The organism is Thermus tenuipuniceus, assembly GCF_002964845.1.
GTDB classification, from domain to species: Bacteria; Deinococcota; Deinococci; order Deinococcales; family Thermaceae; genus Thermus; species Thermus tenuipuniceus.
On record NZ_PRDA01000033.1, the window covers coordinates 1 to 48,046 of the forward strand.

The window sequence follows — 48,046 nt, forward strand, 5'->3', positions numbered from 1 at the left end:
ATAATGCAGAAGGCCGCTATGATGCGTGTCAACATAGCGGCCACTATTTTTTCAGGCCTGGGGGTGGGTGGCAACTTGGGTTATCCTAAGGAGCCTGGTCCGCGGTTGGGTAGTGTCGCTTATTTTGTGGGTTAAGCACGGAGGGGCGGATAGACCGGGAAGAGATACTTGAAGGTGAATTGGGGCGGGCGGGCGGCGGACCGGGTCCTTTTGGTGGGGTGGGGGTGAATGAGGAGGGCTACCGGGAGGTGCTGGCGGTGGAGCCGGCGGGCAGGGAGAGGAAGGAAGGGTGGCGCAACCTGCTGAAGGGGCTTTTGGAGCGGGGGCTTCAGGGGGTGAGGCGGGTCATCTCGGACGACCACCCTTCCATCCGCCGGGCGGTGATGGCGAAGCTTCCCGGGGCGGGGTGGCGGCGGTGCGTGGCTCAAGCGATGGGGCGGGGCTTGTGGAGCGCCGCTATGCTGGAGGGGCTTTTTCGGGAGGTGAAGCGGCGGAGCGGGGTCGTGGGGGTGTTTCCCAACGAAGAGAGCCTGGCCGACCTGGCCACGGTGGTGATGCTCAGGGTCACGGAAGAGTGGGGGTTCAGGCGCCACATGGACATGACCCCGCTTTGGGCTGCGGAAGAGAAACCCACAAAAATCGCGACTTGATTCGTGGAGTGGCTGCAACGGACTTTTAGGGAGGAGTTTTATACCCGAGCTTTGCCCACGAGGGTGGGGGAGGTGCAGGCGGAGCTTGATACCTACCTGGACTACTACAACCGCAGGAGGCCCCCTTGGAGTTCTTGGCTAAGATACGGAGGGAGTCGGTTCCCCAAGGTGTCTCAAATGTGGTGGCCGAATACACATGGTTGCGCTCCGGCCTGGCAGCGTGTATCCTCTGGGCGTACCTCGGAGGTGGGCCATGCGTTGGCTGGTCGTAGCCTTTTTGTGGGGGATAGCCCTGGCGCAGAAGCCCCAGGTGCTCATCGGTACTGGAGGTGTGGGAGGGGTCTACTTTTACTACGGCACCGCGGTGGCGGAACTCTTCAACAAAGCGGGGGTGGTCCAGGCCCAGGCCATGCAGTCCGGGGGCTCCATCGAAAACCTCATGCTCCTCAGGGACCGCACGGACCCGGCGAAGGGCGTTTATTACTGCGGTACCGTGCTTCCGGATGCCGCTCTTATGGCCTACCAGGGGGAGGAGCGTTTCCAAGGGAAGCCTGCCCCCGTGAGGATTCTCTTCACCATGTACCCCAACTACTTTCACGTGGTAACCACGGAGGACAGCGGCATCCGCGTCCTTCAGGACCTGCGGGGCAAGAGGGTGTCCACGGAGGTGGCGGGAGGCATCATCGAGTACGAGGCCCGGACCCTGATGGGAGCCGCTATCCCCGGGTTCGATCCCAAGGTCCACTTCGCCAAGTGGGAGCGGGTACGGGTGGCCGAAAGCGCCCAGATGCTTTCGGAGGGCAATCTGGACGCCTTTTTCTGGTCTGGAGGGCTACCCACGGGGAGCATCCTGGAGCTTGCGGGTAGCCTGGCCCGTAAGGGGAAGCGGCTTTTCCTCGTGCCCTTGCTGAAGGAAAGCACCCCGGTGCAGGTGCTCATGCGCCGCTTCCCTGGGGTGGTGGACACCGGGGTCATCCCCAAAGGCATCTACAATACGCGCTACGACACGCCCACCTTGACCTTCTGGAACGCCTTTGTATGCCCAGCCAGCCTTCCTGAGGAGACAGCCTACGCTATGGTCAAGGCGGTCTTTGAAAACCTGCAGAGCCTCTACGCCGCCGTGGCCCCGGCCCGGGACACCACCTTGGAGAACGCGGTGCGCTCCCGGGGGGGTAGAGTGCCCTACCACGAGGGGGCGGTCCGCTATTTCCGGGAGCGGGGGGTGTGGCGCTAAGTACCCCGTCGTGGCTTGGGCCACGACGGGGACCCCAGAAAGACTTTGGGCATCGCCTATGCATCGGCACCTAGAAGGCTCGGATCTCCACCCCGGCTTCCTCCAAAGCCCTCCGCACCGCCCGTACCAACTCGGGGCCCCGGGGGTTGTCCCCGTGGATGCAAAGGGTCTCCGCCCGCACCGCCACTTCCCCGCCATCCAGGGCCTCCACCTTGCCTTCCAGGACCATCCTCAGGGCCCTGCGGGCGGCCTCTTCGGGATCGGTGATCCAGCTTCCCGGCAGAGAGCGGGGGGCGAGCTGGCCATTTTGCAGGTAGGCCCTTTCGGGAAAGGCCTCGAGGACCACCCTTAGGCCCGCTTTTCTGGCCTCCTCCTCGTACACGGTGCCGGGAAGCACCACCAAGGGCACCTCCGGGTCAAAGGCCTTCACCGCCTCGGCGATGGCCCGAGCGGTTTCCCGGTCCCGGCAGGCCTTGAGGTAGAGGGCCCCATGGGGCTTCACGTGGTGGAGCCTGAGGCCCTCCGCCCTTAGGAAGGCGTGGAGGGCCCCGATCTGGTAGAGCACGTCCGCATACACCTCCTCGGGGCTTAAGGCCATCTCCCGGCGGCCAAAGCCCACCAGATCAGGAAAGCCCGGATGGGCCCCCACCGCCACCCCATGGGCCTTGGCCAGGGCTACCGCCTCCCGCATCCGGCTTGGGCTTCCCCCGTGGAAGCCGCAGGCCAGGTTGACGGAGGTCACCAGGGGGAAGATCTCCTGGTCGTGACCGTAGGTGAAGGCCCCGTAGGATTCTCCGGCATCGGCGTTGAGGTCTATGAACATGGCCACCCCCTTACAGGGAAAGCTTAACCTCCCTTCCCCCATAGAAGAAGCCCAGCTCGGCCTGGGTTTCCGCCACAAAGGTGTTTCCCTTACGCACCAAAGGGACATCGTGCCCGGGGAGGATGCGCGGGCATTGCAGGATGCGCCCCCGTGTTTCCAGGGCTAGCTGGGGGTTCCAACAGGGGGGCGCAGGAGGGCCTTCCAGATCGAAGCGGCTCTTGAGCGCATCGCTCACCAAGGTTCCCACACCTTCTACCTCGAGGCCCAAAAGACCTGGGGTGTGCCCGGGCAGGTGAAGAAGACGGAGCCCTGGGAGAAGTTCTTCCTCCCCCTCGGTTACCTCGCGAATCCGCATTTGGTCCAGGAGGGGAAGAAGGGTGTAGAGGCAGGCGGGATCCTCGAGGGGATTTCGGGCTATCCTCTTTGCGTGTGTCCACTCCAGCTTGTGCAGAACGATCTCTGCCTGAGGGAAGAGGTCCACGTTGGCCGCGTGATCAAAATGGAGATGGCTTACCACCACGACCTCCACCCTCTCTGGGGGTATGCCTAGGTCTTTGAGGCGGTGATAAAGCCCCTCCCTTTCGCCGAAACCCAGGGTGTCGTAGAGAACCGTCCTGGATGCCAGGATCACGTAGGCGCTGGAGGCACCCAGGTAGCCGCGGTGGGTTCTTCCGGGAAAACCTGTCCACAAAGGGATGACCTGCATGTTATCCCCCGGTCATGGTTCGGGGTAGCCACGTGGCCATTTCCGGGAACAGCATGAGGAGAACCACCATGAGAAGCAGCACCCCCATGAAGGGAAGGGCATAGCGAGCGATGTGGAAGAGGTCCTCCCCGGTTAAGGACTGGATGACGAAAAGGTTGAAGCCCACGGGGGGAGTGATCTGGGCCAGTTCCACCATGATCACCAGATACACGCCGAACCACAAGGGGTCCACCCCGATGGCCTTCACCACGGGAAGGATCACGCTGATGGTGAGGACCACGATGGAGATCCCATCTAGAAACCACCCGAGAACGATGTAAACCAGGCTCAAGAAGAAGACGAGGGCCACGGGGGTGATCCCCGCCTCCACCGCCCAGGCGGCCAAGGCCCTGGGGATGCCGGTGAACCCCATGGCCAGGGTCAGGACCCCGGCCCCGGCCAGGATCAGGCCGATCATGCTGGTGGTGCGTATGGCCCCCATCAAGCTTTCAAAGAACATCCTGGGGGATAGCTCCCGGTTTAGCCCCGCCAGGAGGAGGGACCCCGCTACCCCTATGGCCGCCGCCTCCGTGGGGGTGGCTACCCCCAGGTAGATGGAGCCCAGGACCAGGAGGATGAGGAAAAGCACGGGGAAAACGGATAGAAGGCCGACCAAGCTTTGGCGCAGGGGCTTCCGGGGTTCCCGAGGTAGTTGGTGGCGATAGAGGAGGGCCAGAAGGGCCACCAGGAGCATGAAGAGCAAGGTTAAAACCACTCCTGGCACCACTCCAGCCATGAAAAGCCGGGCTACGGAAACCTCGGCCATGACCCCGTAGACGATCATGATGACGCTGGGGGGGATGAGGAAGCCTAGGGTTCCAGCCCCGGCCAAGGAGCCCAAGGCCAGGGGCTTGGGGTAGCCGCGGCGCAACAGCTCGGGCAGGGTAAACCGGCCCACGGTGGCGGTGGTGGCAGCGGAGGATCCGATGACGGCGGCGAAGAGGGCGCTGGCCACCACGTTCACGTGGAGAAGCCCCCCAGGAAGGCGGGAGAGAAGGGGGCTAAGCCCCTGGAAGAGCCCCTGGGCCAGCCTTGATCGGTAGAGGATTTCTCCCATCCAGACGAAGAGGGGCAGGGCTGCCAGGCTCCAGCCCGAGGTGCTGGTCCAAAGGGCGCTGGCCAGGTTGGGGCCAGTTGGGGCGGAGGTGAAGAAGGCAAGGGCTGCTAGGCCCACCAAGAGGAGGGCCAGGCCCACGTAGACCCCCAGGGCCAAGAGGGTGAAGAGGAGTAGGACCAAGAGGAGGCCCACTTCCAAGAGGCTCACGGGCGCACCCCCTTCAGGGCTTGCAGGAAGGCCTCGAGGAGGGCCAGGGCGAAGATGCTGAGGCCCACTGCCAGGAAGCTTTGGGGTAGCCAGAGGGGAAGGGGGAGAAGCCCTGGGGCCAGGTCTCCGTAGCGGAAGCTCTCCGCCACCCTAAGCCAGGCTTGAACGGAAGCATAAAGGGAGGTTAGGAATCCGAGCCCCAGGGCGAAGGTTTCCAGCGGGCGACGGGTTCTGGGGGGAAGCTTTTGCAAGAGAAGCCGCATCTGGATGTGCCCCCCAGCCCTCAGGGTGGGAGCAAGGCCCATGAAGATGAGCCCGGCGGTGGCGAAGCCGGCCATCTCCAGGGCCGAGGGCACCACGAAGCCCAGGTACCGCCCCACCACCTGGGCCAGGATCACCAGGAGGATAAAGAGGCCCATGAGGGCGGCCAGGAACTCCGCCAGGCGAAAGGCCACCCCCAGGGCCTTTTCCAGGAGGCTCATCGCCCCAGGTACTGGCGGTAGACCTTCACCCCTGTGGCCCCCACCTGTCGCTGCCACTCCAGGATCATGGTCTGGCCTACCTTCTTGAGGTCGGCCATGAGGGCGGGGGAGGGCTTTATTACCTGCATGCCCTTGGCGGCCAGGGTCTGGATGGCCTTTTCCTCCTGCTCCTGGCTCAGCCGCCAGCCCCGCTCCTCCGCCCGCCGGGCGGCCTGAAGGAGGGCCTCCCGGTCTTGGGCCGAGAGGCTTTCAAAGGCCCGCCGCCCGATCACCACCATGTTCTTAGGGATCCAGGCCTTGAGGTCGTAGAAGTAGCGGGCGAAGTCCCAGGCCTGGCTGTCCACCCCGGTCACGGGGGAGGTGATCATGGCCTCCACGATCCCGGTGGCGAAGGCCTGGGGAATGTCCGCGGCCTCCACCTGCACGGGTTGCATGCCGAGGAGCTCCGCCAACCGGGCGGTGGCGGGGTTGTAGGCCCTAAAGCGCACGCCCTTAAGGTCCTGGCCGGTGTTCACCGGGCGCTTGGTGTAAAGGCCTTGGGGCGGCCAGGGAACGGCGTAGAGGAAGACCACGCCCCTTTGGGCCAGCCACCGCTCCACCTCAGGGCGCTGGGCCTGGTAAAGCCTACGGGCTTCCTCGTAACTGGTGGCCACGAAGGGGATGGAGTCCAGGTTGAAGAGGGGATTCTCGTTGGCCAGGAGGGACATGAGCACCTCCCCCATCTGCACCTGCCCGTTCCTCACCGCGGGCAGGATCTGGGGGTGGGGGAAGAGGGAGCCCCCAGGGTGGACGGTGATCTTGAGCCGGCCTCCCGTGGCCTCCTCCACTTCCTTGGCGAACTGCTGAATGTTTTGCGTGTGGAAGTTGGCCGGGGGATACGGGGTGGCCATGTTCCAGGTCTGGGCCTGGGCTACAAGGGCCAAGAGGAAAAGCCAGGAAAGGAGCTTACGCATAACCATACACCTCCAAGGATTATGTTACCGCTTAGGCACCCGGTCCACGAACTCATTGGTGTACGTGCGCTTGAGATCGATCCGGGCCCGGGCCACATTGGGGTCAAAGGCGGAGAGCACGGTGAGGGGCCTTAGGGGAGCGGTGTCGCTGAAGCGGCCTGTGGGGGAGAAGGACTCCAGGGAGTTCCGGAGCACCTTCAGGTAGAGGGCCCGGTCCCCCAGGAAGTACTCCTCGGGGAGGACGGCGGCGATCTCCTCGGGGGTTTTGCCCTGCATCCACCGCAGGCCCCGCACCATGGCGTTCACCAGGCGCTGGGCGGTCTCGGGGTTCTTTTCCAGCCAGGCCCGGGTGGTGTAGAGGACGGCGGCAGGGTACTCCCCACCCAGTACCTCCCGGGTACCCCGAGTGGAGCGGCTGTCCGCCAGGACCTTGAGGAGGCCCCGCTCCTCCAGGAGGGTGATGGCGGGTTCCACGTTGGAGATGGCGTCCACCTGGCGGTTTTGCACCGCGGCCACCGCTTGGGCCCCCACGGAAACCCCGATCACGGACACATCCGTGGGCTTAAGCCCGTTTTTCACCAGGAGGTAGTTGAGGAAGAAATGGGTGGAGCTCCCTGGGGCGGTAACCCCCACCTTCCGCCCCTTAAGGTCGGCCACGCCCTTAACCTGGTCCGCTAGGTCCGCGCGCACCCCTAGGACGATGGCGGGGTACCGCCCCACCTGTACGAAGGCCACGATGTCCCGGCCCTGGGCCTGCATCTGGATGGTGTGGTCGTAGAAGCCCATCACCACCTCCACGCTGCCCCCGATGAGGGCCTGGAGGGCCCTCGAGCCCGCCTGCAGGTCCTGGATCACCACGTCCAGGCCTTCTTCCTTGAAGTATCCCAGGCGCTCCACCACGGTGAGGGGCAGGTAGACCACCGCGGTCTTCCCCCCCACCCCCAGGACCACCCGCTTGGGGCTGGCCTGGGCCTCCGCCAGGGGCGCCACCACCGCCAACAGGCCTATCAACGCCGCTACCGCTTTTCTTCCCATGCTCCCTCCTTTCCCTAGCCTTGAGCTCCCTCCGCCTTGGGGCGCCAGTGGACCAGCCGCCTTTCCACCTGGCCCACCAAGGCGTCCAGGACCAGCACGAAGACCATGAGGACCACCATCCCGGCGAAGACCCCGGTGGTGTCAAAGACCCCTTCCGCCTGGGCGATGAGGTAGCCCAGACCCGCGGCGCTCCCCAGGTACTCCCCCACCACCGCCCCGATGACGGCAAAGCCGATGGAGGTGCGCAAGGAGCTGAAGATCCAGCTGGCGGCCGCGGGCAGGTAGACGTGGCGGAGCAGGTGGCCTTGCCCCGCCCCAAGGAGCCTGGCGTTTTGCAGCACCACGGGGCTCACCTCCTTGACCCCCTGGTAGGTGTTGAAGAAGGCCACGAAGAAGACCAGGGTGATGCCCAGGGCCACCTTGGAGAGCACCCCCAGGCCAAACCAGAGGGTGAAGATGGGGGCCAGGACCACCCGGGGGATGGCGTTCAGAGCTTTGATGTAGGGGTCCAGGACCGCGGCCGCGCTGGGGGCCAAGGCCAGCCAAAGCCCCAGGGCCACCCCGAGAAGGGTGCCGAAGAGGAAAGCCAGGAGCATCTCCAGGGTGGTCACGTAGAGGTGGGGGTAAACCTCCCCGGTGCTGAACCACCGCCAGATCCGCTGGCCGATGTCCGAGGGCTTAGAGAAGAAGAAGGGGTCTATGCGGCCGGTCCTCGAGGCCCACTCCCACCAGGCGAGGAAGAGGAGGAGCAACCCCACCTGCCAAAGCCGTAGCCTAAGCCCCCGCATGGGCCCGCATCACCTCCCCCCTTAGGAGCTCCCAGATCTCCCGGTGCAGCCGCAAGAACTCCGGGGTGAGCCGGATCTCCGCCACATCCCGGGGTCGGGGGAGGGGGATGGGAAACTCCCCGATGACCCGGGAGCGGGGCCCCGCCGACATGACCACCACCCGGTCGGAAAGGGCGATGGCCTCCTCCAGGTCGTGGGTCACGAAGAGGACGGTTTTCCGGTCCTCCTGCCAGAGCCTGAGGAGCTCGTTTTCCATGAGCTGCCGGGTCTGCACGTCCAGGGCGGAAAAGGGCTCGTCCATGAGGAGGAGCCTGGGGTTGGCGATGAGCACCTGGGCCAGCCCCACCCGCTTGCGCATCCCCCCGGAAAGCTGGTGGGGGTAGTGGTGGGGAAAGCGCCCGAGCCCCACCTTCTCCAGCCAACTCCGCGCCCTTTCCCGGGCCTCCCTCCAGGGGGTGCCCCGGAAGACCAAGGGCAGGGCCACGTTGTCCAAGGCGGTCTTCCAGGGGAGGATGGCGTCCTGCTGGAAGAGGTAGCCTGCGGCCGGGTTCAGGCCCCTAAGGGGTTTCCCTTCCAGGAGGACCTCCCCATGGGAGGGGGCCAGGAGCCCTGCCGCCACGTTGAGGAGGGTGCTCTTGCCGCAGCCCGTGGGGCCCACCAGGCTCACGAACTCCCCTGGGGCCAGACGGAGGCTTACCCCTTCCACGGCCACGTAGGGGCCAAAGGCCACAGAGACCTGCCTAAATTCCAGAAAGCTCATGCGTAGTACTCGGGGTTGGGCTTTATACCCAAGGCGTTGAGCAGGCGGTTGGTGAAATTGAACATGGCCGCCACCTCCGCCGCCTCGAGGATGGCCTCATCGCTGAGACCCGCTTCCCTCAAGGGGGCGAGATCCTCCTCGGTCAAGGCGTGGTGCTGGTGCGTGACCTTGAGGGCAAACTCCACCAGGGCCCGCATCCTTTTAGGCATCTCCGCCCGGCGGGGGTTGGCGGCCAGGACCTCGGGGAGGACGGGGTCCCCGATGAGGTCCTCGAGGTAGCGCTTGTGGCTGGCCACGCAGTACTCGCACCGGTTTTCCCCGCTGATGGCGATGGCCATGGCCTCCCGCTCCTCACGGCTGAGGAGGCCCTCCCCCCGCATGAGGGCGTCGTAATAGTGGAACCAGAGGGGGAAGCGGGGGCTTAAGGCGAAGGCCCGGGCCACGTTGGGAACAAAGCCCGTCTTCTCCCGGAAGCGGGCGAAAAGCGCCCGCACCTCCTCGGGAAGCTCCTCCTCCTTGGGCACCCTGAGCCAGGAGATCACCATACCGCCACCGCCCGCACGGGCCCCCCGGAGGCCCCCCGGTGCTTGGGCCCGCCCACGAAGAGGAGCGCCCCAGCGGGGGGCACCTGGGCCAGGTTGGCCAGGTTTTCCAGGCCGTATTTTCCCGCCCCCAGGAGGGTGAGGTGGGCCTTGAAGTCCTTGGAGGGGCCAAAGTCCAGGGAGAGGGTGTCTACCCCCACCCCCACGATCTCCCGCTCCCGCACCAAGAACTCCGCCGCTTCGGGGGAGAAACCGGGGAAGTGCAGGGTGCCGGTGCTGTCTTGGTTCAAGAAGGCCTTGGGGTCTTTCCAACGGGTTTCCCAGCCGGAGTGCATGGCCACGAAGGCCCCTTTGGGGATACGGCCGTGCTGGCGCTCGTAGGCCAGGAGGTTGTCCACGGTCACCTGGGCGTCGGGGTTACGGGCGGCCTTCTCGTGGATGTGGATCACCGCCAAGGGAGCGATGAGGGTTTCCACGGGCAGTTTTTCCGCGGTGAGCCCCCCTTCCGCGAAGTGGGCGGGGGCGTCCATGTGGGTTCCGGAGTGCTCCCAGAAATCGATGCGGTTGCCGTAGTACCCGTTTTGCCGCACCGTGACCAGGGTGGTGATGCGCATGGGTTCAGCCCCGGGGAAGAGGGGGATCTCCGGGGAGAGCTCGTGGGTGAGGTCCACCGCCCGGCTAAAGGCCTTGCCCTGTACCTGCGCCTGGGCCACGGCCCGGCTAGCAAGAAGCCCCAGGCCCGCGCCCAACAGGGCCCTGCGGGAAATCTGCTTGGCCACTTCCTCCATCACCAGAGGGGCACACATGGTTTCCTCCTTTGTCAGGGGCAAGTTACCACGGGCCTGCAAAGGTATGCAAGCCTCTAACGCCGGGGGTCCAGGCGGTCCCGGAGCCCGTCCCCCAGGAGGTTGAAGCCCAAGACGGCCAGGGAAAGGGCCAGCCCAGGAACCAGGGCGGGGTAAGGGGAAAGGGGGAGAAAGCCCTGCGCCTCTCGGAGCATCCGGCCGAGGCTGGGCGCAGGGGGTTGGATCCCCAGGCCCAGGTAGGAGAGGGCGGCCTCGGCCAAAAGGGCGGCGGCGAAGGCCAGGCTGGCTTGGACCAGGAGGGGCCCCAGGAGGTTGGGAAAGAGGTGGCGGCGGATCACCCATGCTGGGCCGGCCCCCAGGGCCAAGGCGGCTTCCACGAAGGGGGTGGCTTTTAGGGCCATGGCCCCGGCCCGGGCTACCCGGAAGAAGGCGGGCACCATGGAAAGCCCCACCGCCAGCATGCTGCTCAGGACCCCCGGCCCCATGAGGGCGGCGAAGAGGAGGGCCAGGAGGAGGCCGGGGAGGGCGTAGAGGGCTTCCATGAGGAGGCTTAGGGCCCCATCCCAGTACCGCCCCAGGTAGCCGGCCACGAGGCCCAGGGCCACCCCCAGGGAGAAGCCCACGGACACGGCGATGCCCCCCACCAGAAGGGCGTTTTTGGCCCCGTGGAGGAGACGGGCCAGGAGGTCCCGGCCCAAGGGATCGGTGCCCAAGGGATGGGTGGGAGAAGGGGGGGCGAGGCGGTGGAGGAAGTCGGGGGCGTTGGGGTCCACGGGATAGAGGAGGGAGGCCAGGGCCAGGAGGAGGAAAAGGCCCACCAGGAGGCTGCCTACCAGGAGGCTTGGGCTGGGGCTACGCATACGTCACCCGCGGGTCCAAGAGGCCATAGAGGAGGTCCACCAGGAGGTTGAAGAGGACGATGAGGGCGGCCATGACCAGCACCAGGCCCTGGAGGAGAGGGTAGTCGCGGGCCTCGAGGGCCGTCAGAGCCAGGCTTCCCATGCCTGGCAGGGCGAAGACCACCTCCACCACCACCGCCCCGGTAAGGAGGAACCCTCCCTCCAGGCCCAGCACGGTGATCAGGGGAAGGCTTGCGGGCTTCAGGGCGTGCTTGATGAGCACCCAGGTCTCGGGGACCCCCTTGGCCCGAGCGGTGCGGATGTAATCCTGGCCCATCACCTCTAAGAGGCTTCCTCGGGCCATGCGGAAGAGGATGGCTGCCCGGGAAAGGGCCAGGGTGAGGGCGGGGAGGAAAAGGTGGCGGAGGGCTTCCCATGGATGGGAAAACCCTGGGAAGCCGCTGGCGGGGAAAAGGGGCAGGTGCACCGCCAGGGCGTAGAGGAGGACCACCCCCAGAAAGAAGGTGGGCACGGATTGCAAACAGGCCATAAGGCCGCTTAGGGCCAGGTCGCAAAGGGGAAACCTAAGGGCTAGAAGGGCCAGGGGTAAGGCCAGGAAAAGGGCGCCGCCAAGCCCCAGGAAGACGAGGCCCAGGGTGAGGGGGATCCGCTCGCCCAGGAGTTCGCCCACGGGCTTTCCGTAGCGGATAGACTCCCCCAGGTCTAAGCGGAGGGTGCGGGTGAGCCAGTCCGCATAGCGTTCCCAGGGGGGCTTGTCCAGGCCGAGGGCGCGTTCCAGGGCCTGCCGGGCAGCTGGCGAGGCCTCGAGGCCCAGGATGGCCTGCACCGGGTCCCCTGGGAGGAGGAGGAGGAAGGCGAAGACCAGGCTGGAGGCCAGCCACAGGGTAGCCAGGGCCAGGAGGACCCGCCTCAGGAGGAAGCTTCGCATCTAGCGGTTCAAGTACACCCGGGTCACGTTGAGGGTCGGGGTGGGCTGGTTCTGCCACCAGCCCATGACCTCCTTGCGCATGGCGGCGATGTAGGGGGCGTTCATCACCCAGAGGTTCACCGCATCCTGGGCGAGGAGGCGCTGCATCTCCTTCATGATCTCGCAGGCCCGCTTGGGGTCGGGGGTGCGCAGGTACCTGGTGTAGAGGTCGCGGAAGCGGGGGGAGTCGTAGCGGAAGTAATAATTGGGGTTGGCGTAGATGCCGATGTCGTGGGGCTCGGAGTGGCCGATGATGGTCATCTGGTAGTCAGCTCCCCGGAAGACCCTGGAAAGCCAGGTGGCCCACTCCACCACCTCCAGCCGCGCTTGGACCCCGATCTGGGAAAGCTGGGCAGCGATGGCCTCGCCAAGCCGCCTCTCGTAAGGATAGGGAGCGGCCAGGGTGAAGGTGAAGCGCAAGGGGTTGTTGGGTCCGTAGCCGGCCTCCTGCAACAGGGCCCGGGCCCGGGCTGGATCGTAGGGGTAGAAGCCGGAGAGATCCTCGTAGCAGCTCTCCCCCGGGGAACGGTGGCTGCCGATGGGGGTGCCAAAGCCCAGCATCACCCCCTCCACCAGGGCCTTTTTGTCCACGGCATGCTGGATGGCCCGCCGCACCCGGATGTCATTGAAGGGGGGGCGGCTGTTGTTCATGCCCACGGTGATCTCCGTGGTGGTAAAGCCCGTGATCACCTTGAAGTTGGGGTCCCGCTGGAGCACCAGGGCGTTTTCCGGGCTCACCCCGAGGCCGATCACCTGGATGTCCCCCGCCCGCAAGGCGGCAAGCTGGGCGTTTGGATCCGGCAGGAAACGGAAGAAGACCCGGTCCAGATAGGGGAGGCCGGGCTCATAGTATCCTTCAAACCGTTCCAGCCTCACCCCAACTCCCCGCTCCCAGGCCACGAACCGGAAAGGTCCGGTTCCAATGGGCTGGGTTTTCTGTTCCTCCACCCTGCCCTTGGGGCCGATCACGGAATCGGGGCGGGCCAGGTTGAAGAGGAAGTCCTGGTTGGGCTGGCGCAGGCGGAAGACCACAGTGTAGGGATCCTTGGCCTCCACGCTCTGGATGTCCTGGTAGTACTCGGGGTGGGTGTGGCCGGACTTGGGATCCCGGGCGCGGTTGAACTTAAAGACCACGTCCTCGGCGGTAAAAGGGGCACCGTTGTGGAAACGAACCCCCCGGCGCAGGTGGAAGGTCCAGGTCAGGCTGGAAGGGCTTCCTTGCCAGCGCTCGGCCAAGGCGGGGACGACCTCCCCCTTCTCGTTGAACTTCACCAGCCCCTGGAGGACGTTGTCGTAGAGCATGCGGGGAATCTCCTGGCTGGTAGAGGCCGTGGGATCCAGGACAGGAGGCTCGGCCAGGATGGCCACCCTAAGCTCCCCTCCTTTGGGCTGGGCCCAGGCCAGGCCCAGGCCCAGCAGAAGGAACCACGCCAACCGCTTCTTCATGTCTTCCCTCCCTTTCCCCATACTATGCCCGGAGGCGGTTACGCCAGGTAGAGCACCGCCAAGGCGGCGTAAACCCGGGCTGCCTGGACCACTTCCCTCAGGTCCACCCACTCGTCCACCTGGTGGGGCAGGGTTTTCCCCCCAGGGCCCATGACCACCACGGGAAGACCCGCCCATGCCTGGAGGAAGGTGCCGTCCGTAGCCCCGGGTACCCCGCCGTGGCGCACGGGAAGGCCGAGAAGCCTTAGGGCTTCCTCCGTTGCCTGCACCAAAGGATCCTCCCTGGGGGTCTCCATGGGGGGGCGGTCCTCCAGGACCTCCACCTGGGTTCCCGCCAGGGTCTGGATCCTGGCCACCGACTCCTCGTGGTCCAACCCCGGCACGGTGCGCACGTCCAAGGCCATCTCTGCTTCGGCGGGGATAACGTTAAGCTGCCCCTCCCCGGCGGTGGCCAGGATGCGGGTGGGGGTGAGGTAGGGAAGGCCCAGGAAGGGGTGGGAATGGACTTCCTGGAGCTCCCGTTGGAGGCCTTCCAGCTCGAGGATGAAGCGGGCTGCCTTGGGTATAGGGTTTTCCCCGGCGTAGGGCATGGCCCCGTGGGCCATGCGTCCGGGGAAGCGAAGGGATAGGCGCATGGCTCCCTTCTGCCAGAGGCAGACCTCCATGGCCTCAGGCTCGGCCACCAAGGCTCCACGGAAGCCTCGCGCCAGCCCTCCTCTCACGAAGGCCTTCACCCCCAGCATCATTCCCTCCTCATCGGCCAAAGCGGCGAGGCGTAGGGGGTACCGGGGCTGGCCTAGGGCGCGCTTCACCGCCAGCAGGGCTCCTATCAAGGCGGCGAGGCCTCCCTTCATGTCACAGGCTCCTCGGCCGTACAGCCTGCCTCCCTCCACCACCCCTTCGTAGGGAGGGTAGCGCCATAGGTTTTCTGGGCCGGGGGTGGCCACATCGGTGTGCCCCTCGAGGATCAACCCCCCCTCCCCTTCCCCCAGGTCCACAACCAGATTGGGCCGGCCCAAAGCCGCCTCCTGCCGGAAGGGGCGGAAACCCCATTCCCTCAGGTACTCCTCCAGGAAGGCCACCACCCCCTCTTCCCCGGGTCCGGGATAGTGGCTTGGAATCCGCACCAGGGCTCTTAGGAGCTTCACCACTTCCTTCTCGTCCACCGCTTCCGCCGCCAGGAGGGCCTTTTCCATATGGGGTTCCCGAGGGGATTATACCGCAGTATGCTGGCCTAAACGAAAGGAGGTGGCGGTGAACTACCGGCAACTTTTCGACCTAGGAGGGCAGGTGGCTTTGGTGGTGGGAGCGGCCTCCGGAATCGGGCGGGCCACCGCGGAGGCCCTGGCGGCCTTTGGGGCTAAGGTGGTGCTGGCGGACCGGGATGAAGCCGGTCTAGAGGAGGTCCTAAGGGCCGTCCGCGCCCAGGGAGGAGCAGCGGAGGCCCATCCTCTGGACCTGGCGGCCAAGGGAGAGGCTGAAGCCTTGGTGGAAAGGGTGCGCCAAACCCATGGCCGGCTGGACACCCTGGTCTCCACCCCGGCCATCAACGTGCGCAAGCCCCTTCTGGACTACACCGACGAGGAGATCGACCGGGTGGTGGACCTGAACCTGAAGGGAACCTTGCGGCTTTTAAGGGCTGGGGGACGGGTGATGCGGGAGCAGAGGGGGGGGAGCCTCATCGCCTTTGCCTCCATAAGGGCCCTGGTGGTGGAACCAGGGCAAGGGGTTTATGCGGCCACCAAGGCGGGGATCCTCCAGATCATGCGCACCCTGGCCGCGGAGCTGGGCCCTTTTGGCGTGCGGGCCAACGCCATTGCCCCTGGGCCCATAGAAACTCCCCTCACCGCTCCCATCAAAGCCCATCCCGATTGGTACCGGGCCTATGCGGAGAAAACCGCCCTCTTGCGCTGGGGAAAGCCCGAGGAGGTGGCCATGGCGGTGGTGTTCCTGGCCTCGCCGGCTTCCAGCTACGTGACCGGCACCCTCTTCCTGGTGGATGGGGGCTGGACGGCGGTGGACGGGCGGTTTACCCCGCCCCTTTAGCCAAGCTGAGCCCTAGCCCTTCAGGGCCACCAGGACCATCCGGCGCTTGATGAGGGTGTGGTCCCCTGGCCCTTCCCGGACCACCAGGGGGCGGGTCCCGGGGGAAGCCTGGGCCAGAACTTCCTCCACCCGCTTCGCTTCCCACCCCTCCGGGCCCAGGGGATAGAGCCACTCAGGCCAGGCGACTTCCTCCTCAAACGCCTCCGGGTGGAGGGGGCTTAAGCCCGCCTCTGCCATTCCTCCACGGTGTACGCCCGCACGTGGGAGTTGTCCCGGGCGGCCTCGAGGGCGTTGAAGAGTTGGGCGGCCTCTGGGTTTTCCGGGGCCACCATGTCGGCGATTCCCAGACAGCCTCCTGGCTTCAGCACCCTGGCCATCTCGGCTAAGGCCCTGGCAATGCGGGGAAAGTGATGGGCGGCCCTACGGGTGGTGACCAGATGGAACTCCCCCTCAGGAAAGGGCAAGGATTCGGCGTCTCCCACCAGGAAGCGGACATTGCCCAAGCCCCGTTCGCGGTCCGCCTGGCTGAAAGGTATGGCCATTTCTGGGGTCAGGTCGATCCCGATGACTTCCCGCACAAAAGGGGCCAGGGCCAAGGCCGTGTGGCCGGGACCCGTGGCCACATCCAGGGCTCTTTCCGAGGACCTTTGTTCTAAAAGCTCCAGTAACCTCTTCAGGTCGCGGCCCCCGGCGTGGCTGATGCTTTGGGCATACCCGTGGGCGTGGCGGGAGAAAAAGCTCCGGGCCAGCTCCTTCTGGTCCTTGCTCGCGGCTTCCTCCGGGTTTCATTTTACGTCCGGATGTTGACGAGGGCCTGGTGGCCCCTTAGGCTGAAGGTTGAGCGGGAAGGAGGAGCGTATGAAGCGATGGGTGGTTTGGTTGTTGGCGTTCCTGGGCTTGGCCGTAGCCCAGGACCGGGCCCAGGTGCTGGTTTACGGCGGGGATTGGACGGACCTGATCACCCTGGATCCCCAGGTGGTCTACGAGTTCAGCGGGGTGATGATCGCCGATAACCTCTACGAAACCCTGGTGCGTTTTGAGGGGAACGACCTCTCCACCCTGCGCCCGGGCCTAGCGGAAAGCTGGAAGGTGGAAAGAGGCACCACGGACTGGATCCTTACCTTCAAGCTTCGCAAGGGGAGCAGGTTCTCCACCGGACGGGAAGTGACGGCCAAGGACGTGGTCTACAGCTTTGAGCGGGCCCTGGCCTTGAAGGGCCCCGGCTCCTTCCTCTTCACCGAGATCGCCCAGCTCAAGCCGGGGGCGACCAAGGCCCTGGACCCCTACACGGTGGAGGTGCGCATCCCCAAGGCCGCTTCGCCACAGTCCTTCCTCTCCATCCTTACCTTTACCCTGGGGGGCATTGTGGACTCGGAGGAGGCCCAGAAAAACGCTAAGGGGAACGATTACGGCAAAGATTTCCTCACCAACAACTCCGCTGGGTCCGGCCCTTACCGCCTGGTGCGCTGGGACCGGGGAAACCAGGTGATCCTCGAGGCCAACCCCTACGCCCGCATCAAGCCCAAGGTCCAGCGGGTGGTTCTGCGCTACATCCAGGAGCCCGCGGTTCTCCGCACGGCCTTGGAGTCCGGGGAGATCGACATCGCCGAGGGGCTCACGCCAGAAGCCCTGAGGGCCATCGCCGCCAACCCTCGCTTCAAAGTGGTGCGGGCGGAAACCCTGCGCCTTCAGTACCTGGCCATGAACATGAAGCCGGGAAGTCCCTTCGCCAACCCTAAGGTGCGGGAGGCGGTCCGCTGGGCGGTGAACCAGGACGAGTTGGTGCAGGGCCTGCTCCAGGGCAATGGCGTCAAGATGCAAACCTTCATCCCCAAGGGCCTTCTGGGGTATAACCCCACTACGCCCTACAAGTACGATCCCGCCCGGGCCAGGAAGCTCCTGGCCGAGGCGGGCTACCCTCAGGGGCTGGACTTTGAGCTTCTGGCCAGCACCGGCATCTGCGGGGGCGGGGTACCCTGCCCGGACGTGGCGGCCAAGGTACAGGCGGACATGGCCAAGGCGGGCCTGAGGGCCAGGATCCGTACCATCGCTAACGCCGAGCTCCTCGCCACCTACCGGGCGCAGAACCACCAGATGGTCCTGGCGGGCTGGAGCCCCGACTTCCCCGACCCCGACGGCAACGCCACCCCCTGGTCCGACTTCAACGCGCGCTCCCTGGCCTGGCGCAACAGCTACAACGACGAGGTGGCGGCCAAGCTGGCCCGGCAGGCGGCCCTCGAGGCTGAACCGGAAAAGCGCAAGGCCCTGTACAGGATCCTCACGGAGAAGGTTTTGCGTGAAGGGCCCTACGTGGTCCTCTACCAACCCGCCCAGCCCATCGGCCTTTCGGCCAAGGTGGAGGGCTTCCTGAAGAACCCCATGATGTCTGTCCCCCTCTGGCAGGTGAGCAAGCAGCCCTAGGGCTTTGGGGTATAGTTAGGCCCGTAGCCGCGCGCTGCGGGCTTGTCTTATGGTGGCGTACCTTTTGCGAAGGTTGTTCATGGTGCTTTTCGTGGGGGTGGGGATCACCTTCGTGACGTTCTTTATCGCCCAGGTCATCCCCATCGATCCCGCGGTGGCGGCCCTGGGGGAAAACGCCCGGGAGGAGCAGATCCAAGAGTTTCGGAAGCGCTACGGCCTAGACCAACCCCTTCTCGTGCAGTACAGTATCTACCTGCAGCGGCTCCTGCAGCTGGACCTGGGGCGTTCCTTGCGCACAGGGAGGCCGGTGGCCGAGGACTTGAAGGAGTTCTTCCCCGCTACCCTGGAGCTGGCCCTTTCTGCCTTTCTGGTGGCGGTCCTCCTAGGCTTGCCCGCCGGGGTGTGGGCGGCCCTAAGGCAGAACCGCCCTCCCGACCTCCTGGTACGGCTTATGGCCCTTCTCCTAGGCTCCACCCCCGTCTTCTTCCTGGCCATCCTCCTTCTGGATCTCCTGCACCGTAGGCTTGGGGTTTTGCCGGGTCCAGGGAGGCTGGACCCCTACCTCATCCCTCCTCCGCCGGTTACGGGCCTGGTGACCGTGGACGCCCTCCTGGCCCGTAACTTCGCAGCCTTTCAGGATGCCCTAGCCCACCTTTTCCTGCCGGCCTTCGTCCTGGGCTCCGCCTCTGCCGCCTTGCTGGCCCGTATGGTGCGGGCGGCCATGCTGGAGGTGCTTTCCCAGGACTATGTACGTACCGCCTGGGCTAAGGGGCTTTCTGAGCGTCAGGTGGTGTTCCGCCACGCCTTGAAGAACGCTGCCCTGCCCGTTCTTACCCTTCTGGGCGGGCTCATGGGTGGGCTTTTGTCGGGAGCGGTGCTCACGGAAACCATCTTTTCCTGGCCTGGCCTAGGCCGGTACGTGACCCAGTCGGCCACCAGCCTGGACTTTCCCGCGGTTATGGGGGTGACCCTCCTGGTAGGGGTCATCTACTCGTTGCTGAATCTGGCGGTGGACCTCCTTTACGCTCTTCTGGACCCGAGGATCCGGTATGCGTAAGTTCCTGCGCCGGTTTTTCCGCAACCCTGGGGCCGTTTTGGGCCTCGCCTTGCTGATTCTTCTCATCCTTGTGGCCCTTTTGGGTCCCCTGGTGGCCGGGGATCCTTTGGAACAGAATCTGTTGGAGCGGTTAAAGCCCCCGGGTCCTGGGCATCCCCTGGGCACCGACCAGCTTGGGCGGGATGTCTGGGCCCGGGTGGTTCATGGGGCCAGGATTAGCCTTGGGGTAGGCTTCGGGGTGGTCCTTCTGGCCAGCTTTTTGGGCGTGAGCGTGGGCCTCTTGGCGGGCGGGCTTGGCGGGGTGTGGGACAACCTCCTCATGCGCCTCACCGACATCTTCTTTGCCTTTCCCTCCCTGATTCTGGCCATGGCCATCGCCGCCGCCTTGGGCCCGAACCTGACCAACACCGTCATCGCGGTGGCCCTGGTCACCTGGCCCATCTACGCCAGGTTGGTGCGAGCCCAGGTGCTGGCCTTGCGGGAGCGGGAGTTCGTGGAAGCGGCCAGGGCCTTGGGGGCAGGCCAAGGCCGGATTCTTTTCCGACACCTCCTTCCCAATGCCCTTACCCCTGTGCTGGTACAGGCCAGCTACGAGGTGGGGGCCGCCATCTTGACCGCTGCGGGCCTGTCCTTTATCGGCTTTGGCGCCCAGCCCCCCACCCCGGAGTGGGGGGCCATGGTGGCGGAGACCCGCAACTACATGGCCGAGGCCCCCTGGGCGGCCACGGCCCCGGCGGTGGGCATCCTGCTCACGGTACTGGCCTTCAACCTCCTAGGGGATGGGCTTCGCGACGTGCTGGACCCTCGATGGCGCTGAGACCATGAGACGGGGTAGGACTTTCGGCAACCGGTTGGCGCGCTTGCGCCAGGGGTGGCGGGCCTTAGAGGTGCGGGACTACCGACGCTACTTCTTCGGGCAACTCGTGTCCCTCACTGGGACCTGGATGCAGAACACCGCCCAGGCCCTCCTGGTCCTGCGCCTCTCCGATTCCCCAGGAGCGGTGGGCCTTCTCTCCGCCGCCCAGTTCTTCCCGGTGTTCGCCCTAGCCCTGGTGAGCGGGGTGGTGGCCGACCGCACCGACCGTTACCGCCTGGTCTTCCGCACCCAGGCGGGGGCCATGGTCCTCTCGGCCCTCTTCGCCCTCCTCCTGGCTCTGGGGCGGGTCCAGCTACCCCTGCTCTACCTTTACGCCCTGGTGCAGGGCACGGTGAACGCCCTGGGCCAGCCCGTCCGCCGGGCCTTCGTGGCGGACCTGGTGGGACCGGAGCACATGGCCAACGCCTTCGCCCTGAACTCGGCCTCCTTGAACGTGGCCCGGGTGCTGGGGCCGGCCCTGGCGGGGCTGCTCATTGGCCCCCTGGGGCTGGTGGCGGTGTTCTGGCTGAACGCCCTCAGCTACCTGGCGGTCCTCTGGGCCCTCTGGGGCATGGAGGCCCGTCGCCGTCCCCGGCCCGTGCTACCTCCAGGGGAGCCCTTCTGGCCTGAACTCCGGGAAGGCCTCCGCTTCCTCTTTCAGGAACGGGAGCTCCGGCGCCTGACCCTCCTGGTGGCCTTCGTGGGCACCTTTGGCTACAACTTCACCGTGATCCTGCCCTTGGTGGGGGGGTACGTCCTCCACCTGGTGGACCGGAGCGGGGCCTACGGGGGCCTGGGGGCCCTCCTGGGCCTGGGCTCCCTGGCAGGTGCCTTGGGCACCCTGTATGGGGGTGCCCCCGGCCTTCGGCGCATCGCCCTCCTGGCCGCGGCCTTCAGCCTGGTCCTGGGGGCCATGGCCCTCTCCCACACCTACGCCCTGAGCGCGGTTCTGTTCCTGCTCCTCGGGCTCAGCGGGGTAGCCTTTTCCACCCAGGCCAACATCCTGGCCCAGCTCCTGGCCCCAGACCGCCTGCGGGGGCGGGTGAGCAGTGTCTTTCAGCTTCTTTTCCTAGGCAGCACCCCGGTGGGCAGCCTGCTGATCGCTGGCGGAGCCCATCTTCTGGGGGTGGAGGCCGCCCTCCTCCTGGCGGCCCTGCTCTGTCTGGTGGGGGTGGGCATCGCCCTGCGGGCTTAGGGGGCCGGGGCGTATACTTGGCCCATGGCTCGCATGAACCCGGTCACCTTGGGGCTGGTCCTGGGCCTCTTTCTGGCGGCCTTGGACACCAGCGTGGTGGCCCCCGCCATACCCACGGTGGTCAGGGAGCTGGGGGGCAAGGAGCTGTACGCCCTCCCCTTCATGGTCTACTTGCTCTTCTTCACCATCACCGGGCCCCTCTGGGGCCGGGCCTCCGACCTCTACGGGCGGCGCCGCCTGTACCTGGCCTCGGTGGCCCTGTTCCTCCTGGGCTCCTCCCTTTCGGGGATGGCCACCAGCATGGGTTGGCTCATCTTGGGCCGGGTCATCCAGGGCATTGGCGGGGGTGGGGTCCAGACCCTCACCTTCACCTTGGCGGGGGAGATGTACCCCATGGGGGAGCGGGCCAAGGTCCAGGGGTTTTTCAGCGGGGTATGGGGAATCTCCGGGCTCCTGGGCCCCACCCTGGGGGGACTTTTGGTGCACTACGTTTCCTGGAGGTGGGTTTTCTACCTGAACCTTCCCTTCGGCTTCCTGGCCGCCTACCTGGTGGGGCGGAGCTACCGGGACGCTCCTGCCCATCCGGTGCGGCTTCCCCTCCTCCCCAGCCTGTTCTTTGCCCTGGCCAGCGGTCTTTTGGTGTGGGGGCTCCAGGCCCGCTCGGAGCTTGCCCTGCTGGGGCTCCTCCTCCTGCCCCTGGCCTTCGCCTACCAGTCCCGGGCGGAGGCCCCCTTGCTGCCCCTTTCCCTCTTCCGGGAGCGGCTCTCCCGCGTTGCCTTTTGGGGCAACCTGCTGGCGGGGGCGGCCTACTATGGGGCCGTGGCCTACGTGCCCCTCTTCGCCGACGCCCGGGGGGCGGGCCCCCTGGCTCAGGGCCTTCTCCTGACCCCCATGACCGTGGGCTGGACCACGGCCTCCATCGTGGCCTCGAGGCTCCTGGTCCCCCTGGGGGTGGCCCGCCTAGCCCAAGGGGGGTTCCTCCTCCTTACCCTGGGGTTTTTGGGCTACGCCTTCGCCGGAAACCTACCCCTGGAGGTGGCAGGGGTCTTCGGCCTGGTGGCCGGGGTGGGCATGGGGTTCAGCATGCTGACCCTCTTGGTCTCCGCCCAGGGGGGAGTTCGGCGGGAGGAGCTGGGGGCCCTCACCGCGGCCATCATGTTCGCCCGCTTCCTAGGGGGGGCGGTGGGGGTGGCCCTCATGGGCGGGGTGGTCAACCCCGGGGGGCACGCCACGGGTCCGGCCCTGGTGCAGGCCCTCGAGGCCGCCTTCCTCCTGGCCGCCGGCCTGGCCCTGCTGGCCGTCCTAGTGGCCTGGCCCCTGCGGGGCCTTCCGCCCCTCAAGCCCGGGGAGACCAAGGGTTCCGGGGAAGCTGGGCCGGGCTGAGCGCCCTTTCGCGGTCTGCCCCAGGGCGGGGCCCTCAGCCCTCAGGTGGTGGGCCCGCCCGAAACCGCCCGTCCACCCACGAACACCCCCTGCACCCGGAGCTCCTGGTCCAAGACCACCAGGTCCGCCCGCTTGCCCGGGGCGATCTCCCCCCGGTCGCTTAGGCCCAGGTAGCGGGCGGGGAGCGCGGCGAGCCGCCTGGCCGCCTCCTCCAGGGGCACCCCCCAGGCCACCAGGTTCCGCAGGGCCTGGTCCATGGTGAGGGTGCTCCCCGCCAGGGAGCCGCCAAGCCACACCCCCTCCCCCCGCTTCTCCACCCTGTGGGCCCCCAGGGGATACTCCCCGTCCGGCATCCCTGCGGCCGCCACCGCGTCGGTGACGAAGTAGAGGCCGGGGATGCTCTTCAGGGCCAGCTTGAGGGCGGCGGGGTGGACATGGAGCCCATCGGGAATGATCTCCGCCCAAGCCCCCCGCTCCAGGGCCAGGCCCACCACCCCCGGCTCCCGGTGGTGGAGGCCGGCCATGGCGTTGTAGAGGTGGGTGAAGCCGGAGGCCCCGGCTTCCAGGGCGGCCAGGGCCTCCCGGTAGGTGGCGGCGGTGTGTCCCAGCTGCACCCGCACCCCCTTTGCCACCAGGAAGCGCACCAGGTCCAAAGCCCCCGGAAGCTCGGGGGCCAGGGTGAGGACCCGGACCGGGGCTAAGGAGAGGAGCCAGCCGGCCACCTCTGGGTCCGGGAGGAGGGGGAAGGGGGGCTGGGCCCCGAGGCGCTGGGGGGAGAGGAAGGGGCCTTCCAGGTGGACGCCGAGGAGGACTTCTCCCAGGGGGCTTGCCAGGGTCTTTTGCACCCCCTTGAGGGCCTGTTCCAGCTGGGGGAGGGGTGCGGTGACGGTGGTGGCGAGGAGGCCGGTGGTGCCGTGGGCGAGGTGGAAGCGGAGGGTGGCTTCTACTCCCTCGTTGCCGGCCATGACCTCATGGCCACCTCCGCCGTGGACGTGGAGGTCCAGGAAGCCAGGGAGGAGGTAGGGGCCTTCCACGGGGCTTCCTCTACGGCCTCGATGCGCTCGGAGAAGTGGAGCCTGCCCCGGACGAAACCGGTGGGGGTGAGGATGTGGCCTTCAAGCGTGGGCATAGAGGAACCTGGGCAAAGGGGAAGGGCTATGTCGGATCAGGTCGCGGAAGAGGGCCTCCACCTGCCGAAGGTCAAGAAGGGCCCCAGTTAGGGGGTCTAGGGCCAAGGCCTGGAGCAGAAGGCTAGGGTCTTGGTCCACGTACCCATGGACGAAAAGGGCGTGGACCTCCTGGGCTCTCCGGGAGAGGGTCGCGGGGCCCGGGGGAAGGTCTGTGGGCACCGGGCGGAGCTTGCCCCCTTGCCCCACCACGGGAAGCTCCACCGGACCGGGGAGGAGTTGGGGCAGCTCCCCTTGGTTCCGCAAGGTGGCGTAAAGGGCGACCTCTTGGCTCAGAAAAAGCCCTTCCAGGAGGGGTACTGCGTACTCCCCGCTTCTCTCCAAGGGTTCCCTCAGGGCCTCGCTTTCCAGGTAGGCCGCGTTTTGGCGCACAAACCCTGGGTGCGTCTTGGCGTAGTAGCCGCTATCCCCTGGCCCTCCTGGGGCGAAGTAGCGGTGGACCGCTTCCTGCCCCTTGCGGAAGTAGGGCACGTACTCCGAGGCGTGGGCGCTGGACTCCGAGGGAAAGAGCCCGAAGTAACGCAGGAGTTCAAAGCGCACCGGGTCTTCCCGCCAGAGGGGGCCCTCGGCCAGGGCCCGGAGGCGGGGGTAGAGGTCCTCCCCTCCCCGGCGAAGCTCCAGGAACCAGGAGAGGTGGTTGACCCCCGCGGCTTGGTAGGAAAGCTCTTCCGCGGGAATCTCCAGGTAGCGGGCCAGGGTCTTGGCCGTCTCGGGGATGGAGTGGCAAAGGCCAAGGGCTTCCACCCCCCTTGCCCAGAGGAGGGCGGTGAGAGGGGAGAGGGGGTTCATGTAGTTGAGGACCATCCTCCCCTCAAACCTCTCCGCCACCTCGTCCACCAAAGGGGCGTTGCGGAGGAACTTCATGAGCCCCCCGGGGCCCAGGGTGTCCCCGATGGTCTGATCCACCCCGTGGCGGAGGGCGACCTGGTAGTCCCTCTGGAGGGCCTCGTCGCCCCCCACGTCGGCGGTGAGGATGGCCACCTGGCTTCCCCTTAGGGCCTCTGCCAGGGGCAGGGAGCGGACGCGGAGGGTTTTTTGAGGGAGGCGCCGGGCCAAGGCTTCCGCCATGGCCTGCACCCGGCTTAGCCGCTTTTGGTCCGGGTCCACCAGGCGGAGGTCAAGGTCCTCGAGGTCAGAGAGGAGGAGATCCACCAGGAGGGTGCGGGTGAAGACGGCGCTCCCCGCCCCTATCAGGGCGATGCCTAAGCTCATACCTCCACCACCCTTCCCTCCTTGCGCGCCTCCTCCGCCAAGAAGGTGAGACGGTGGGCCAACACCGCCTCAGCAAAGGGCTCCAGAAGCCCCTCATCCCCCCGGGCCACCGCCTCCAAGAAGGCCCGGGTGAGCCCAAAGTCCCCACCCCCGTGCCCCGTGCGGATGGAACCCTCCCGCTCCGTTTCCAGGTCAATGAACCATTCTCCTTTCACAAAGTGGTAGACCCGCAGGTACCGCCCGTCCCCAAAAAACTCCCCCTCCGTGCCAAAAACCCGCGTCTCCCGAAACCGCATCCGGGATAGCCCCTCCACGTGCAGGCTCGCCGTCCGCCCGTCCCCGTACTCCAACGCCACCACCTGGTGGTCCGCCACGTCGTTTCGCCCCAGGTACACGCACTCCCCGTAGGGGCCCCCCGCCAAAGCCCCCTCCAGGTTCTCCCCCGTCACCGGGTGGGCCACCACGTCCAGGGGCCAGCCCCTTTCCCCCCCCTCGTAGGCCTCCAGATAGATGCGCCTCGCCGAGAAGGGGCAAGCCCGCTCCACCTCCTCCGGGCATTCCAGGCATCGGGAAGCCGCCTTAGGAGGCCGGTTCTCGGGGCGGAAGTGGAAAAGCCCCCCGAAAGAAGCCACCCGCCGCACCTCCCCCGGCATCACGAAAAGCAGCCAGTCCAGGTCGTGCACGCTCTTGGCCAGGAGGAAGGGGCTGGACTCCCCCTCCTTGCGCCAGTTCCCCCGCACGAAGCTGTGGGCGTAGTGCCAGTGGCCTACGGGCTCCAGGTGCTGCACGGAAAGGGGCTCCCCGATGGCCCCCTCCTGCAGGAGGCGCTTCAGGGCCTGGGCGTAGGGGGTGTAGCGCAAGACGTGGGCCACGGCCACCATCCTTCCGGTGCGCTCCTTGGCCTGGGCTACCTCCCATACCTCCTCCCAGGTGGGGGCGATGGGCTTTTCCAGGAGGAGGTGGTAGCCCCGTTCCATGAGGGCCACCGCGGCTTCCTTGTGCAGGCGGTCGGGGAGGGCCACGATGGCGGCCTGGGCCAGCTGGGGCCTCTCCAACGCCTCCCGCCAGTCCCGGAAAGTGTGCGCCACGTGGAAGGCCTGCCGGAAGGCCTCAAGCCGCTCGGGCCGGGGGTCCGCCACCCCCAGGATGCGGGCGCCCAGGGCGTGGGCGTGTTCTGCGAACACGAAGCCCCGGCTGCCCGCACCCAGGACGAGGAGGTCTACCATAGGGGTTTGCTGTTCCGCAGAAGGGCGTTCATATCCGTCCGGGCCTTTTCTATGGCCTTATCCAAGGGAAGGTTGCCCGTCCAGGCCAGGTTCATGGCGCTGTAGAGGGCGTCCAGGACCTCTGGGAGGTTGCTCAGGTTGCGCACATCGGCGTGGCGCACCACCATGCGGGGAAGCTGGCGGAAGACCGCCTCCCCGTTCCGCCCGGGGAGGGCCTGCAGGTAGGTGCTCCGGTAGCGGTCCGCCAGGGTGGACATGAGGCCTGCGCCGGCCACCATGCGGTTGGCCTGGGCGCTGGTGGTGTACCACTCCGCAAGCCTATACGCACCCTCCTTGTTGCGGCTGGCCGCGGGGACCACCAAGGCGTGGACGCTGTAGACCCCCACGGGCTCGAGGCCCCTCTTCATCACGGGCAGGGGCGCAAAGGCCCAGTCCAGCTCAGGGGAGGTCTTCCACACCTCGGTCATCCAGCTCCCCAGCACGTAGATTCCCATCTGGCCCGCCTGGAAGAGCTGGTAGCCTTGCAGGGTGCTCTCCTGCGGCCCTGGGGACACCTTGTCCACGTAGATGAGGTCCAGAAGCCTCTTGGCCGCATCCCTGAAGGCCTCGTCCAGGTTGGCCTCGTAGCGGTCGCCCACCCTCTTGAGGATCCCCGTGCCTCCGTTAGAGTAGTAGAAGGCCATGCCGTACTCGGAGTCGATCTGCAGGTCCATGGCGTTGATGCCCCAGACCTTCTTCCCGTCGGGACGGGTGAAGGTGAGCTTCTTGGCCGCCTCCCGCATCTCCTCAAAGGTCCAGGTGTCCTTGGGGATGGGCACCCCCCGCTCCTGGAAGAGCTTGCGGTTGATATACACCGTCACCACCTGGGGCCCCAAGGGGAGCCCTAGCACCTGTCCCCGCACCGTGTAGAGGTCTAAGGCCCCCTTCGGGAGGAGGCCCCGGGCTTCTTGGGAGAGGGGAATGGGGGAGAGGGCCTTTTGCGAGGCGTAGAAGGGGAAGTTGTCCAGGTTCATCCACATCACGTCAAAGGTGGTTCCCCCAGCCACCATGGCGGAGGCCTTCTGCCAATAGGTGCCCCAGGGCACCAGGTTGTAAACCGCCTGGATCCCCGTGGCCTCGCTGAAGGCCTTGAGGAGCCGCTCGTCTACCTTCTGCCGCGTCCCGTCCCAGGTAGCGTACTGCACCTGGGCCAGGGCCGAACCCAGCGCCAAAACCATAAGCCAAACTGCCTTACTCATGGCTCACCTCCTAAGGGTTGTGCAGGAAAACCCTGTCCAGCAAGACCACGGACACATAGGGCACAAAGCCCAACTCCCGCGCCCGCACGTAGGCGTGGCGGATGAGCTCGGCCTCCTCGGGGAGGGCGTAGTCCAGGGCCAGGACCACGAGGCCCCGCTTGGCGTAGGGAAGGACGGGGGTGGGGTCGCCGCTCACGGCCACGTACCTCTTCTCCTGGAAGTTGTACATGGCCGAAAGGTTCTCGTACATGACCGCATCTACCAGCTCCGCGGTCTTGGGCAGGAGGCGGAAGCCCCGGTTCTGGACCAGGATCGCCTTGGGGAAGCGCTCCCTCAGGGCCTGCACGATGGCCACCAGCCCCGGGGCCACCTGGGGGTAGAGGTCCGCGGTGTCCAGGGTATCCAGGAAGAGCCCGTCAAACCCCGCCTTGAGGTAGCCCTCCGCCAGCCGGAGCATGAGCTCCCGCCACCCCTTCTGGTTGGCGTCCACAAAGTAGCTCCCCCAATTGGGGTTTTGGCCCAGGAGCCACTCCTTGGGCAGGGGTCGCCCGTAGTCCCGCCCGGGCTCCGCCTCACCGACGGAGAGGTAGGCCACCACCTTGACCCCATTCCGCTTCAGGAGGGCCAGGCTCTCCTTGGGCAGGGAGGGTTGCACGATGGCCAGGTCAAAGCTCACCAGCTTGGCCGCCTCGGCGGGGTCGTTGCCGTAGTAGACCGCGTAGCTGGCGATGTCCTGCAGGCGGCTCTTGATGGGGGGTTCCACCCCCAAGGCTGCCTGCGCCCGCTGGGCGAGGGCGGCTGCGTCCTGGGGCTTTTCCACAAAGACCAGGTAGCCGAAGTTGGTGGGGGCGTGGTAGTCCCCGCCCATGGGCCAGAGGGGGTATTCCTGGGCCGCCTGGTGCTCCCGGCCCACCTTCATGGCCCACACCTCCCCTGGCTTGGGGGGAGGGGTTTTCAGGGAGGCGAAGGGGATGGCCCATTCCAGCACCCAGCGGCTCGCCTCCACCCGCCCGGAGGTGGCGTAGTCCGTGGTGAAGGTGTAGGCCTTGAAGCGGGTGCCCTTGGGGTTGGCGGCCAGGTGGATGACCTCCACCCCCTTGGGGTTGGGCTTGAGGAACACCTCCATGGTGTCGTCCGTCCACCACTCCGGGTGGTCCGCAGGCAAAACCGCCTTGACTGTGGCCGCTTTTTGCTCGAAGACCCCCAGGATGTAGAGGTTCCTCTCGTCCCAAGCCACGCTGAAATACCCCTTGTGGGCCACGGGCTTGGCGGGGAAGGTGTTGGAGAGGACCACGGGGTACTGGGGGAGGCCCCGCCACTGCTCCAGTCCTCCGCCAATCTTGATGGTGCGCCGCACCGCCTGAGCTACATGGTTGGGGTCCACCTGGGCCCAGGCCGCCGCTGAGGCCATGAGGGCCAAAAGCCAAAGCACCCTTCGCATAGCACCTCCTATCCCTTAAACCCGGAGAAGAGCTCCGGGTTTCGCAGGGCCCGTTGGAAGAAGAGGTAAACCAGCACCGGGGGCACAGCCATCAGGGTGGTGCCGGCCATGAGCAGGGGGATGTTCACCGCATGGTAGTTCTGGATGGCTAGGAGGGCCACGGGAAGCACCATCTTGTCGGGGGAGGAGAGGACCACGCTGGGCCAGATGAAGCTCTGCCAGTAGCCCAGGAAGAGGAGGACCCAAAGCACCGCCAGCGCCCCCCGGGAGAGGGGCAGGACCACCCGCAGGAGGACGGTGAGGGGGGTGCCCCCGTCCACCAAGACGCTTTCCTCGAGGCTCTTCGGGAAGCTCTTCAGGTACTGGCCCAGCACGTACACCGCGTAGCCGCTGGTGAGGCTGGGGAGGAGGAGGCCCAAAAAGGTGTCCACCAGGCCCAGGCTCCGCACCAGGAGGAAGGTGGGGATGAGGGTGATCTGCCAGGGGAGGAGCATGGAGAGGATGTGGAGGCCGAAGAGGGCTTCCCGGCCGGGAAACCGAAGCCGGGTGAAGGCGTAGGCCGCCAGGGAGGCCAGGACCAGGTTGCTGGTGGCCAAGAAGGCGGAGGTCCAGAGGCTATTCCAAAGGGCCCGCCCCACGGGGAGGGCTTCCCAGAGGGCCCGGTAGTGTTCCAGGGTCCAGCGCTCGGGGAGGATCTTGGGCGGCCAGGCGTAGGCCTCGGCGGGGGGCTTGAACCCTGTGAAGACCATCCACAGGAAGGGGTAGAGGACGAGGAGGCCAAGGCCGCCCAAAAGGGCTACCAAAAGGGCCTGGAAGAAGGCCTCACGCCTCCGCATCCGCAAGCCTCCTTTCCAATCGGCGCTGGACTAGGACCAAAAGGAAAAGCCCCGCCGCCACCACCCAGGCCATGGCCGTGGCCTGGCCCATGCGGAAGTAGCGGAAGGCGGTGGTGTAGATGTAAAGGGCCAGGGTGGTGGAGGCATCCCCCGGCCCCCCGCGGGTGAGGAAGAGCACCGCCTCAAACACCTGCAGGGAGGCGATGGTGGACAGGACCAGCACCAGGCTGGCCACGGGGAGGATCCCCGGCAGGGTCACGTGCCAGAAGGAAGCCCAAGGCCCTGCGCCGTCCACCGCCGCGGCCTCGTAAAGCTCCCTGGGCAAGCGGGAAAGCCCTGCCAAATAGAGGAGGATGGCCGAGCCCATCCCCTGCCACACGCTGAAAGCCGCCAGGGCGGGGAGGACGCTTTCGGGCCGGGCGAAGGGGTTTTGGGGGAAAAGCCCTACCAGGGCTTGGGCTAAAAGGGCGGTGGCCACCACCCCTGTCACCAGGGGTAGGTAGAAGAGGACGCGAAAAACCCCAGCCCAAAACCCCTTCAGGTTGTGGATGGCCAAGGCCACCAGCAGAGGAAAGACCACCCCGAGGGGCACGGCAAAGAGGGCGTAGGTGAGGGTCTGCCAAAGGTAACGGGCGAAGCGGGGGTCTTGGAGGAGCTGGCGGTAGTTTTCCAGCCCCACCCATTCCGCCCCTCCCAGGCCGCTCCAGGAGGTGAGGGAGAGGTAAGCGGAAAAGCCCATGGGCAGGAGGGCGAAGGCCAGGACCACGGAGGTGGAGGGCCCGGCCAGGAGGAATCCCACCAAGCCTTTGCCCATGAGCCCTATTTTCCCACGGGGGCGGGGGCTTAGGGGGATGGCCATGCCCGAAAAAGGGGAAAACGGGCAGGCCGCGCGGCGCTTCCGCGCGGCCTCTGAGGTGAAATGAGGGAACTATTGAGCCGTAATGGTGACGGTTAGAGTCACGTTGTAAATTCCAGGAGATGGCTTTTCGTTGGTTGTGTCAAAAATGATCTCAATGACGGGGCCTATGGCGTGAGAGCCGCTACCGATGTTCGTGACAATGGGGGTGTCGGTGGAACCCAGGTCTACGTATTCTCCTGTGAAAGCCCACACACCCCCTTGCCCTGGCCCAGAGGGTACGTACGTGGCCTGCTTTTTAAAGCGCACTATCACAGGGGTAGCACTCGCACCAGAAACGGTTGCTTTGGCCAACAGCTGCCTGTTGCTGGAGTAGTTGGTGGAGTAGTTAATGGTAGGGTAGACGCCGCAGAAGGGTTTAATCCATACTCCTTGTTGGTTTCTCGCGCCGTTTGCGCAAACCCTATAGCCATCAGCCGTCGTAGTGTTATCAAAGTCAATCTCGGTTAGGGATGCTACGATTTGCACGCTCTCTACTGCTGTAACCGTCACGGTGAAGGTCTTGCTGTCGCTGGCGTCCGCCAAGGCCGCGCCGGCCAGGGCTAGGGCCAAAGCCCAGAGAACCGCTGTGATCTTCCGCATAGGTCTCACCTCTCCTTTGGGGTTTACCCCACTATCTTTGTACCCAAAAAGGCCCTTTCCAAGCAAGGGCCCTTTTGCCCGAAGGGGTGCTATTCGGGCATCATGACCACGTTCACCTGCAGGAAGAGGTACCCCGGGGGCAGGGGGCCTTGGGCCTGGGCCTCCAGCTCCAGGGTGAGGGGAAGGTGCCCTTGCACGTTCCCCACCCCTTGGAGGAGGGTTTGGTAGGTGGAAGGCATCAGGGTGCGGCCCGTGAAAGCCAAGCTTCCGAGGGCGCCGCTTCCCGAAACCCGGGTGGGGGTGCCGGGGGTGAGGTAGCCCCGCAGGGTGAGGCCGTGGGCCCCCGCGGGCACCACCTGCACCAGCACCTTGTAGGTGCCGGAAGCGGGAGCCGCATAGCGGAGCTCCGCCTGGTAAGTCCAAAGGCCTTGCCCTTGCAGGGTCTGGCTCCAGGTGGCGGCCCGGGTTTCGGAGGAGAGGGACACCAGCTCCACCGACTGGGCCAGGGCGTCCCCCAGGACAAGGGCGAGGGCAACCAAAGCTTTCCTCATGGCCTTTCCTCCTGCAACGGGACCTCCTGCACATCCAAGGGCCTGGGCGAAGGGACCAGGCAGGCCCTAAGCACCATGTCCCTTTCCAGCTTCAGGGCGGTGAGGGGTTCCCCCGTGGGGGTGGCCAGGGCGTAGGCCCGCGCCAGGGGCCCCTCGAGGGCCACCTCCAGACGGCCTTCGGGTAGGAGGGCCGCCTCCCCAGGGCGCAGGGCATGGGCCTTGGGGCCCGTGCGGAAGGCCCCCCGCGCCTGGCGCAAGAGGGCCTCGGGGTTGAGCCCGGGAAGGCCGTAGACGAAGCCGAGGCGTTCCTCCTTGGGGGGGCAGGGGAATAGGTCCAGACGAAGGGTATGGGCCTTGGCCAAGGCGAGGTGCACCTCCTGGGGCTTGGCCTCCAGGGCCACCTCCTGCGCCAGGCCCGCCCCGTTGGCGAAGGCCAGGCCCCCCAGGGCCCTTAGGGTGTGCCGCCCCGGGGGAAGGCGGAGGACCAGGAGGCCCTCCGGCCCCGCCTGGTAGCGGTAACTCCCCACGGCTACAGAGGCGGCCAGGGGGCGGCCTTCCAGGTCGGCGAACCTCAGGCGCACCTCGGGCCAGGGCATGGGGTAGAGGGGCAGGTCAAAGGCCAGGGCCCCGGCGAGGGAAAAGCCCGTGGGCCTCAGGTCCGGGCCCAGGTTGGCGCTGGCCTGGAAGGTAAGGGGAAAGGCCTCGAGGCCCAAGCGCACCCCCCCGCCCCCCCGGGTCCCCAGGCTGGCCCCGGCCCGGAGGGTGAGGTCCTCTGCCCGTAGGCGGTAGTCCACCCCGTAGCGCAGGGCCTCCCCGTCCCAGAAGAGCTGTTGCACCAGGCCTTCCCTGGGGTCTTGTTCCACGTGGAAGAGGGTGAGGCGGTAGCGGCCCGAGCCGGGGGCGTACTCCCCCCGCACCTCCACCGTGCCCCACACGGGAATGCCCAAGACCCCCTGGAGCCAAAGCTCCTGTCCGCCCATCACCCCCGCCCCCAGGTTCCAGCCCCCGCCCACGGAAGCCACCCCCTGCAGGCCGAAGCCTCCCCGGGTGTCCAGGTGGGCGTTGGTCCGCCAGGGGCCCTGGCCCAGGCTGGCCTGTAGGCGGCCCACCCCCCCTTCCCAACCCGCCTGCGTTCCGTAGCTGAGCCCCTCTGCCTGCCCCTGGTACCCGAGGCCCAGGGAGAGGACCTCAAAAGAGGGCAAAAGGCCCAGCCGCCCCTGCAGGCGAAGCCCCCCCTCCGCATAGGCGCCTCCCAGGCGTACCTGGCCGCCGGTGGAGAGGAAAGCCTCCAGGCTGTAGGGCCTTGGCGCATAGCGCAGGGAAAGGCTGGAGGTGGCCCCGAGGCCCACCCCGAAGCCCCAGTCGCTTCCGGAAAAGTCCAGGCTGGCCGCCTCGGGGGAGAGGCGGTAGGCCAGCCGGCCCAAAGCCTGGCCTTCGGGCCCGGGGAGGGTGCCTTGGCCCTCCAGGCGCACCCGCCCGGGGGTTTCCGCCACCAGGCGGCTTGGCAGCCGGGCCCAGTCGTGGAAGGGGGGCGGGGGCGCGGGCCTGGCCATCACGGGAAGCTCGGCCCACGCCCCTTCCGCCTCCAGGAGCACCCGGCCCGGCTTTCCCGTGCCCCGGAGGAGGAGGCGCACCCTCCCTTCCCCCCCAGGGGGGAGGGCGGAAGGGGCCTCCACCCGCCGCACCTCCACCCCGAGCCCTGAGGCCCTGGGGGTGGGCAGGGGGACGTTCCCCAGGTTCCGCACCCCCACCTCCGCCCAGGCCTCCTCCCCTGGGGCCAGTTCCAGGGGAGGAGGGGGGAGGAGGAGGGCCTTGGCCCGGGGGAGGATGCGGAAGGGGTAGGCCTCCCCGCCCACCCGGAAGGGGTACTGCCCCGGGGGAAGGGAGGGCACCCGCACCGCCAGGCTCACCACCCCGTCCACCGCCTCCGGGGGCAGGAGGAGGAGGAAGCCCTCCGGCACCTCCACGGGCCCCGCGCCTTGGAAGACCAGAAGCCTGGCCTCCCCCGGGTACCCCTCCAAAGACACCAGGGGCTTGGCCCAGGCCAGGGCCAGGAGGCTAGCGAACGCTAAGGCGCGTGCGAACGGCATAGGCCTTCGCTCCGTCATCCAGGAAGACCACCACCTGGTACTCCCCAGGGGCCAGTGAGGGCAAGGGGACGGGGAAGCGCTTGGGCCCCCCGGGGAGGAAGAGGAAAGTGCCCAAAGCCCCTTCCGCCACCACGCCCCCGCTTCCCACCACCTGGTAGCGGGCCTGGGGGTAGTAGTAGCGGTTTCCTCGGTTTTCCGCCTCTAGGAAGAGCCGTCCCTCCTGGAACCTGGCCCCGGTGAAGGCGATCTGTGCCTCCCCCCCGTGGCTTGCCAGGATGAGCACCGCGTAGCGCTGCACCAGCTGGAGCCCCACCCGCGCGGCCTCCCCGCCCCCCTGGCCCCCCCCTTGGCCCTCTGGGGTCAGGAGGAGGGCCACATACCGGGTGCCCTCGAGGCCCTGCGGGGCCCGCACGGTGAAGCCCACTTCCCGCGCCTCCCCCGGGGCCAGGAGAAGACGGGTGGCCTCCAGGCGCACCCCCTCGGGCCCCAGGCTCCGGGGGGCTTGCCCCAGGGGCAAAAACCCCTGGCCTTCCCGGTAGTCCTCCAGGGAGAGGGAGACCGCCAGGGGGGTCTGGCCACCGTTCCGCAGGCGCACCACCCCCCGGGCCTCGCCCCCAGGGGGTACCTCGAGGACCTGGACCAGGTCGCTTTCCAACAAAAGCCCTTGGGCTAAAGAAAGGCCGAGGGCTAGGCCTAGTGCAAAAAGGGTCCTCCGCATCCTCACCTCACGTGCACGTAAAGGGCCAGGTGGTTCCTGCCGTTTCGGTACTCTAGGCGGCTGGCCAGACGGATGTTGTACCGGGGGTCATTGGGCAGGTCCGGGTCGTAGATCTTGAGCCAGAGGGCGTAGGTGCCGGGCTGGTTGGGGGCGCTTGCCGTGTAGGTGTAGACCGCTTCTTCCCCTGGTGGAGGGCCGTAAAAGTTCGCCTGCAGGGTGCGGGCCACCTCCAGCCCGTTCTCCTCCCGCACAAAGACCAGATCCAGATTCTTTGGGTTGTACATGCCGCCAAGGCCCTGGTTTTCCAGGTAGAGCTTTAGGGCCAGATCCTGGCCGGGGGAGAGATGGACCCGGTTCACCTCCGCCCGCCGCAGGTACAGGCGGTAGCCCAGGTCCCGCTTGAGAGCCTCCAGAAGGGTGTCCGGGCCGAACCTCTGTCCGGCCAACCAGGTCATGAAGTTGGGGTGGTAGTTAAGGTTCAGGTTGTTGAAGCGGAAGCGCTGGAACTGGCGGTACACGTAGCCCGCAGGGTCCGTCACCCCGGGCGGAATGTAGGGCTGCGGGGTGCAGGTTTCTCCTCCCATCACTGTGAAGCGGGTGTCCTGGCTCCAGTAGTCCCTCTCCCGCTCCTGCTGGGGCCCGGGGGTGTAGTAGTAGGTGCCGTAGTCGTTTTCTGAACCCAGGAAACAGTCGTTGTGAGCCCCCAGGCGGGCCTTGAGAGTGTTTCCGTGGGCCTCGGAGGTGGTCAAGGGCGCGAAGGAGGAGGGAGAAGGGTAGGTGCCCGCTGTCCCCCCGGCGGAAAGCTCCAGGAGCTTGGCCTTAGCCATGGGGTAGCGCACCGCCACCAGGCGGCCCGGCACCTCCTGCAGGAGAGCCTGGACGATCTCCAAGGTCTTGGCGTTGGGGAGCTTGCGGTCATAGTTTTGCCGGCCACAGGGGGGCTGGGCCCCCTCGTTGTACCCCGGCAAGGGGTCCATGAGGGCCTGTTCGGGGCTTGCGGAATGCCACTCCCCCCAGGGGCCGATGAGGCCGGCCTCGAGGTAGGCGATCGCCCCCTTATGGGCCCGGAGGACGGGGCCCAGCTGGGCCAGGTGGGCCAGGATGCGCTCCTTGGGGGGGTCGCAGTAGGTGGGGCTCCCTTGGCGGTTCTCGTCCGGGCGGTAGGCAAAGCGGAGGATGAGTTTCACTCCTGCAGTCTGGGCGGACTGGAGGTCTTGGGCCAGGGTGTTTAGAAACCCCTGAGGCAGAGTGTCCAAGCTGGCGAAGGCGTGGAGGTAGTAAGTGCGGCGGATGAGGCGCACCTCGAAGCCCCGGCCCCGGGCCTCGGCCACCTTGGCGGCGGCGTCCAAAGTGGGCTCGTTGGGGTAGTAGGAGTCGGCGGCAAAGCCCCGCTCGGGGTTCACCACCTCCCCCTCCGCGGGGAGAAAGTCAAAGGCTTGGCCCGAGGGGGCCGTCATCAAGCTTTGCAGGAGTCGGATCTTGGACCAGACCGGGGTTTTCCAATCGTCTTCCAGGATGCCCCCCGTGTCCCCGGAGTTGGGGTTCAGGGCCCAGTAGAACCAGACCTTCACCCCCTTTTCCCGCAGGTACCGCACGAAGCGGTCCTGCCAAACCTTGTCCTGGCCCGTGTACTGTCCCCCGAACTCCCCGATGCCCCAGGGGAGCCCCCGGGTGGAGAGGTGGCCGAAGTGGGTATCCCAGATGGTGGGCAGGTTCTCGGGGAAGCTGGGGTCGGAGAAGTAGGGCATCTGGTGCACCGAGGGACCGTAGACGTGGGGCAGGTAGAGGAGCCGGTCCCCCAGGCCCAGACCGTCCTGGGCCTCGGTGAGGTTCCCCCCCCAGAAGGCGGGGTAGCCCCCATTGGCGGAGGCGTTCCCCACCCCCTCCACCGCCACCAGCACCCTGGGGTTTACTGAGAGCACCGCCTGGGCTCCCTCCTGGGCCAGGGCCTTCCACTCCGCCCAGGTGAGCTGGTAAGGCTCGTTGAAGAGGTCGATGCCGAAGACGTTGGGGAACTCCAGGGAAAGTCGCGCCAGGCGCCTTAGGTCCTCCAGCCAGTCCTGTTTGCTGTAGTCCCGGGCGGGGTCAAAGGGCCTTCCGGGAAGCTGGTCCCCAATGAGGTTGCAGCGGAAGGTGTGCAGGTCTAAGAGGACGTAAAACCCTAGGCCCTGGGCCTTCTCCAACACGTAGCGCAGGCCCGACAATGGGCTACCCGGGTAGGCGGGGTCCCCAGTTCTGGCCCAGGAGGCCACCTGCCCCTGGTCCCTCAGCACCTCGGGGGCCACGGGGAGGCGCAGGGCGTTGAAGCCGTAGCCTTTCACCTGGGCTAGGATTTCCGCCACGCTCCGCCCCGACCAGAGCCCATGGGGGGCGCGGTCGCAGGTTTCCAGGCCAAACCAGTTAAGGCCGTAGAGGGGCAGGAGCTTCCCGCCTTTGTACACCCCCTCGGGCTGGGCGCGGTAAAGGGGGGTGAGGTCCCCAGGGGGCGGGGCTTGGGAGATCAACCCCCCACAGGCGGCCAGGAGGCCCAGGGGGAGGAAAACCGCTAGAAGGCGCATCTCACTCCTCTACCGCCAGCCCCAGGGTGTAGCGGGTGGGCAGGACCAGCACCCGCTCCACCTTGCCCGAATCCAGGTTCAGCCGCCAAAGCCCCCCGGGCCCGCTGCCCCCCACCCGGTCGGTGCTGGTCACCAGGTATAGGGCCCGGCCCACCCGGGCCACCCCCCAGGGGTCAGGAAGCCCATCGGCCAGAATGCGGCCCTGGGCGCTCAGGTCCACGGCGCTTTCCCCCCGGGCGGCCAGAGCCTCCTTAGGCAGGTGTACCACCCGCCCCACGCCCTCCTTGCTCCCCGTGAGGTAAAGCCCCCCTTGCCCGTCCTTGGCCAGGCCGCGGATGGGGTTGAGAAGCCCAGGGAGGGCGAAGACCGCCGCCACCGTTCCCCGCTCCAGGTCCAAGACGGCTAGAAGCCCCCAGGTGGTGGCCACGTAGAGGGTCCTGCCCTCCACCAGGAGGGACTGGGGATAGCCCAGGCGTTCCCCGGGGAAGGGGTAGCGCCACACCGGCTCCTCCCCGGTTGGCCCGTAGGCCAGGACCTCCGGCTTGCCCCGCACGGCCCCTGTCCAGTCCACTGCGCTGGAGGCCACGTAGACCCTTCCCTCCCCATAGGCCACCCCCATGGGGTAGTGGGCCCCCTTGAGGGTGCGCAGGGCCTTGCCCTTCTGGTCCAGCTCCACCACGCGGCCCGCGGGGCTTGGGGCATCGGGCCGGCCCACGTACTCGGCCACGTACACCTTCCCCCCGCCGTAGGCCACGCTCCACGGCTGGGCGAAGGGGCCCCAGGTGTCCAGGACTTTGGCCTGGGCCAGGTCCACCACCAGCAGGGTGCTGTTGCCCGCGTTGCCGATGTAGGCCCTTTGGGCCATTCCCGAAACCATCAGGGCTACCAGGATCCATCCGAGAACTCCACGCACCTTCCTCACCTCCTGCAAAAAGCCTATCCGAACCTCCTTGCCGCCATCCGCGCCGCGGCTAAGGCTGCCTCCTCCCTGGGGGCCACCACGGCGAAGCCGTCCCTTTCCATGCGCCGGGTGAAAGCCTCCTGCACCAAGGCGCTCCGGAACACCCCGCCCATGGGGGCCACCCGGTCCGCGCCCACCCGGTAGGCCAGGGTGCTCCCCAGGAGGTGGAGTTCTCCCGCCGCCCGGGAGAGGACATCCTGGGCCCCCCAGTCCCGCCCTGCCAGGCGGTCCACCTCCTCCGCCAAGGCAGCCACCCGCTGCCGCAGGAGGTCCGCCTCCGCCTGCAAAAAGCCTAGGAGCTCTAGAAGGCTTTTCTGGCCATAGACCCTGGGGAGGGCGGTGAGGGCTGAGGGGGGTGTGCGCCCGTCTTGGGCCTTGCTGGCCAGGCGGAGGGCCTCGAGGCCGATCCAGTAAGCGCTCCCCTCGTCCCCGAAGAGCGGCCCGTACCCGCCTGCCCGTCCGCTTCCCTTAGGCCCTCTGCCGTAGGCCATGGAGCCCGTTCCGGCGATGACCACCACCCCATCTTCCCCGTCAAAAGCGGCCCACCAGGCCAGCTCCACATCGTTGAGGAGGTGGACCCTTTCCCCAAAGGCCTCCCCGGCCAGGCGCAGGTAGGCCTCGTCCCAAGGCGAAACCTCCCCGTACCCCCCAAGCCCCAAGACCGCCCCTTCCACGGGTTCCGGCAGCTCGTCCCGGATGGTCTGGAAAAGCCGCCTAAACCCCGCTTCCCCCACCGCAGGCAGGTAGCTGGTGGGATACACCCGTTCGTGCACTAGGTGGCCTTCCCCGTCCAAAGCCACCACCTTGGTCTTGGTACCACCCCCGTCCACCCCTACGAAGGCCATGCCCGTACCTCCACGCCCCGGATTAGGGCCGCCACCTCCTGTGGGTCCACATCCCCACCCCCGCGCCCCACGTTGGCCGTGCCCGCGGCCACCGCCAGGGCCAGGGCCTGGGGGATGGGCTCGCCCCGCTCCAGCCCCAGGAGAAAAGCCCCCAGGAGGGTGTCCCCCGAGCCCACGGGGTTGCCCTCCCGCCTGGGCCCCCGGGCCCAAAGGAGCCCCTCCGGTCCTGCGTACACCACCCCCTCCTCCCCCAAGGAGGCCAGGATCCGCACCCCCGTTTCCCGAAAGAGGCCCTGGGCGGCCTCCAAGGGGTCGCCTGGGCGCAGGGCGGCCAGCTCCGCCCGGTTGGGCTTCACCAGGCCCACCCCCGCCTGCAGGGCCGCGGCGAAGGCCGAGGAGGAGTCCACGGCGAAGGGCCCTAGGAGCCGGAGGGCCTCGAGGGGCTCCACCCCGCTGGGTAGGTTGCCCGAGAGCACCCTTAGGCCCTTGGGGAGCACCCTCGCCATGCGCCTTAGGACTGAACCCCCTGGGCCCGGACAACGCTCGTAGAGCTCTGTGGGACCCCCAGGGTGCAAGAGGATATGGCAAAGCCGGTTGGGCGGCCCGGAAACGCCCAGGAGGGGAAGCCTCTCCTGGCGGGCCAAGCGGCGAAGCCGAGCCCCCGCCCATCCCCCCAAGGGGGCCACGGCCACCGCCTCACCCCCTAGGCGCCCCACCGCCCGCGCCAGGTTCAGGCCCTTGCCACCTGCCCGTTCGTACACCACTTTGGGGCGGTGCAAGGCCCCCGGGCGTAGCTCCTCCACCTCCAGGGCCCGGTCCAGGCAGGGGCAGGGGGTGAGGGCAACAATCATAACTGCACCGCGTAGGTAAGGTTCCGGGGCCTTTCGGGGTCTAGTCCCCGTTCCTTCGCCAGCTGGTAGGCCAGGAACTGGAAGGGCACCAGGGCCAGGGGCATCTCGGGCAAGCGGTAGGCCACCTCCACCACCTTGGCCCCCAGGGTGGCCATCTCCTGGCCCACCGCACGTTCCAGGCCGCCATCCTCCATGGGCAAGAGGAGGAAGACCGCCGCCTCCTCGTCCACCATGCTCATGGGGCCGTGGCGGAACTCCAGGGTGTGGAAGGCCTCCACCTGGACCAAGGCGGTCTCCTTCAGCTTAAGGGCCACTTCCTGGGCCAGGCCCCAGGCGGGCCCGGTGCCCAGGACGAAGTACCGCTTAGCCCTGGGCCAGGAGAGGGCGGCCTCCCAAAGCTTTCCTTCCGCCTCAGCAAAGCGCCTGGGAAGGCCCGCAGTGGCCCCCTTTCCCAAGAAGGCGGTGAGGAAGAAGACCAGGGCGCTGGTGAAGGAGCGGGTCTGCACGATGGCCTCTTCCCGCGCCCGGTCCAGCACCACCCGCTGGACAAAGCCTGCTCTCTCTCCGGGATCCCGGGTGGTGAGGAGGAAAGCAGGGAGCCTTAGGGCTTGAACCGCCCTCAGGAGCTCCGTGGTCTGGCCGGAGCGGGAGATGCCCACCAGGTGCCGGGCTCCTGCTGCTACCTGGGGGTGAAGGAGGGCCTCCCCCGAGGGGAGGGCCTGGGCCTGGTGGCCTTGGGTCCGGGCCAGCCAGGCGGCAATGCGCGCCAAGTAATAGCTGGAGCCCGAGCCCAGGAAGAGGGTTCCCTCCCAGGGCCAGGCGCAGGCACTCCCCGCCTCCACCGCCTGCGCCCAGCCTTCGCCGCTTGCCTTGATCTCTTCCAACATGCCCATGGTCAATCCTCCTTGATCCACCCCGTGACCTCGTTCAGGGCGGCAAAAAAGCCCCTGGCCATCGGCTGCTGGCCCCACTTGCTGGTATCCGCCAGCACGTAAACCTCCTTGGCCTTGCGCTTGAGCGCCCGGGCCACCTCCGCCTCCGGCCCGTTTCGCATGAAGAAGCCCTCGGGGGTGATGGCGCTTGCCCCCACGAAGAGCAGGTCCAGTCCCTCCAGGCGCTCGGCGAAGGCCACCGCCTCCGGGCCCACCAGCTCGTAGGAGAAGAGGTTCAGCTCCCCGGGGAGGACAAGCACCCTGGTCTTGGGGTAGGAGAAGAGCTCCACCGCGATGTTCACCGCATTGGTGTAGACCTCCACGGGCTTGTTCCGCAGGAGCCGGGCCAGATGGGTGCAGGTGGTGCCCCCGGAGATGCCTATGCGGGCGTCGGGCCTGACTAGGGCCGCGGCCTTGGCGGCGATGGCCTGCTTGGCCGCCCGCCCGTTCTCCTGGTTCCTGGCCATCTCTCCCACGTACCTCACCGCCTGGAAAAGCCGGGCACCCCCCCAGGCCCGCTCCACCAGGCCCATCTGGCTCAGGCGGCGAAGGGCCCGCCTGACGGTGGTGGGGTCCACCCCAAGCCCAGAGGCCATCTCCTCCACCCTGGCCTCCCCGGCGGCCTCGAGGTAGGCCAGGACCTGGCGGTTGAAGGAGCGCGCGGCCATTCGTTCCCCAGCTTAGGGGAGGACAGGGGGGGGTGGCCCAGGCTTCTACCCGAAAAGTGAGGAAACGGGCAGGTTGACCCAAGCCCACTTGGGGAGACGCCCTAGAATGGAGGCCTATGGACGTCAAGGAGGCGGTGGCGCAGGCCCACCGGCAGGGGAGGGCCCTCCTGGCGGTGAACATGGTCAACCTGGAGACCGCCCAAGGCATCGTCTGGGGGGCGGAGCGGGTGGGGAAGCCCATCATCCTAATGGTCTCCCACAACGCCGCCCGCTATGGGGGCCTTGAGGAGCTCTACGCCATCGGGCGAATCTTGGGACGCAAAGCCCGGGTGCCCGTGTACCTCCACTACGACCACGCCGAGGACCTGGCGGATCTGGAGGCTGCCTACGCCTTGGGCTTTGACTCCGCCATGCTGGAAGTGGAGGACGAAAAGGTCCTCCGGGAAGCCCGGAGGGTGGCGGGCGCAAGGGCCCTGGAGGTGGAGCTGGAGGTGGTGGGCAAGGGCGGGCGCCGGGAAACGCAACGGGGGGTGGAGGAGCTGGCCCAGCTGGCCGTCTTTTCGGGGGCGGACTGGCTGGTGGTGAACCTGGGCACCCGGCACAAGGCGCTGGAGCAAAACCGCCTCCATCTGGAACGCCTCGAGGAGCTCCGTTCCCTAGGAAAGCCCTTGGTGCTTCACGGCGGGTCCAGTGCCCGCCTCGAGGACCTCCGCCGGGCGGTGCGCCTAGGCGTGGCCAAGGTGAACGTGGCCACCGCTGCCTACCACGCCTTCACTGAGGGGGTGCGGCAACAGATGGATACCAGTACGGACCCAAGAAACTACCTCGGGGAGGGACGGGCGAAAATGGGGGAGTGGCTTGCCACCTTCTACCGGGAGTTGCCTTGACGCACCTGAGGGTACCCGTCGCGGGTATACTAACCCAAGTTGCTACCCACCCCTTGCCCGGGGCTTGGGAACCAGACTTAACCGCTATACCGCATAGAGCCCCAGAAACCGCAGAGCAGCCACGGGGTTGAAGGAGAAAGCCTCCAAAGCCACTTTCTTCCGGCGAACCCCCTCGCGGTTCAGCCACGACACCAGATGCGCCCGCAACACCGCCAGCACCCACCCCAGCAACTCCCCCTGGTTCCCCTTCAGGACCAAAAGGTACTCCCCCCCCTTTGCCCGCACCCCGCGGGCCACCTCGGGGTACAGGAAGCCCGCATCCACCACCACCCTCCCCGCCAGCCCCTCGGCCCCCAGGCGCTCCAGGAGCTCCAGGAGAACCCTACCCCAAAGGGGTATAACGGTCAAGTTTGGGGTTTTGGAGCGGTTGAGCAAGCTCCCCGAGGCGGTGGCCCAGGGGAAGCCCCTCCCCGAGGTGATCCGGCTCAACGAGAAGGGGGAGAGCGTCCGACGCTAAGTACCCCGTTGTGGCTTGCGCCACGACGGGGGCCCCAAAGAGGCCACGGGCAAGCTGCTTCTGCTTTTGCCAATGGAGCACCCTTCGTGCACGGGCACTTAGGCCATCTATTTCCTCCCGCAGCCACCGCCTCAGGTCCCGCCGGGCTGTGGCCCGGGGGCGGGTCTCCCTGCCCATGCCTTACCATGAGGGGGATGGAAGGGGCAATCGTGGTGGACCCCGAGGTCATGGGCGGCAAGCCCGTGGTGGCGGGCACCCGCATTACCGTGGAGGAGATCCTGCGCCGCCTGGCGGCGGGGGAGACCCCGGAGGAGATCCTAAGGGCCCTCCCCCGGCTCACTCCTGAGGGCCTGCGGGCGGCCCTCCTCTACGCCGCGGAGGCGGTGGGCAGGGAGCGGACCTACCCCTACCCCGGGCAGGCGGCATGAGGCTCCTGGCGGACGAAGGGGTGGATGCCCCCATCGTGGGGACGCTCCGGGCGGAGGGACACGAAGTCCTCTACGTGGCAGAGATGCACCCGGGAATGAAAGACCCCGAGGTCCTGGCCCTGGCCCAGGAGGAGGGGGCTTTGCTCCTCACCACGGACAAGGACTTTGGCGAGCTGGTCTTCCAGGGGTTCCTCAGTACCGGGGTTTTGCTCCTGCGCCTGGAGGGCTTGCTGCCTCTGGAGAAGGCGGACCGGGTGGCCTGGGCTCTTCGGGAGCATGGGGCGGAACTGGTGGGGGCTTTCTCCGTATTGGACGCCAAAAGGCTGCGGGTACGGCGATGACCTGGGACAAGGCTTATCCCACGGTCTGCATTCCCCCATCGCTTCCCGGCCGGCATGGGTTTGGTTGGGATCGGGACGGGGTGGGATGCAAGGGGCGGTAGGTTGGGCTCATGCTTTATGACCCCGAGGCCCGCAAGGATCTGAAGGAAGAGCTCCTATGGCTTTGGGAAGAGACCCGCATGGCCCTGGTGGCCCTGGGGCGGGCGAGGGAGGTCCTCGAGGCCCTGGAGGAGGAGGACCGCATCCTGGGAGACCTCTTTGCCAGTGAGCCCCGGGAGGGGCACCGCGTCCTCGAGGAGTTTCTGGCCGAGGTCCTCGGCCGGCTCCGGCGGGCGGAGAGGAGAGCGGGAGAGGTATTTGGGCTTTTCCTAGACCCTGGAGGGGGGGGGTGGGCGCGGCGTGGGGGGAGGCCCAAGGCGGTGGTGGCGCACCGGTACCGGTGGTTCTACCTGTGCACCTTTGTGGAGCCGGAGACGGGGGAGGCTTTCAGCCTGCTGGTGGACGGGGTGGAGACGGGGGTGATGAGCTGGGCCTTGCGGGAGTTTCGGGGATGGCTTGGGGAGGAGGAAGGGGAGGTGTGGGTGGTCCTGGACCGGGCGGGGTGGCACGTCGGACTTGGAAGCCCTGATGGCGGTGGTGGAGAGGCGGTGGTTGGTGCTGCGGGGGGACCGGGAGCTTCTCAGGAGGCACACCCTCTTCCACTGGTTGCCCGGGGCGAAGGGTTCAGCGTAAAAGGGTATGAGCACAACAAAAAACAAGAGGAAGTGGGGGGAGGGGGGAGGTAAATGGCAACATTGCGGGACAGGCTTCCTGGGCCTAGCATAGGCCCTGCTACCGGTGGCTTTATGCCTATACCTTCCCTGGTCATTGCCCGGCAGAGCTATAGAAGCTCTTCCAGACCCAGAAGCCCGTACCCCAGCACCTCCCGTAAGGGCTTCCAAACCTCTTCTTCTCCATCCCGCACCCGCAGGCGCAGGTGAGGGTTGGGCAGGTAGTGACCCCGAGCTACCCGCAGGAAAAGCCTGCGGGCCGGGCGGTAGCTGCTTTGTGCCTCGTTCCTTCCCAAGACCCCATTCAGGTAGGCGCGGCGCATCCCCTCCTCTTCTTTGGCCGCCAGGGTGCGGGGGAGGAGGCCAGGAGGCAGGTGGCCCAGGGCCTCTGCCAGGTAAGCTGAGGTAAGCCCCTTGTAGGGCAGGGGCCTCTCGCTGAAGTAGGAGTTGGCCCGGAGGCCCTTGGCTAGGGCCAAGGCCGCCAGGAAGACCCAGAACTCGGGGTTGTTGGGGTAGAGGCGCACCAGACGGGAGCCTCCTTCATCGGGCACTTGAAGGTCCACTGCCGTGGGACCTAAGAGCTCCACCAGGGTGGGGAAGGGGCCGCGGGCGAAGCCAGGGTCCTCGAGAGCCCGGAGGAGGGCGTAGAGGAAGGGGGTCTGGCCAAAAGGGTCGCGGACTTCCGGGTTGGCCCCCGCTTCCAGAAGGGCACGGACCAGCTCGAGGTTGCCCGCCCGGGCGGCCAGCATCAAGGGGGTGGCTCCTGAGGGGATGCGGAAGTCGGGGCCAAAGGTGCGCACGTCCCAGAGGATTTCCTTCCACCCCTTGCCCTCGTAGGAGCGGAGGAGGCGGGCGGTGGTCTCTGCCGCCACCTCCCAAGGTGGACGGGGCCGGTCCAGAAACCAGGGGGAGAGGAGTTCCTGCGCCGGGCGGTGGCCAGCTTGGGCCAGGGCCTGCAGGAGGGGGAGGTTCCGGTGGAAGAGGGCGAGGTCCAGAAGTTCCCTGCGAGCCTTTTCCTTGAGGTTAGCAGGACTTTTCAATACTTCCTCCAGGTGTTTCCGATCCCAAACCGTCCAGGGCACAGGCTTGGCTCCCAGGAAGGCCTCCCGGATGGCCTGCGCTTGCTCTAGGTTGCCATGCTGGGCAAGGCGGGTCGCCTCCCGGCTCCATTCCTCCCGGCTCGCCTGCCGGGCTTCCAGGCGGAACTCCCGCCCAGCCTCGAGGCCCAGGAGCCGCAGGAAGGGGTGGGCGGGGTCCTCTTCCACCCAGATCACCTCCTCCACGGCCCGGGTGAGAGCCACGTAGAGGGCGTTGGTGAAGAACTTGTACTCCTCCAGGCTCTTGTCCGCCTTGTCCTTGGCCCGGCGGAAGACGAGCTCCCCCTCCAGGTCAGCTGGGTCCACTCCGCGGGCTACCTCCCGGTAGGCCTCGGGGGCCGCAGCCACGAAGCCATAGAGGATGACCTTGGGGTATTCCAGCCCCTTGGCCTCCCGTACGGAGAAGAGGAGGGGGGTGCGGAACTGGGCACGCGCCCGCTCTTTGTCCTCCTCTCGCAGGACCAGGACCGCCACCTCTGCGCTCCTTTGGCTCCTGGCGTCCAGGTCCCTGAGGAGATGGGTTTCGGTCTGCAGGAGCACTACCTTGCCTTCCTGGTCCAGCCTGGGTTCACAGAGGTAGGTGCTTTCCCGGTCCACGGAGCCGAAGCGGGCCTGCTTGAGCCGGAGGAGGCGGTTGGCCAGCTCCGCTACCTTGCGGGCATTGCGGAAGTTGGCCCGCAACACCCGGATGCGCTCCAGGGCCTCCTCTCCCCGCTCTGCCTCCTGGAAGAAGTAGGTCTTCAGGGCCGCCCAAGAGAAGAAGTTGGGGTGGACGATCTGGTGGCTGTCTCCCGCCAGGAGGAAACGCCCAGGGGTCTTGAGGCTCCTCAGGAGGAGATCCAGCTGGGCCAGGGTGAGGTCCTGCACCTCGTCCACCGCCAGGAAGTCGTAAAGGGGCTCCACCTGGCTGCGGTAGCGATGGGCCAGGAGGCTGGGGTCGTAAAACCCTCGCCCCTCCAAAAAGGTCAGGTAGCGGCGGAAAACCTCGTAGACCTGGGACCTAAGCTCCCTTGGGTAGAGGCTCTGCCGTACCCCTAGGGCCAGGTAGGCTTCCAGGGAAAGGGGGCCCTCCGGGGAGGCAAGGAGCACTCCCCGGAACTCCTCAAAGACGGCGTGGGCATGGGTGAAGGCCAGGGCTTTGCGGTAGGGGGCAAAGAAGGCCTGAAAATCGCGAAAGGTCACTTCCATGCCCTCTGGAACCCCAAAGGTTTCCAAGAAGTCTCGGAAGGCGAGAAACTCAACCTCTTGGTAAGGGTTCTCATAGCCGTGGGCGAAGTAGAGGCGGCGGGCCTCCTGGGCCAGGAAGGGGCTTTGTGTAGCATAGAGTACCTTCCCCGCCTCCCGCTTGAGCCTTTCCAGGACTAAGGCCGTCTTCCCCGAGCCCGCGGCGCCCAGGAGGACCAGGGGCGGAGGTAGCCGGAGGAGGGCCTCCTGGGCTTCGTCCAGGGTAAGGGGCTTGTCCAGATAGTGGAAGCGGGTGGCCCCCGCCTCCAAATGGCGCACGGGCTCCGCTTCCCGTACCTCCTCAGGGAGGGGACGTAGGGCTTCCTCCCGCACCGCCGCTCCCCGCAGGAAGCGGGAGCGTTCGTAGGCGTGGTTGGGGATGATCTCCAGGACGAGCCAAGCCCCTTCCCCATTGGCTCGGACTAGCTTGAGGAGGAGGCGGTCTTTTTCGCTCAGCTTGGCCCGAAAGTAGGGGGTGGGGGAGAGCTTTTTTACCTCCGCCCGTTCGGGGCGGTCTGCCCTCAAGTCCTCCAGCACCCGCTCCAGGCGCTTTTCCAAGTGGGGCAGGACCTCGAGGCCCTCGTAGAGTAAAACCCGCACGAATCTTAGGATAACCCAAGTTGTTACCTAAGCGATTTTATTGGCGATGCGTCGCAGATTGTGGGCCAGGATGAATGGGCCGGCGCCTGGGGGCCCTCTACCTGGACCTGGAGTCTGAGCGGGACCGGGCCAAGCTGGCCGAGGCCGAGCTCTACCTAGAGGGCTACTTGAACCGTCTCGTCATCCTGGACGAGGTGCACCGCATGCCCCACCTCTTTCCCGTCCTCCGCAGCCTGGTGGACCGGGTCCGGCGGGAGGGTAGACGGGCAGGGCTCTACCTGCTCTTGGGTTCTGTGTTCCCAGAAGTTTCCCGGCAGGCGGGGGAAAGCTTGGCAGGCCGGGCCAGCTACTTGGAGCTCGCCCCCTTTGACCCCCTGGAGGTGGGCCCCCAAACCCTGGACCGCCTCTGGCTCCGGGGGGGTTTCCCGAGAGCTTCCTGGCAGGGGGGAGGAGGCGAGCCTACGCTGGCGGCGGGACTTCCTTAGGGCCTACGTGGAGCGGGAAATCCCCCTTTTGGGTGGGTTGTGCGCCGTCTCCTCACCATGCTGGCCCACCTTCATGGGGAAACCCTGAACCTCTCCCGCCTGTGGGGAAGTTTGGGCCTGGACGGGCGGACCGTGGCCCGCTACCTGGACCTCCTGGTGGACCTCTACCTCCTGAGGCGACTGCCCCCTTACGAGGCCAATGTGGGCAAGCGCTTGGTGAAGAGCCCCAAGCTCTACCTGCGGGACAGCGGGCTGGTCCACGCCCTCTTGGGTCTTGGGGACCTGGAGGCCCTCCTGGGCCATCCCGTGGTGGGAGCGAGCTGGGAGGGCTTCGCCCTGGAGAACCTCCTACGGGTGGCCCCTGAAGGGGTGGAGGGTTTCTTCTACCGCACCCACGCAGGGGCAGAGGAGGACCTTCTCCTCTCCTGGCCCTCAGGGGTCCTCTGGGCGGTGGAGGTGAAACGGAGCCTGACCCCCAAACCTTCCCGGGGCTTTCGCGAGGCTCTCAGAGGCTGTCGTAAAAGTCTTGTATCCTTGAAGGGTGCAGAGGACACGCACATCTTACCCCAGCG

General features: G+C 66.9%; 48 protein-coding genes and 2 pseudogenes. 15 read left to right on the top strand and 35 right to left on the bottom strand.

The annotated features are described in order from the left end of the window. The first annotated feature begins 224 nt into the window (after window positions 1–224). From C2847_RS09610 to C2847_RS09620, 3 genes and pseudogenes are all read left to right on the top strand, one after another. On the top strand, window positions 225–650 hold the full coding sequence (locus tag C2847_RS09610; protein WP_128415165.1) for a transposase: 426 nt from the start codon (window positions 225–227) through the stop codon (window positions 648–650). A gap of 3 nt (window positions 651–653) precedes the next feature. Beyond that, window positions 654–922 (top strand): annotated as a pseudogene (locus tag C2847_RS09615) (integrase core domain-containing protein); the annotation flags it as partial. Next, window positions 904–1,884, top strand: a complete 981-nt coding sequence (locus C2847_RS09620; protein ID WP_105318142.1) for a TAXI family TRAP transporter solute-binding subunit — start codon at window positions 904–906, stop codon at window positions 1,882–1,884. The pseudogene C2847_RS09615 and the gene C2847_RS09620, both read left to right, overlap by 19 nt. A 70-nt stretch (window positions 1,885–1,954) precedes the next feature. Here C2847_RS09620 and C2847_RS09625 read toward each other — a convergent pair whose 3' ends face one another. The 14 genes from C2847_RS09625 to C2847_RS09690 are packed head-to-tail and all read right to left on the bottom strand — an operon-like array spanning window position 1,955 to window position 14,551. After that, window positions 1,955–2,707, bottom strand: coding sequence for a LamB/YcsF family protein (locus tag C2847_RS09625; protein ID WP_105318143.1), 753 nt, complete (start codon window positions 2,705–2,707; stop codon window positions 1,955–1,957). Between the two features lie 10 nt (window positions 2,708–2,717). Then, window positions 2,718–3,413, bottom strand: a complete 696-nt coding sequence (locus C2847_RS09630) for an MBL fold metallo-hydrolase (RefSeq protein WP_105318144.1) — start codon at window positions 3,411–3,413, stop codon at window positions 2,718–2,720. Between the two features lies 1 nt (window position 3,414). Then, complete coding sequence (locus C2847_RS09635) at window positions 3,415–4,716, bottom strand: TRAP transporter large permease (RefSeq protein WP_105318145.1); 1,302 nt, start codon at window positions 4,714–4,716, stop codon at window positions 3,415–3,417. Next, window positions 4,713–5,198, bottom strand: a complete 486-nt coding sequence (locus tag C2847_RS09640) for a TRAP transporter small permease (RefSeq protein ID WP_105318146.1) — start codon at window positions 5,196–5,198, stop codon at window positions 4,713–4,715. The genes C2847_RS09635 and C2847_RS09640 overlap by 4 nt, the downstream gene beginning before the upstream one ends. Continuing rightward, complete coding sequence (locus C2847_RS09645) at window positions 5,195–6,151, bottom strand: TRAP transporter substrate-binding protein (protein ID WP_105318147.1); 957 nt, start codon at window positions 6,149–6,151, stop codon at window positions 5,195–5,197. Before C2847_RS09645 ends, C2847_RS09640 begins: the two co-directional genes overlap by 4 nt. 24 nt (window positions 6,152–6,175) lie before the next feature. Then, complete coding sequence (locus tag C2847_RS09650; protein ID WP_244187415.1) at window positions 6,176–7,186, bottom strand: ABC transporter substrate-binding protein; 1,011 nt, start codon at window positions 7,184–7,186, stop codon at window positions 6,176–6,178. Between the two features lie 14 nt (window positions 7,187–7,200). Next, window positions 7,201–7,974, bottom strand: a complete 774-nt coding sequence (locus C2847_RS09655) for an ABC transporter permease (RefSeq protein ID WP_105318148.1) — start codon at window positions 7,972–7,974, stop codon at window positions 7,201–7,203. Further along, window positions 7,961–8,734: an ABC transporter ATP-binding protein gene (locus tag C2847_RS09660; RefSeq protein ID WP_105318149.1), complete on the bottom strand. Its 774-nt coding sequence runs from the start codon at window positions 8,732–8,734 to the stop codon at window positions 7,961–7,963. Before C2847_RS09660 ends, C2847_RS09655 begins: the two co-directional genes overlap by 14 nt. Then, a complete protein-coding gene (locus C2847_RS09665) occupies window positions 8,731–9,279 on the bottom strand; it encodes a peroxidase-related enzyme (protein WP_105318150.1) in 549 nt (182 codons plus the stop codon). The genes C2847_RS09660 and C2847_RS09665 overlap by 4 nt, the downstream gene beginning before the upstream one ends. Then, a complete protein-coding gene (locus C2847_RS09670; RefSeq protein WP_105318151.1) occupies window positions 9,273–10,082 on the bottom strand; it encodes a cyclase family protein in 810 nt (269 codons plus the stop codon). Before C2847_RS09670 ends, C2847_RS09665 begins: the two co-directional genes overlap by 7 nt. A gap of 56 nt (window positions 10,083–10,138) precedes the next feature. Beyond that, on the bottom strand, window positions 10,139–10,942 hold the full coding sequence (locus C2847_RS09675; protein WP_105318152.1) for an ABC transporter permease: 804 nt from the start codon (window positions 10,940–10,942) through the stop codon (window positions 10,139–10,141). Next, complete coding sequence (locus C2847_RS09680) at window positions 10,935–11,870, bottom strand: ABC transporter permease (RefSeq protein WP_105318153.1); 936 nt, start codon at window positions 11,868–11,870, stop codon at window positions 10,935–10,937. Before C2847_RS09680 ends, C2847_RS09675 begins: the two co-directional genes overlap by 8 nt. Beyond that, window positions 11,871–13,355 carry an ABC transporter substrate-binding protein gene (locus C2847_RS09685; protein ID WP_105318154.1) on the bottom strand — a complete coding sequence of 495 codons (1,485 nt, stop codon included), beginning with the start codon at window positions 13,353–13,355 and terminating at the stop codon, window positions 11,871–11,873. A gap of 38 nt (window positions 13,356–13,393) precedes the next feature. Next, window positions 13,394–14,551, bottom strand: coding sequence for a M20 family metallopeptidase (locus tag C2847_RS09690; RefSeq protein ID WP_105318155.1), 1,158 nt, complete (start codon window positions 14,549–14,551; stop codon window positions 13,394–13,396). Window positions 14,552–14,609: 58 nt separating this feature from the next. Between C2847_RS09690 and C2847_RS09695 the strand changes: the two genes are divergently transcribed. Beyond that, a complete protein-coding gene (locus tag C2847_RS09695) occupies window positions 14,610–15,401 on the top strand; it encodes an SDR family NAD(P)-dependent oxidoreductase (protein ID WP_105318156.1) in 792 nt (263 codons plus the stop codon). Between the two features lie 12 nt (window positions 15,402–15,413). Here the strand turns inward: C2847_RS09695 and C2847_RS09700 are convergent, their stop codons facing one another. Together C2847_RS09700 and C2847_RS09705 are read right to left on the bottom strand one after the other, a co-directional pair. After that, on the bottom strand, window positions 15,414–15,638 hold the full coding sequence (locus C2847_RS09700) for a hypothetical protein (protein WP_105318157.1): 225 nt from the start codon (window positions 15,636–15,638) through the stop codon (window positions 15,414–15,416). Then, window positions 15,620–16,150 (bottom strand): methyltransferase domain-containing protein, encoded by a 531-nt coding sequence (locus C2847_RS09705; protein WP_105318158.1) that lies wholly within the window; start codon window positions 16,148–16,150, stop codon window positions 15,620–15,622. The genes C2847_RS09700 and C2847_RS09705 overlap by 19 nt, the downstream gene beginning before the upstream one ends. 109 nt (window positions 16,151–16,259) lie before the next feature. Between C2847_RS09705 and C2847_RS09710 the strand changes: the two genes are divergently transcribed. Genes C2847_RS09710 through C2847_RS09730 form a run of 5 tightly spaced genes read left to right on the top strand, consistent with a single transcriptional unit; the run spans window position 16,260 to window position 22,313 of the window. Continuing rightward, window positions 16,260–17,822 (top strand): ABC transporter substrate-binding protein, encoded by a 1,563-nt coding sequence (locus tag C2847_RS09710; protein ID WP_105318159.1) that lies wholly within the window; start codon window positions 16,260–16,262, stop codon window positions 17,820–17,822. Between the two features lie 49 nt (window positions 17,823–17,871). Then, entirely contained in the window at window positions 17,872–18,879 is a 1,008-nt protein-coding gene (locus C2847_RS09715) for an ABC transporter permease (RefSeq protein ID WP_105318160.1), read from the top strand. Beyond that, the gene (gene nikC / locus C2847_RS09720; RefSeq protein ID WP_105318161.1) at window positions 18,872–19,696 is read left to right on the top strand and encodes a nickel transporter permease; all 825 of its coding nucleotides are present in this window, start codon (window positions 18,872–18,874) and stop codon (window positions 19,694–19,696) included. Before C2847_RS09715 ends, nikC begins: the two co-directional genes overlap by 8 nt. A 4-nt stretch (window positions 19,697–19,700) precedes the next feature. Further along, the gene (locus tag C2847_RS09725) at window positions 19,701–20,930 is read left to right on the top strand and encodes an MFS transporter (RefSeq protein WP_164835697.1); all 1,230 of its coding nucleotides are present in this window, start codon (window positions 19,701–19,703) and stop codon (window positions 20,928–20,930) included. A 24-nt stretch (window positions 20,931–20,954) separates the two neighbouring features. Beyond that, window positions 20,955–22,313 carry an MFS transporter gene (locus C2847_RS09730; RefSeq protein WP_105318163.1) on the top strand — a complete coding sequence of 453 codons (1,359 nt, stop codon included), beginning with the start codon at window positions 20,955–20,957 and terminating at the stop codon, window positions 22,311–22,313. 41 nt (window positions 22,314–22,354) lie between these two features. Here C2847_RS09730 and nagA read toward each other — a convergent pair. The 17 genes and pseudogenes from nagA to C2847_RS09815 form a co-directional block, all read right to left on the bottom strand. Further along, window positions 22,355–23,442, bottom strand: a pseudogene (nagA, locus tag C2847_RS09735) (N-acetylglucosamine-6-phosphate deacetylase). Then, a complete protein-coding gene (locus tag C2847_RS09740) occupies window positions 23,429–24,712 on the bottom strand; it encodes a family 4 glycosyl hydrolase (protein WP_105318164.1) in 1,284 nt (427 codons plus the stop codon). The pseudogene nagA and the gene C2847_RS09740 overlap by 14 nt, the downstream one beginning before the upstream one ends. After that, window positions 24,709–25,938, bottom strand: coding sequence for a Gfo/Idh/MocA family protein (locus C2847_RS09745; protein WP_105318165.1), 1,230 nt, complete (start codon window positions 25,936–25,938; stop codon window positions 24,709–24,711). The genes C2847_RS09740 and C2847_RS09745 overlap by 4 nt, the downstream gene beginning before the upstream one ends. Beyond that, window positions 25,932–27,176, bottom strand: a complete 1,245-nt coding sequence (locus C2847_RS09750; protein ID WP_105318166.1) for an ABC transporter substrate-binding protein — start codon at window positions 27,174–27,176, stop codon at window positions 25,932–25,934. The genes C2847_RS09745 and C2847_RS09750 overlap by 7 nt, the downstream gene beginning before the upstream one ends. 10 nt (window positions 27,177–27,186) lie before the next feature. Then, entirely contained in the window at window positions 27,187–28,617 is a 1,431-nt protein-coding gene (locus tag C2847_RS09755; protein WP_105318167.1) for an endo alpha-1,4 polygalactosaminidase, read from the bottom strand. Window positions 28,618–28,625: 8 nt separating this feature from the next. Then, window positions 28,626–29,453: a carbohydrate ABC transporter permease gene (locus C2847_RS09760; RefSeq protein WP_105318168.1), complete on the bottom strand. Its 828-nt coding sequence runs from the start codon at window positions 29,451–29,453 to the stop codon at window positions 28,626–28,628. Beyond that, on the bottom strand, window positions 29,440–30,267 hold the full coding sequence (locus C2847_RS09765; RefSeq protein ID WP_164835698.1) for a carbohydrate ABC transporter permease: 828 nt from the start codon (window positions 30,265–30,267) through the stop codon (window positions 29,440–29,442). The genes C2847_RS09760 and C2847_RS09765 overlap by 14 nt, the downstream gene beginning before the upstream one ends. 114 nt (window positions 30,268–30,381) lie before the next feature. After that, complete coding sequence (locus tag C2847_RS09770; RefSeq protein WP_105318170.1) at window positions 30,382–30,951, bottom strand: hypothetical protein; 570 nt, start codon at window positions 30,949–30,951, stop codon at window positions 30,382–30,384. An 89-nt stretch (window positions 30,952–31,040) separates the two neighbouring features. Then, window positions 31,041–31,502, bottom strand: coding sequence for a hypothetical protein (locus C2847_RS09775; protein ID WP_105318171.1), 462 nt, complete (start codon window positions 31,500–31,502; stop codon window positions 31,041–31,043). Continuing rightward, window positions 31,499–33,592, bottom strand: coding sequence for a hypothetical protein (locus C2847_RS12855; RefSeq protein WP_105318172.1), 2,094 nt, complete (start codon window positions 33,590–33,592; stop codon window positions 31,499–31,501). Before C2847_RS12855 ends, C2847_RS09775 begins: the two co-directional genes overlap by 4 nt. Further along, window positions 33,561–34,310 (bottom strand): hypothetical protein, encoded by a 750-nt coding sequence (locus C2847_RS09785; protein ID WP_105318173.1) that lies wholly within the window; start codon window positions 34,308–34,310, stop codon window positions 33,561–33,563. Before C2847_RS09785 ends, C2847_RS12855 begins: the two co-directional genes overlap by 32 nt. Before the next feature lie 2 nt (window positions 34,311–34,312). Beyond that, window positions 34,313–36,868, bottom strand: a complete 2,556-nt coding sequence (locus C2847_RS09790; protein WP_105318174.1) for a DUF4832 domain-containing protein — start codon at window positions 36,866–36,868, stop codon at window positions 34,313–34,315. Between the two features lies 1 nt (window position 36,869). Then, entirely contained in the window at window positions 36,870–37,781 is a 912-nt protein-coding gene (locus tag C2847_RS09795; protein WP_128415166.1) for an NHL repeat-containing protein, read from the bottom strand. 23 nt (window positions 37,782–37,804) lie between these two features. After that, the gene (locus C2847_RS09800; protein ID WP_105318176.1) at window positions 37,805–38,674 is read right to left on the bottom strand and encodes a BadF/BadG/BcrA/BcrD ATPase family protein; all 870 of its coding nucleotides are present in this window, start codon (window positions 38,672–38,674) and stop codon (window positions 37,805–37,807) included. Beyond that, window positions 38,662–39,525 carry a 1-phosphofructokinase family hexose kinase gene (locus C2847_RS12860; RefSeq protein ID WP_105318177.1) on the bottom strand — a complete coding sequence of 288 codons (864 nt, stop codon included), beginning with the start codon at window positions 39,523–39,525 and terminating at the stop codon, window positions 38,662–38,664. The genes C2847_RS09800 and C2847_RS12860 overlap by 13 nt, the downstream gene beginning before the upstream one ends. Then, window positions 39,522–40,418, bottom strand: a complete 897-nt coding sequence (locus C2847_RS09810; protein ID WP_105318178.1) for an SIS domain-containing protein — start codon at window positions 40,416–40,418, stop codon at window positions 39,522–39,524. Before C2847_RS09810 ends, C2847_RS12860 begins: the two co-directional genes overlap by 4 nt. A 2-nt stretch (window positions 40,419–40,420) precedes the next feature. Then, window positions 40,421–41,125 (bottom strand): DeoR/GlpR family DNA-binding transcription regulator, encoded by a 705-nt coding sequence (locus C2847_RS09815; protein WP_105318179.1) that lies wholly within the window; start codon window positions 41,123–41,125, stop codon window positions 40,421–40,423. A 116-nt stretch (window positions 41,126–41,241) separates the two neighbouring features. Between C2847_RS09815 and C2847_RS09820 the strand changes: the two genes are divergently transcribed. Continuing rightward, window positions 41,242–42,012, top strand: a complete 771-nt coding sequence (locus C2847_RS09820) for a class II fructose-bisphosphate aldolase (protein WP_105318180.1) — start codon at window positions 41,242–41,244, stop codon at window positions 42,010–42,012. 84 nt (window positions 42,013–42,096) lie between these two features. Here C2847_RS09820 and C2847_RS12655 read toward each other — a convergent pair whose 3' ends face one another. Then, window positions 42,097–42,420 (bottom strand): hypothetical protein, encoded by a 324-nt coding sequence (locus tag C2847_RS12655; RefSeq protein ID WP_244187424.1) that lies wholly within the window; start codon window positions 42,418–42,420, stop codon window positions 42,097–42,099. 303 nt (window positions 42,421–42,723) lie between these two features. On the opposite strand from C2847_RS12655, the gene C2847_RS09835 reads away from it, so the two are divergent. The 3 genes from C2847_RS09835 to C2847_RS12660 all read left to right on the top strand — a co-directional run bounded on the left by C2847_RS09835 (window position 42,724) and on the right by C2847_RS12660 (window position 44,083). Continuing rightward, window positions 42,724–42,957 (top strand): DUF433 domain-containing protein, encoded by a 234-nt coding sequence (locus C2847_RS09835; RefSeq protein ID WP_105318181.1) that lies wholly within the window; start codon window positions 42,724–42,726, stop codon window positions 42,955–42,957. Continuing rightward, window positions 42,954–43,298, top strand: a complete 345-nt coding sequence (locus C2847_RS12335) for a DUF5615 family PIN-like protein (RefSeq protein WP_164835699.1) — start codon at window positions 42,954–42,956, stop codon at window positions 43,296–43,298. Before C2847_RS09835 ends, C2847_RS12335 begins: the two co-directional genes overlap by 4 nt. 110 nt (window positions 43,299–43,408) lie before the next feature. After that, the gene (locus tag C2847_RS12660; protein ID WP_164835700.1) at window positions 43,409–44,083 is read left to right on the top strand and encodes a hypothetical protein; all 675 of its coding nucleotides are present in this window, start codon (window positions 43,409–43,411) and stop codon (window positions 44,081–44,083) included. Between the two features lie 95 nt (window positions 44,084–44,178). Here the strand turns inward: C2847_RS12660 and C2847_RS12865 are convergent, their stop codons facing one another. Next, a complete protein-coding gene (locus C2847_RS12865; protein WP_105318182.1) occupies window positions 44,179–46,989 on the bottom strand; it encodes an ankyrin repeat domain-containing protein in 2,811 nt (936 codons plus the stop codon). 74 nt (window positions 46,990–47,063) lie between these two features. Between C2847_RS12865 and C2847_RS12675 the strand changes: the two genes are divergently transcribed. Next, window positions 47,064–47,474: an AAA family ATPase gene (locus C2847_RS12675; RefSeq protein WP_244187419.1), complete on the top strand. Its 411-nt coding sequence runs from the start codon at window positions 47,064–47,066 to the stop codon at window positions 47,472–47,474. A gap of 39 nt (window positions 47,475–47,513) precedes the next feature. Further along, on the top strand, window positions 47,514–48,046 hold a 533-nt coding region (locus C2847_RS12680), incomplete at its 3' end, for a DUF4143 domain-containing protein (protein ID WP_244187421.1).

Coding starts and splice junctions, on each gene's coding strand:
- C2847_RS09620 (WP_105318142.1), top strand. CDS start 904: ATGCGTTGGCTGGTCGTAGCCTTTTTGTGGGGGATAGCCCTGGCGCAG.
- C2847_RS09625 (WP_105318143.1), bottom strand. CDS start 2,707: ATGTTCATAGACCTCAACGCCGATGCCGGAGAATCCTACGGGGCCTTC.
- C2847_RS09630 (WP_105318144.1), bottom strand. CDS start 3,413: ATGCAGGTCATCCCTTTGTGGACAGGTTTTCCCGGAAGAACCCACCGC.
- C2847_RS09640 (WP_105318146.1), bottom strand. CDS start 5,198: ATGAGCCTCCTGGAAAAGGCCCTGGGGGTGGCCTTTCGCCTGGCGGAG.
- C2847_RS09645 (WP_105318147.1), bottom strand. CDS start 6,151: ATGCGTAAGCTCCTTTCCTGGCTTTTCCTCTTGGCCCTTGTAGCCCAG.
- C2847_RS09650 (WP_244187415.1), bottom strand. CDS start 7,186: ATGGGAAGAAAAGCGGTAGCGGCGTTGATAGGCCTGTTGGCGGTGGTG.
- C2847_RS09655 (WP_105318148.1), bottom strand. CDS start 7,974: ATGCGGGGGCTTAGGCTACGGCTTTGGCAGGTGGGGTTGCTCCTCCTC.
- C2847_RS09660 (WP_105318149.1), bottom strand. CDS start 8,734: ATGAGCTTTCTGGAATTTAGGCAGGTCTCTGTGGCCTTTGGCCCCTAC.
- C2847_RS09665 (WP_105318150.1), bottom strand. CDS start 9,279: ATGGTGATCTCCTGGCTCAGGGTGCCCAAGGAGGAGGAGCTTCCCGAG.
- C2847_RS09670 (WP_105318151.1), bottom strand. CDS start 10,082: ATGTGTGCCCCTCTGGTGATGGAGGAAGTGGCCAAGCAGATTTCCCGC.
- C2847_RS09675 (WP_105318152.1), bottom strand. CDS start 10,942: ATGCGTAGCCCCAGCCCAAGCCTCCTGGTAGGCAGCCTCCTGGTGGGC.
- C2847_RS09680 (WP_105318153.1), bottom strand. CDS start 11,870: ATGCGAAGCTTCCTCCTGAGGCGGGTCCTCCTGGCCCTGGCTACCCTG.
- C2847_RS09685 (WP_105318154.1), bottom strand. CDS start 13,355: ATGAAGAAGCGGTTGGCGTGGTTCCTTCTGCTGGGCCTGGGCCTGGCC.
- C2847_RS09690 (WP_105318155.1), bottom strand. CDS start 14,551: ATGGAAAAGGCCCTCCTGGCGGCGGAAGCGGTGGACGAGAAGGAAGTG.
- C2847_RS09700 (WP_105318157.1), bottom strand. CDS start 15,638: ATGGCAGAGGCGGGCTTAAGCCCCCTCCACCCGGAGGCGTTTGAGGAG.
- C2847_RS09710 (WP_105318159.1), top strand. CDS start 16,260: ATGAAGCGATGGGTGGTTTGGTTGTTGGCGTTCCTGGGCTTGGCCGTA.
- C2847_RS09715 (WP_105318160.1), top strand. CDS start 17,872: ATGGTGGCGTACCTTTTGCGAAGGTTGTTCATGGTGCTTTTCGTGGGG.
- nikC (WP_105318161.1), top strand. CDS start 18,872: ATGCGTAAGTTCCTGCGCCGGTTTTTCCGCAACCCTGGGGCCGTTTTG.
- C2847_RS09725 (WP_164835697.1), top strand. CDS start 19,701: ATGAGACGGGGTAGGACTTTCGGCAACCGGTTGGCGCGCTTGCGCCAG.
- C2847_RS09730 (WP_105318163.1), top strand. CDS start 20,955: ATGGCTCGCATGAACCCGGTCACCTTGGGGCTGGTCCTGGGCCTCTTT.
- C2847_RS09740 (WP_105318164.1), bottom strand. CDS start 24,712: ATGAGCTTAGGCATCGCCCTGATAGGGGCGGGGAGCGCCGTCTTCACC.
- C2847_RS09745 (WP_105318165.1), bottom strand. CDS start 25,938: ATGGTAGACCTCCTCGTCCTGGGTGCGGGCAGCCGGGGCTTCGTGTTC.
- C2847_RS09750 (WP_105318166.1), bottom strand. CDS start 27,176: ATGAGTAAGGCAGTTTGGCTTATGGTTTTGGCGCTGGGTTCGGCCCTG.
- C2847_RS09755 (WP_105318167.1), bottom strand. CDS start 28,617: ATGCGAAGGGTGCTTTGGCTTTTGGCCCTCATGGCCTCAGCGGCGGCC.
- C2847_RS09760 (WP_105318168.1), bottom strand. CDS start 29,453: ATGCGGAGGCGTGAGGCCTTCTTCCAGGCCCTTTTGGTAGCCCTTTTG.
- C2847_RS09765 (WP_164835698.1), bottom strand. CDS start 30,267: ATGGGCAAAGGCTTGGTGGGATTCCTCCTGGCCGGGCCCTCCACCTCC.
- C2847_RS09770 (WP_105318170.1), bottom strand. CDS start 30,951: ATGCGGAAGATCACAGCGGTTCTCTGGGCTTTGGCCCTAGCCCTGGCC.
- C2847_RS09775 (WP_105318171.1), bottom strand. CDS start 31,502: ATGAGGAAAGCTTTGGTTGCCCTCGCCCTTGTCCTGGGGGACGCCCTG.
- C2847_RS12855 (WP_105318172.1), bottom strand. CDS start 33,592: ATGCCGTTCGCACGCGCCTTAGCGTTCGCTAGCCTCCTGGCCCTGGCC.
- C2847_RS09785 (WP_105318173.1), bottom strand. CDS start 34,310: ATGCGGAGGACCCTTTTTGCACTAGGCCTAGCCCTCGGCCTTTCTTTA.
- C2847_RS09790 (WP_105318174.1), bottom strand. CDS start 36,868: ATGCGCCTTCTAGCGGTTTTCCTCCCCCTGGGCCTCCTGGCCGCCTGT.
- C2847_RS09800 (WP_105318176.1), bottom strand. CDS start 38,674: ATGGCCTTCGTAGGGGTGGACGGGGGTGGTACCAAGACCAAGGTGGTG.
- C2847_RS12860 (WP_105318177.1), bottom strand. CDS start 39,525: ATGATTGTTGCCCTCACCCCCTGCCCCTGCCTGGACCGGGCCCTGGAG.
- C2847_RS09810 (WP_105318178.1), bottom strand. CDS start 40,418: ATGGGCATGTTGGAAGAGATCAAGGCAAGCGGCGAAGGCTGGGCGCAG.
- C2847_RS09815 (WP_105318179.1), bottom strand. CDS start 41,125: ATGGCCGCGCGCTCCTTCAACCGCCAGGTCCTGGCCTACCTCGAGGCC.
- C2847_RS09820 (WP_105318180.1), top strand. CDS start 41,242: ATGGACGTCAAGGAGGCGGTGGCGCAGGCCCACCGGCAGGGGAGGGCC.
- C2847_RS09835 (WP_105318181.1), top strand. CDS start 42,724: ATGGAAGGGGCAATCGTGGTGGACCCCGAGGTCATGGGCGGCAAGCCC.
- C2847_RS12335 (WP_164835699.1), top strand. CDS start 42,954: ATGAGGCTCCTGGCGGACGAAGGGGTGGATGCCCCCATCGTGGGGACG.
- C2847_RS12660 (WP_164835700.1), top strand. CDS start 43,409: ATGCTTTATGACCCCGAGGCCCGCAAGGATCTGAAGGAAGAGCTCCTA.
- C2847_RS12675 (WP_244187419.1), top strand. CDS start 47,064: ATGGGCCGGCGCCTGGGGGCCCTCTACCTGGACCTGGAGTCTGAGCGG.